At 60.8% G+C, this 57671-nt stretch carries 52 protein-coding genes and 1 riboswitch (1 of these 53 only partly in view); of the genes, 32 read left to right on the forward strand and 20 right to left on the reverse strand.

The window, feature by feature from the left end:
• Positions 1 to 53 precede the first annotated feature (53 nt).
• From thiQ to sgrR, 4 genes are all read right to left on the reverse strand, one after another.
• Positions 54 to 758, reverse strand: a complete 705-nt coding sequence (gene thiQ / locus AWX27_RS12240; protein ID WP_038873430.1) for a thiamine ABC transporter ATP-binding protein ThiQ — start codon at positions 756 to 758, stop codon at positions 54 to 56.
• Entirely contained in the window at positions 745 to 2352 is a 1608-nt protein-coding gene (gene thiP / locus AWX27_RS12245; protein WP_060422444.1) for a thiamine/thiamine pyrophosphate ABC transporter permease ThiP, read from the reverse strand. The genes thiQ and thiP overlap by 14 nt, the downstream gene beginning before the upstream one ends.
• Positions 2328 to 3314 (reverse strand): thiamine ABC transporter substrate binding subunit, encoded by a 987-nt coding sequence (gene thiB, locus AWX27_RS12250; protein WP_060422445.1) that lies wholly within the window; start codon positions 3312 to 3314, stop codon positions 2328 to 2330. The genes thiP and thiB overlap by 25 nt, the downstream gene beginning before the upstream one ends.
• A 57-nt stretch (positions 3315 to 3371) precedes the next feature.
• A riboswitch (TPP riboswitch) is annotated at positions 3372 to 3490 on the reverse strand.
• A gap of 37 nt (positions 3491 to 3527) precedes the next feature.
• On the reverse strand, positions 3528 to 5189 hold the full coding sequence (gene sgrR, locus AWX27_RS12255; protein ID WP_060422447.1) for an HTH-type transcriptional regulator SgrR: 1662 nt from the start codon (positions 5187 to 5189) through the stop codon (positions 3528 to 3530).
• 90 nt (positions 5190 to 5279) lie between these two features.
• Between sgrR and sgrT the strand changes: the two genes are divergently transcribed.
• From sgrT to AWX27_RS12265, 3 genes are all read left to right on the forward strand, one after another.
• Positions 5280 to 5453 (forward strand): glucose uptake inhibitor SgrT, encoded by a 174-nt coding sequence (gene sgrT / locus AWX27_RS24550; protein WP_004932838.1) that lies wholly within the window; start codon positions 5280 to 5282, stop codon positions 5451 to 5453.
• A gap of 154 nt (positions 5454 to 5607) precedes the next feature.
• Complete coding sequence (locus AWX27_RS12260) at positions 5608 to 6804, forward strand: MFS transporter (RefSeq protein ID WP_060422450.1); 1197 nt, start codon at positions 5608 to 5610, stop codon at positions 6802 to 6804.
• A 144-nt stretch (positions 6805 to 6948) separates the two neighbouring features.
• Positions 6949 to 8421: a DASS family sodium-coupled anion symporter gene (locus AWX27_RS12265; RefSeq protein ID WP_060422453.1), complete on the forward strand. Its 1473-nt coding sequence runs from the start codon at positions 6949 to 6951 to the stop codon at positions 8419 to 8421.
• Positions 8422 to 8458: 37 nt separating this feature from the next.
• Here AWX27_RS12265 and leuD read toward each other — a convergent pair whose 3' ends face one another.
• Genes leuD through leuA form a run of 4 tightly spaced genes read right to left on the reverse strand, consistent with a single transcriptional unit; the run spans position 8459 to position 13141 of the window.
• Complete coding sequence (leuD, locus tag AWX27_RS12270) at positions 8459 to 9061, reverse strand: 3-isopropylmalate dehydratase small subunit (protein WP_060422456.1); 603 nt, start codon at positions 9059 to 9061, stop codon at positions 8459 to 8461.
• 9 nt (positions 9062 to 9070) lie between these two features.
• Positions 9071 to 10471, reverse strand: coding sequence for a 3-isopropylmalate dehydratase large subunit (gene leuC / locus AWX27_RS12275; RefSeq protein WP_048232639.1), 1401 nt, complete (start codon positions 10469 to 10471; stop codon positions 9071 to 9073).
• A gap of 1 nt (position 10472) precedes the next feature.
• Positions 10473 to 11564: a 3-isopropylmalate dehydrogenase gene (gene leuB, locus AWX27_RS12280; RefSeq protein ID WP_033649192.1), complete on the reverse strand. Its 1092-nt coding sequence runs from the start codon at positions 11562 to 11564 to the stop codon at positions 10473 to 10475.
• 2 nt (positions 11565 to 11566) lie between these two features.
• Positions 11567 to 13141, reverse strand: coding sequence for a 2-isopropylmalate synthase (gene leuA, locus AWX27_RS12285; protein WP_004932820.1), 1575 nt, complete (start codon positions 13139 to 13141; stop codon positions 11567 to 11569).
• A gap of 872 nt (positions 13142 to 14013) precedes the next feature.
• Here leuA and leuO point away from each other — a divergent pair.
• The 5 genes from leuO to cra all read left to right on the forward strand — a co-directional run bounded on the left by leuO (position 14014) and on the right by cra (position 20988).
• Positions 14014 to 14961: a transcriptional regulator LeuO gene (gene leuO / locus AWX27_RS12290; protein WP_060422459.1), complete on the forward strand. Its 948-nt coding sequence runs from the start codon at positions 14014 to 14016 to the stop codon at positions 14959 to 14961.
• Positions 14962 to 15427: 466 nt separating this feature from the next.
• Positions 15428 to 17236: an AMP-dependent synthetase/ligase gene (locus tag AWX27_RS12295; RefSeq protein ID WP_060422461.1), complete on the forward strand. Its 1809-nt coding sequence runs from the start codon at positions 15428 to 15430 to the stop codon at positions 17234 to 17236.
• A gap of 316 nt (positions 17237 to 17552) precedes the next feature.
• On the forward strand, positions 17553 to 19271 hold the full coding sequence (gene ilvI, locus AWX27_RS12300; protein ID WP_043148148.1) for an acetolactate synthase 3 large subunit: 1719 nt from the start codon (positions 17553 to 17555) through the stop codon (positions 19269 to 19271).
• A gap of 2 nt (positions 19272 to 19273) precedes the next feature.
• The gene (gene ilvN, locus AWX27_RS12305; RefSeq protein ID WP_004932806.1) at positions 19274 to 19765 is read left to right on the forward strand and encodes an acetolactate synthase small subunit; all 492 of its coding nucleotides are present in this window, start codon (positions 19274 to 19276) and stop codon (positions 19763 to 19765) included.
• A gap of 218 nt (positions 19766 to 19983) precedes the next feature.
• Complete coding sequence (cra, locus tag AWX27_RS12310; RefSeq protein WP_004932801.1) at positions 19984 to 20988, forward strand: catabolite repressor/activator; 1005 nt, start codon at positions 19984 to 19986, stop codon at positions 20986 to 20988.
• A 37-nt stretch (positions 20989 to 21025) separates the two neighbouring features.
• On the opposite strand, the gene AWX27_RS12315 is transcribed toward cra, so the two are convergent.
• Positions 21026 to 21466, reverse strand: coding sequence for an L-alanine exporter AlaE (locus AWX27_RS12315; RefSeq protein ID WP_060422463.1), 441 nt, complete (start codon positions 21464 to 21466; stop codon positions 21026 to 21028).
• Between the two features lie 863 nt (positions 21467 to 22329).
• Between AWX27_RS12315 and mraZ the strand changes: the two genes are divergently transcribed.
• From mraZ to lpxC, 16 genes are all read left to right on the forward strand, one after another.
• Positions 22330 to 22788 (forward strand): division/cell wall cluster transcriptional repressor MraZ, encoded by a 459-nt coding sequence (gene mraZ, locus AWX27_RS12320; RefSeq protein ID WP_025159638.1) that lies wholly within the window; start codon positions 22330 to 22332, stop codon positions 22786 to 22788.
• Between the two features lie 2 nt (positions 22789 to 22790).
• The gene (gene rsmH, locus AWX27_RS12325) at positions 22791 to 23732 is read left to right on the forward strand and encodes a 16S rRNA (cytosine(1402)-N(4))-methyltransferase RsmH (RefSeq protein ID WP_049200285.1); all 942 of its coding nucleotides are present in this window, start codon (positions 22791 to 22793) and stop codon (positions 23730 to 23732) included.
• Positions 23729 to 24049, forward strand: coding sequence for a cell division protein FtsL (ftsL, locus tag AWX27_RS12330; protein WP_033651674.1), 321 nt, complete (start codon positions 23729 to 23731; stop codon positions 24047 to 24049). The genes rsmH and ftsL overlap by 4 nt, the downstream gene beginning before the upstream one ends.
• A 42-nt stretch (positions 24050 to 24091) precedes the next feature.
• The gene (locus AWX27_RS12335; RefSeq protein WP_004932790.1) at positions 24092 to 25855 is read left to right on the forward strand and encodes a peptidoglycan glycosyltransferase FtsI; all 1764 of its coding nucleotides are present in this window, start codon (positions 24092 to 24094) and stop codon (positions 25853 to 25855) included.
• A complete protein-coding gene (gene murE / locus AWX27_RS12340) occupies positions 25842 to 27329 on the forward strand; it encodes a UDP-N-acetylmuramoyl-L-alanyl-D-glutamate--2,6-diaminopimelate ligase (RefSeq protein ID WP_060422468.1) in 1488 nt (495 codons plus the stop codon). The genes AWX27_RS12335 and murE overlap by 14 nt, the downstream gene beginning before the upstream one ends.
• Positions 27326 to 28687: a UDP-N-acetylmuramoyl-tripeptide--D-alanyl-D-alanine ligase gene (gene murF, locus AWX27_RS12345; RefSeq protein ID WP_060422472.1), complete on the forward strand. Its 1362-nt coding sequence runs from the start codon at positions 27326 to 27328 to the stop codon at positions 28685 to 28687. Before murE ends, murF begins: the two co-directional genes overlap by 4 nt.
• On the forward strand, positions 28681 to 29763 hold the full coding sequence (gene mraY / locus AWX27_RS12350; RefSeq protein WP_004932782.1) for a phospho-N-acetylmuramoyl-pentapeptide-transferase: 1083 nt from the start codon (positions 28681 to 28683) through the stop codon (positions 29761 to 29763). Before murF ends, mraY begins: the two co-directional genes overlap by 7 nt.
• Positions 29764 to 29765: 2 nt before the next feature.
• The gene (gene murD, locus AWX27_RS12355) at positions 29766 to 31085 is read left to right on the forward strand and encodes a UDP-N-acetylmuramoyl-L-alanine--D-glutamate ligase (protein WP_025301569.1); all 1320 of its coding nucleotides are present in this window, start codon (positions 29766 to 29768) and stop codon (positions 31083 to 31085) included.
• A complete protein-coding gene (gene ftsW, locus AWX27_RS12360) occupies positions 31082 to 32284 on the forward strand; it encodes a cell division protein FtsW (RefSeq protein ID WP_038873480.1) in 1203 nt (400 codons plus the stop codon). Before murD ends, ftsW begins: the two co-directional genes overlap by 4 nt.
• 3 nt (positions 32285 to 32287) lie before the next feature.
• Complete coding sequence (gene murG, locus AWX27_RS12365) at positions 32288 to 33352, forward strand: undecaprenyldiphospho-muramoylpentapeptide beta-N-acetylglucosaminyltransferase (protein ID WP_060422475.1); 1065 nt, start codon at positions 32288 to 32290, stop codon at positions 33350 to 33352.
• An 84-nt stretch (positions 33353 to 33436) separates the two neighbouring features.
• A complete protein-coding gene (gene murC / locus AWX27_RS12370) occupies positions 33437 to 34912 on the forward strand; it encodes a UDP-N-acetylmuramate--L-alanine ligase (RefSeq protein ID WP_025301571.1) in 1476 nt (491 codons plus the stop codon).
• Positions 34905 to 35825 carry a D-alanine--D-alanine ligase gene (locus tag AWX27_RS12375; RefSeq protein WP_060422478.1) on the forward strand — a complete coding sequence of 307 codons (921 nt, stop codon included), beginning with the start codon at positions 34905 to 34907 and terminating at the stop codon, positions 35823 to 35825. The genes murC and AWX27_RS12375 overlap by 8 nt, the downstream gene beginning before the upstream one ends.
• A 1-nt stretch (position 35826) precedes the next feature.
• Positions 35827 to 36678, forward strand: coding sequence for a cell division protein FtsQ (gene ftsQ, locus AWX27_RS12380; RefSeq protein ID WP_004932761.1), 852 nt, complete (start codon positions 35827 to 35829; stop codon positions 36676 to 36678).
• The gene (gene ftsA, locus AWX27_RS12385) at positions 36675 to 37931 is read left to right on the forward strand and encodes a cell division protein FtsA (RefSeq protein ID WP_004932758.1); all 1257 of its coding nucleotides are present in this window, start codon (positions 36675 to 36677) and stop codon (positions 37929 to 37931) included. Before ftsQ ends, ftsA begins: the two co-directional genes overlap by 4 nt.
• A gap of 74 nt (positions 37932 to 38005) precedes the next feature.
• Positions 38006 to 39160 (forward strand): cell division protein FtsZ, encoded by a 1155-nt coding sequence (gene ftsZ / locus AWX27_RS12390; protein WP_004932757.1) that lies wholly within the window; start codon positions 38006 to 38008, stop codon positions 39158 to 39160.
• A gap of 103 nt (positions 39161 to 39263) precedes the next feature.
• Entirely contained in the window at positions 39264 to 40181 is a 918-nt protein-coding gene (gene lpxC, locus AWX27_RS12395) for a UDP-3-O-acyl-N-acetylglucosamine deacetylase (protein WP_025159644.1), read from the forward strand.
• A 104-nt stretch (positions 40182 to 40285) separates the two neighbouring features.
• Here the strand turns inward: lpxC and AWX27_RS12400 are convergent, their stop codons facing one another.
• The gene (locus tag AWX27_RS12400) at positions 40286 to 40801 is read right to left on the reverse strand and encodes a DUF721 domain-containing protein (RefSeq protein WP_033637110.1); all 516 of its coding nucleotides are present in this window, start codon (positions 40799 to 40801) and stop codon (positions 40286 to 40288) included.
• A gap of 26 nt (positions 40802 to 40827) precedes the next feature.
• On the opposite strand from AWX27_RS12400, the gene secM reads away from it, so the two are divergent.
• The 3 genes from secM to mutT all read left to right on the forward strand — a co-directional run bounded on the left by secM (position 40828) and on the right by mutT (position 44634).
• Positions 40828 to 41358: a secA translation cis-regulator SecM gene (secM, locus tag AWX27_RS12405; protein WP_038873490.1), complete on the forward strand. Its 531-nt coding sequence runs from the start codon at positions 40828 to 40830 to the stop codon at positions 41356 to 41358.
• Positions 41359 to 41440: 82 nt separating this feature from the next.
• Entirely contained in the window at positions 41441 to 44149 is a 2709-nt protein-coding gene (gene secA / locus AWX27_RS12410; protein ID WP_038873493.1) for a preprotein translocase subunit SecA, read from the forward strand.
• An 80-nt stretch (positions 44150 to 44229) separates the two neighbouring features.
• Positions 44230 to 44634, forward strand: coding sequence for an 8-oxo-dGTP diphosphatase MutT (gene mutT / locus AWX27_RS12415; protein WP_060422481.1), 405 nt, complete (start codon positions 44230 to 44232; stop codon positions 44632 to 44634).
• Between the two features lie 39 nt (positions 44635 to 44673).
• Here mutT and yacG read toward each other — a convergent pair whose 3' ends face one another.
• The 3 genes from yacG to coaE are packed head-to-tail and all read right to left on the reverse strand — an operon-like array spanning position 44674 to position 46289.
• Positions 44674 to 44865: a DNA gyrase inhibitor YacG gene (gene yacG / locus AWX27_RS12420; RefSeq protein WP_004932737.1), complete on the reverse strand. Its 192-nt coding sequence runs from the start codon at positions 44863 to 44865 to the stop codon at positions 44674 to 44676.
• A gap of 51 nt (positions 44866 to 44916) precedes the next feature.
• Complete coding sequence (gene zapD, locus AWX27_RS12425; protein ID WP_038873498.1) at positions 44917 to 45669, reverse strand: cell division protein ZapD; 753 nt, start codon at positions 45667 to 45669, stop codon at positions 44917 to 44919.
• Positions 45670 to 45674: 5 nt separating this feature from the next.
• Complete coding sequence (gene coaE / locus AWX27_RS12430) at positions 45675 to 46289, reverse strand: dephospho-CoA kinase (protein ID WP_060422484.1); 615 nt, start codon at positions 46287 to 46289, stop codon at positions 45675 to 45677.
• 362 nt (positions 46290 to 46651) lie between these two features.
• On the opposite strand from coaE, the gene AWX27_RS12435 reads away from it, so the two are divergent.
• Positions 46652 to 47695: a GMP reductase gene (locus AWX27_RS12435; protein WP_015376656.1), complete on the forward strand. Its 1044-nt coding sequence runs from the start codon at positions 46652 to 46654 to the stop codon at positions 47693 to 47695.
• A gap of 51 nt (positions 47696 to 47746) precedes the next feature.
• Here the strand turns inward: AWX27_RS12435 and hofC are convergent, their stop codons facing one another.
• The 4 genes from hofC to nadC all read right to left on the reverse strand — a co-directional run bounded on the left by hofC (position 47747) and on the right by nadC (position 51909).
• Positions 47747 to 48946, reverse strand: a complete 1200-nt coding sequence (hofC, locus tag AWX27_RS12440) for a protein transport protein HofC (RefSeq protein WP_060422489.1) — start codon at positions 48944 to 48946, stop codon at positions 47747 to 47749.
• On the reverse strand, positions 48943 to 50385 hold the full coding sequence (gspE, locus tag AWX27_RS12445; protein WP_060422493.1) for a type II secretion system protein GspE: 1443 nt from the start codon (positions 50383 to 50385) through the stop codon (positions 48943 to 48945). The genes hofC and gspE overlap by 4 nt, the downstream gene beginning before the upstream one ends.
• A gap of 5 nt (positions 50386 to 50390) precedes the next feature.
• Entirely contained in the window at positions 50391 to 50828 is a 438-nt protein-coding gene (ppdD, locus tag AWX27_RS12450; protein ID WP_060422496.1) for a prepilin peptidase-dependent pilin, read from the reverse strand.
• A 190-nt stretch (positions 50829 to 51018) separates the two neighbouring features.
• A complete protein-coding gene (gene nadC / locus AWX27_RS12455; protein ID WP_060422499.1) occupies positions 51019 to 51909 on the reverse strand; it encodes a carboxylating nicotinate-nucleotide diphosphorylase in 891 nt (296 codons plus the stop codon).
• Between the two features lie 84 nt (positions 51910 to 51993).
• Here nadC and ampD point away from each other — a divergent pair, with 84 nt between their 5' ends.
• Together ampD and ampE are read left to right on the forward strand one after the other, a co-directional pair.
• Entirely contained in the window at positions 51994 to 52590 is a 597-nt protein-coding gene (gene ampD, locus AWX27_RS12460) for a 1,6-anhydro-N-acetylmuramyl-L-alanine amidase AmpD (RefSeq protein ID WP_060422503.1), read from the forward strand.
• Complete coding sequence (gene ampE / locus AWX27_RS12465; protein WP_033631795.1) at positions 52590 to 53444, forward strand: beta-lactamase regulator AmpE; 855 nt, start codon at positions 52590 to 52592, stop codon at positions 53442 to 53444. The genes ampD and ampE overlap by 1 nt, the downstream gene beginning before the upstream one ends.
• A 60-nt stretch (positions 53445 to 53504) precedes the next feature.
• Here the strand turns inward: ampE and hemL are convergent, their stop codons facing one another.
• Positions 53505 to 54794 carry a glutamate-1-semialdehyde 2,1-aminomutase gene (hemL, locus tag AWX27_RS12470; RefSeq protein WP_049272773.1) on the reverse strand — a complete coding sequence of 430 codons (1290 nt, stop codon included), beginning with the start codon at positions 54792 to 54794 and terminating at the stop codon, positions 53505 to 53507.
• A gap of 174 nt (positions 54795 to 54968) precedes the next feature.
• On the opposite strand from hemL, the gene clcA reads away from it, so the two are divergent.
• Complete coding sequence (gene clcA / locus AWX27_RS12475) at positions 54969 to 56408, forward strand: H(+)/Cl(-) exchange transporter ClcA (RefSeq protein WP_047728941.1); 1440 nt, start codon at positions 54969 to 54971, stop codon at positions 56406 to 56408.
• A gap of 89 nt (positions 56409 to 56497) precedes the next feature.
• A complete protein-coding gene (gene erpA / locus AWX27_RS12480; RefSeq protein ID WP_033649222.1) occupies positions 56498 to 56842 on the forward strand; it encodes an iron-sulfur cluster insertion protein ErpA in 345 nt (114 codons plus the stop codon).
• A gap of 56 nt (positions 56843 to 56898) precedes the next feature.
• On the opposite strand, the gene AWX27_RS12485 is transcribed toward erpA, so the two are convergent.
• Positions 56899 to 57147 carry a hypothetical protein gene (locus AWX27_RS12485; RefSeq protein ID WP_139159353.1) on the reverse strand — a complete coding sequence of 83 codons (249 nt, stop codon included), beginning with the start codon at positions 57145 to 57147 and terminating at the stop codon, positions 56899 to 56901.
• 200 nt (positions 57148 to 57347) lie between these two features.
• Positions 57348 to 57671, reverse strand: partial view of a TRIC cation channel family protein gene (locus tag AWX27_RS12490; RefSeq protein WP_038873529.1) — the 3' portion only. It continues 291 nt past the right edge of the window; only the last 324 of its 615 coding nucleotides appear in the window; the start codon falls outside the window, past its right edge — the gene reads right to left on this strand; the stop codon is at positions 57348 to 57350.

A 57671-nucleotide genomic window follows, 5' to 3' on the forward strand; every position in this document is an offset into this window, starting at 1 on the left:
CGCAAAATTCGCACAACAGGTTTATTGGCGCAGCATAAAAAACGCGCGTCAGATCACGCTTTGCCCGAAATGCCCAGCACGCGCGCTTCGGGCGCGCTGCCGTCCAGCAGGGCCTGCGTCGGGCCGTCGTAGTAAATGCGCCCGTCGACTACCAGCAGCGTGCGCGGCGCGATGCGCGCGGCGTCGTCGAGGTTGTGCGACACCATCAGCAGCGTCAGGTTGCGCTGTTCGCACACCGTCTGCAGCAGTTGCAGCATCTCGTTGCGCAGCGCCGGATCGAGCGCCGAGAAGGGCTCGTCGAGCAACAGGATCGGCCGTTGGCGAATCAAACAGCGCGCCAGCGCGGCGCGCTGACGCTGACCGCCGGAAAGCTGCGACGGCAGGCGCTCCAGGTGCTCCTCCAGACCGACCTGACGGGCGATATGCGCCCGCTGTTGGCGCTGCTGTTCAGTCAGGCGCAGACCGGGATCCAACCCCAGCCCGATGTTCTGCGCCACCGTCAGGTGCGCGAACAGGTTGTTCTCCTGAAACAGCATCGACACCGGCCGTTTGGCCGGCGGCGTGGCGGTGTGGTCTTCGTCGTTCAGCAGCAGCCGGCCGCTGGCCGCCGGCAGAAAACCGGCGATTAAACTCAGCAGGGTGCTTTTACCGGCGCCGCTGGGGCCGAGCACCGCGACGCGCTCGCCCGGCTGGATGCGCAGATCAAAGCGCATCGGCAGGTGTTCGTACAGATAGGTCAGTTTTTCAAGCGTCAGCATGGCGCCCCGGTAAGCGTTCGATCAGGGTAAACAGCAGGAAACACAACAGCAGCAACAGCAGCGCGGTCACCGCCCCGTCGTTGCTGCGATAGGCGCCAATCTGCTGATACAGGTAAAAAGGCAGGGTACGGAAATGCTCGTTGCCAAACAAGGCGACCACGCCGAAATCGCCGATCGACAGCACGCAGGCGAAGGCCAGCGCCTGCGCCAGCGGGCGACGCAGCGCGCGCAGTTCGATCAGCCGCAGCCGTTGCCAGCCGTGGATATCCAGCGACAGGCACAGCGGGTTGTAACGTTCGGCGAGGTCGCGCATCGGGTTCTCCAACACCTTCAGCGCATAGGGCACCGCCATCAGCGCATTGGTGAGGATCACCAGCGCATAGGGCGACTGCGGCAGCCCGATCGTATCGCTCAGCAGCAGGAAGAAGCCGGTGGCCAGCACGATGCCCGGCATCGCCAGGATCACCATGCCGCTCAGCTCCAGCGCCTGGCCGCCGCGCAGGTGCTGCCGCAGCTTCAGCTCGCGGCTGCTCCACAGCAGCATCATCGTGAGCGCCACGCACAACAGCCCGGCGCCGAGGGCGATGCGCAGCGACGTGAACAGCGCCTGCCACAGCACCGGCTGGCGCAGCACGCTGACGACGGCCTGATTGGCGCCGTCGGCGATCACCGCCAGCAGAGGCGGCAGCAGCAGCAGCAGCGCGGCGGCGATCAGCAGAAAATCGCTGACGCGCCGCCACAGGTTGTCTTCCGGGTTGCGCCAGCGCTGGGCGTGGGTATGGCCCACCGGCAGCGCCTGGCTCAGCCGCTGGCTGATCAACACCAGCCCCAGACAACAGCTTAACTGGATCAGCGCCAGCATGGCGGCGCGGCCCAGATCGTAGTCGTAACTCAGCGCCTGATAGATCGCCAGTTCGATGGTGGTGGCCTGCGGCCCGCCGCCCAGCGACAGCACGGTGGCGAAGCTGGCGAAGCACAGCATGAAGATCAACGCGCCGCTCGGCAGGATCTGGCGGCGCAGCGCCGGCCATTCGACGAAGCGGAACTGCTGCCAACCATTCATGCCCAGCTGGGCGGCCAGCTGGCGCTGCTCTACCGGGATATTCTCCAGCGCCTGCAGCAACAGGCGGGTGGCCAGCGGCAGGTTAAAGAACAGGTGCGCCAGCAGAATGCCCTGCAGGCCGTAGGGCGAGAAGCCATACTCGACGCCCAGCCAGCCGCACAGCGTCGCCAGCCAGCCCTGGCGCCCATAGACGCTGAGCAGGCCGAATACCGCCACCAGCACCGGCAGCACCAGCGTCATGGCGCACAGCCGCAGCAGCAGTTGCCGGCCGGGGAAACGGCGGCGATAGAGCGCGCGCGCCAGCAGAACGGCGGGCAGCACCGAAATCAGCGCCGACAGCAGCGCCTGCCAAAAGGTGAAGCGCACCACGTGCCACAGGTAGCTGTCCTGCCACAGGCCGCGCCAGTCGCTGTCCGGCGCGTGACGCCACAGCGAGCCCATCGCCAGCGCGGCGACCAGCAGGATCACGCCGGCGGCCAGCAGCCCCGGCCAGAGCCAGCGGGGGATCAGCGGCTGACGGCGGTTTGCCATGCCCGGATCCAACCGCCGCGTTGTTTGGCCACCTCTTCGGCGCTGTATTGCAACGCGGTATGCGGCACGTTCATCTGCTCAAAGCCGACGGGCAGTGGGGTGTTGATCACCGGGTACATCCAGTTGCCGGTCGGGATGGTGTTCTGGAAGGCCGGCGTCACCATGAACTGCATGAAGCGCTCCGCCAGCTCAGGCTGTTTGGCGGCCTTCAGCTTGCCCGCCACTTCCACCTGCAGGTAGTGGCCTTCGCTGAACGTGGCGGCGGCGTAGAGATCTTTTTTCTCTTCGATCAGGTGATAGGCGGGAGAGGTGGTGTAGCTGAGCACCAGATCGCCTTCGCCTTTCAGGAACAGGCCGTAGGCTTCGCTCCAGCCTTTGGTGACGGTGACGGTCTTCTTCGCCAACTGCTGCCAGGCGGCCGGCGCCTTGTCGCCATACACTTTTTGCATCCACAGCAGCAGGCCGAGGCCCGGCGTGCTGGTGCGCGGATCTTCGTAGATCACTTTCCAGTTGCGATCGCTGCTGACCAGCTCCTGCAGGCTTTTTGGCGGGTTCTTCAGTTTTTCTTTGTTGTAGACGAAGGCGAAGTACCCGTAGTCGTAAGGCACGAAGGTCGCGTCCTGCCAGCCGCCCGGCACCGTCAGTTTGGCGGTGTCGACGTCGCTCGGCGCGAACAGGCCGGTTTGCTGCGCCGCCTGCAACAGGTTGTTGTCCAACCCCAGCACCACGTCGGCGGCGCTGTTCTTGCCTTCCATGCGCAGGCGGTTCAGCAGCGAGACGCCGTCTTCCAGCGCGACGAACTTCAGTTCACAGTCGCACTCGGCTTCGAAGGCTTTTTTTACCGCCGGGCCAGGGCCCCAGTCGGCGGCGAAGGAATCGTAGGTGTAAACCGTCAGCGTCGGCTTGGCGAACACCGGCGCGGCACACAGCAGCAATAAGCAGGGCAGATATGTTTTGACCACGTTGCACTCCTGAAAAATAAGGGGGCAAGGGCATCTGAGGGGGCGAGGCGGCGTCGCCGGTTCGCTGGGCTCAAATCCCTCCGCCGGTATTGACCGGATCAGGTTCGACGGGTGTGCTCTCAGCGGAAAATCGGGCTTATCACGCGGCCCGACTTACCGCACCCCGTTGAGACGGCGCTATTGTAAAGATTAACCGACCCGGGCGAAAGGCGCTTATGCCTCCGGCGGGGCAAACCAGGCGGACTTGAAGTCGAACCAGCCGAGGGTGTTCATCCGCACGCCGCGCATGCTGCGCTGGCCGTGCAGCTGCAGCCAGTGGTGGAACAGCGGATGCAGCTGGTGGTTGCTGACCAGACGCTGGCAGAACTCGGCCAGCGGCAAGCGGTTGGCGCGCCACAGCGCCGCGTCCTGCGCCAGATCTTCGTTCATGCAATGCTGCATCAGCGGCAGTTCGTACAGCGTGGCGAACAGCGAAAACTCCAGCGGCAGATAGAAGTTGGCGCTGCCGAGCCACAGATCGCTGCGCGCGTCGCCCTGGTGCCAGGTGGCGTAATCCACGCTTTGCACGATCAGGCGGATGCCGTGCTGTGCCAGCAGCGGTTCTATCGCCTGGCGGATGGCGTGAAACTCCGAATGTTCATTGAAGTGGGTCATCGTCAGTTCGGTCAGGCCCGCGGGCTTGGGCTGCTGCGCCAGCGTGCGGTTGTGGTGCCAGCGCGGCAGCAGGCCGTACGCCGGCGACCAATAGCGCTGGTAGAGCGGCCCGGCGTGGCTCAGCAGCGAAATGGGGTTGATCAATTCGCACAGCCAACTGCGAATGGCGGGGTCGGCGGCCAGCGGAGAACGCTGATCGAACAGCAGGAAATAGCAACCCTCTTCCAGCCGGCTTTCCAGCTCGCTGTTGCCGGTTTCATCGCCCTGCAGCTGCACGCCGGAGTGCACCAGCTCTTCGGAAAACTCCGGCAGCACCCAGATGTTCACCTCGTCGATCAGCGCCCGGTAGCCAAAATAGTCGTCGAAGGCGTGGATCTTCATCTGGCTGGGAAGGTTGCGCACCACGCGGTAGGGGCCGGTGCCGACCGGATGGCGGGCGAAATCCGGCAGTTCACGCCATTCGCGCGGCAGGATCATGGCCTGCACGCTGCCCAGCAGCCAGGGCAGCCAGTGGTCGGGGCTGCGCAGCTGCACGTCGATAACGAACGGCGTCGGCGAGGTGACGCTCTCGATATGCGAGAACAGCGGTTGCGAGGTCAGTCGCGAAAGGGAAGTGATGACGTCTGCCATCTCCAGCTCGCGGCCGTGATGAAAATGGATCGCCGGGCGCAGGTAAAACCGCCAGTGCAGAGGCGTCAGCGCCTGCCAATGGTGAGACAGATCGGACTCGAGTTCCCCGTTTTCCTCATTTATGCGCGTCAGGCCGTTGAAGATCTGGCGCGCCAAATGGGTCTCCGAACGCCGCAGCGCCGAGCCGGGCAGCAGGTTGTACAGCTGCCGGTAGTAGAGCACCCGCAGGATGTGTTTACCCTGGCGGAAGCTGCGCCCCAGCTGCGACAGCAGCATCTGGCGCACCACGTTTTTGTCGCCCACCAGCTGCACCAACTGATCGATGCGGTCCTGCTCCAGCAGCTCCTCGGCCCGCTGTTGCTGCAGCGCCAGGCCGGTGTAGTGGAACGTGAGCCGTGAACGCTTGCCGCGCCCCGACTCCGCCTGCCAGGTGAGCCAGCCTTCCCGCTGCATGGCGCTCAGCAGGGAGCGCACGTGGCGCCGCGAACAGCTCAGCACCTCCGCCAGTGCCTGCAGCGTGGTGTCGGTTGTTTCACCGTGGCAACGTTGCCACAGACGGATGAACTGCTGCTGCAATCGGGACGTAGACATAAAAGAGGAACGCTCCTGCCTCAACTCGTCAATTTTTCTTTCCCTATATTACGCCGATAATTTTCATCAATGAAAGGGGAGGGCGTAATCATGAAAGCTTTCTTATCCAGACAGTTCTATCAACGCTATTTCAGCGCGGTGCGCCGCCAGCGCGCCGACTGGCTGAGCGTGGTGCCCGAACAGGCGCGGCTGGCGATGCTGGCGCACCTGACCCAGTGGGATATCAAAGAGATGACCGATAAGCAGTATCGCGAGCACCTGTAAGGGCAGCGGCAACCAATTTCTGAGTAATGGTGCTGTTTCACCAGCCAGTGGGGCGACCCACTGGTTTTTTTATGCGTGGTCATGGCGATATGCTTGCATTTTTCTCGCCGTGACCTAAGGTTCATTCTTCTGCTTTAAGGTCAGGGAAGACGATATGCAACGCCTGAGCCGGTTGTCACTGCGCATCAACCCCATCTTTGCCGCATTCCTGCTAATCGCTTTTCTCTCCGGCATCGCCGGCGCGTTGCTGACGCCGACGCTCAGCCTGTTTTTGACCACCGAGGTCAAGGTGCGGCCGCTGTGGGTCGGCCTGTTTTACACCGCTAACGCCGTGGCCGGCATCGTGGTCAGCTTCCTGCTGGCCAAACGTTCTGACACCCGCGGCGACCGGCGCAGGCTGATCCTGCTGTGCTGCCTGATGGCGGTCGGCAACTGCCTGCTGTTCGCCTTTAACCGCGATTACCTGACGCTGATCACCGCCGGGGTGTTGATGGCGGCGATCGCCAACACCGCCATGCCGCAGATCTTCGCCCTGGCGCGGGAATACGCCGACAGCGAGGCGCGTGAAGTGGTGATGTTCAGCTCGGTGATGCGCGCCCAGCTTTCGCTGGCCTGGGTGATCGGCCCGCCGCTGTCGTTTGCGTTGGCGCTGAACTACGGCTTTACCGTGATGTTCCTGATCGCCGCCGCCACCTTCGCGGTCTGCGTGCTGCTGGTCGGATTCATGCTGCCTTCGGTGCCGCGCGCGGCGGATGGCGAAGGGTTGCGGGAAGGCGCTTCCGCGCCGATTGCGCCCGCCAGTGCCTGGCGCAATCGCGACGTGCGCTGGCTATTCATCGCCTCAATGCTGATGTGGACCTGCAACACCCTGTACATCATCGACATGCCGCTGTATATCACCGCCGATCTCGGCCTGCCGGAAGGGCTGGCCGGGGTGCTGATGGGCACCGCCGCCGGGCTGGAGATCCCGGCAATGCTGCTGGCCGGCTATTACGTCAAACGCTTCGGCAAGCGCAACATGATGCTGCTGGCGGTGGCGGCGGGCGTGCTGTTTTATCTCGGGCTGATAGTGCTGGCGGCCAAGCCGGCCCTGATCGCGCTGCAGCTGCTCAACGCGGTGTTTATCGGCATCGTCGCCGGTATCGGCATGCTCTATTTTCAAGATTTGATGCCGGGCCGACCGGGCGCCGCCACCACGCTGTTCACCAACAGTATCTCGACCGGGGTGATCCTGGCCGGGGTGCTGCAGGGGGCGCTGGTGGAGAACTTCGGTCATGGCTCGGTGTATTGGATGGCGGCGCTGTTGGCGCTGGCAGCGCTCTGGATGAGCGCCAAAGTGCGTGAAGTGTGAGGTCAAACGGCGGCATTCTTGATGCAAGTCATTGAGAAGGCTGAAACGGACGCCCAAGCTGAAGGCATATGGAGCGCGATCGTTGCGCCCACGCCCGTCTCGCTATTGAGACGCCGCCTTGTTGTTTAGAACAGTGGGAACGTTATGGATAAACTCACACCGCTCAAACCGCTTCCTTCCCTGTGCGCCCTCGCCGCCACGCTGATTATCTGGTTCCTCATTCCCGTGCCGGAGGGCGTTGCACCCAACGCCTGGCAGCTGCTGGCGCTGTTTATCGGCACCATCATCGCCATCATCGGCAAGGCGATGCCGATCGGCGCGGTCTCGGTGATCGCCATCGCCCTGGTGGCGGTGACCGGCGTCACCAACCCCGGCAAGCCGGGCGCCGCGCTGGACGACGCGCTCAGCGGCTTTTCCAACCAGCTGATCTGGCTGATCGGTTTTTCGATCATGATCTCCCTCAGCCTGAACAAAACCGGGCTGGGCGCGCGCATCGGCTACTACTTCATTTCGCTGTTCGGCAAAAAAACGCTGGGTATCGCTTATGCGCTGACGCTGGCGGAAACCACGCTGGCGCCGGTGACGCCGAGCAACACCGCACGCGGCGGGGGGATCATTCACCCAATCATGAAGTCGATCGCTGACAGCTTCGGTTCCAAACCCGAGCTCAATACCTCCGGTAAGATCGGTCGCTATCTGTCGCTGGTGAACTACAACATCAACCCGGTCACTTCGGCGATGTTTATCACCGCCACCGCGCCTAACCCGCTGATCGTCAGCCTGATTGCCAAAGGCACTCACGGCAGCTTCGAGCTGTCCTGGTCGATGTGGGCGGTCGCCGCGCTGGTGCCGGGGCTGTGCTCGCTGATCGTGATGCCGTTGGTCATCTATCTGCTGTACCCGCCGGAGGTGAAAAGTACCCCGGACGCGCCGCGCTTCGCGCGCGAAAAACTGCAGGCGCTGGGGCCGGTGACGCTGCCGGAGAAAATCACCCTCGGGGTGTTCGCGCTGCTGCTGGTGCTGTGGGCCGGCATCCCGGCGATGATCTTCGGCCCGGTGCTGGCGGTCAATCCCACCACCGCGGCGCTGATCGGCCTGGCGGTGCTGTTGGCCACCGGCGTGCTGAGCTGGGAGGATGTGCTCAAGCATAAAGGTGCCTGGGACACCGTGGTGTGGTTCTCGGCGCTGGTGATGATGGCCAGCTTCCTCGGCAAGCTGGGGCTGATCGGCTGGCTGTCGCAAACCGTGGGCAACGGCATCGACCATATGGGCATGAGCTGGGTGGGCGGCACGATCTTGCTGACCCTCATCTATTTGTATTCGCACTATTTCTTCGCCAGCACCACCGCGCACGTGACGGCGATGTTCGCCGCCTTCTTCGCCGCCGGCATCGCGCTCGGCGCGCCACCGGCGCTGCTGGGCCTGATCCTGGCGTTCTCTTCCTCGCTGATGATGTCGCTGACGCATTACGGCACCGGCACCGCGCCGATCATCTTCGGCTCCGGCTACGTGACGCTGGGGGAATGGTGGAAAGCGGGGCTGGTGATGAGCGTGGTTAACCTGCTGATTTGGATGTTGATCGGCGGAGCGTGGTGGAAACTGTTGGGCTACTGGTGAGGAAAAAATTCACCCGCCGGGCGGCGGGTGAAGGGGATTAATTCAGAAACGCCGGCTGCTGCGCTTCGTAGCGGGAGATGTCCGCTTCGTGCTGCAGCGTCAGGCCGATGCTGTCCAGCCCGTTGATCATGCAGTGGCGGCGGAAGCTGTCGATTTCGAACGGATAGCTTTTTCCGCCGGCGTTGACCGTCTGGTTCTCCAGATCCACCACGAACTCCGTTCCTTCATTGGCGCCGACCAGGTTGAACAGCTCATCCACCTGCTGCTCGCTCAGCGTCACCGGCAACAGCTGGTTATTGAACGAGTTGCCGTAGAAGATATCGGCGAAGCTCGGCGCGATCACCACTTTGAACCCGTAATCGGTCAGCGCCCAGGGCGCGTGTTCGCGCGAGGAACCGCAGCCGAAGTTCTCGCGCGCCAGCAGGATGCTCGCGCCTTTATAGCGCGGTTTATTCAGCACGAACTCCGGGTTCGGCTGTTGGCCGGCGTCGTCGAGGAAGCGCCAATCGTTGAACAGGTGCTGGCCGAAGCCGGTACGGGTCACCTTCTGCAAAAACTGCTTGGGAATAATGGCGTCGGTGTCGACGTTGGCCGCATCCAAAGGCACCACTAAGCCGGTATGTTGAGTAAATTTAGCCACGTTAGCCCCTTAGTGAATATCACGGATGTCGGCGAAGTGACCGGCGACGGCGGCCGCGGCGGCCATCGCCGGGCTGACCAGGTGGGTACGCCCACCGCGGCCCTGACGCCCTTCGAAGTTACGGTTGCTGGTGGATGCGCAGCGCTCGCCCGGATTCAGGCGGTCGTTGTTCATCGCCAGGCACATCGAACAACCCGGCAAACGCCATTCGAAACCGGCTTCGATAAAGATTTTGTCCAACCCTTCGGCTTCCGCCTGGGCCTTCACCGGGCCGGATCCCGGCACCACGATGGCCTGCACGCCGCTGGCGACCTTGCGCCCCTTGGCGATCGCTGCCGCCGCGCGCAGATCTTCGATGCGTGAGTTGGTGCAGGAGCCGATGAAGACTTTATCGATCGGCACGTCGGTCAATTTGATGCCCGGTTTCAAATCCATGTAGGCCAAGGCTTTTTCCGCAGAGGCGCGCTCGACCGGATCGCTGAACGATTCCGGCGCCGGGATCGCCTGATTGACGGCGATCACCTGGCCGGGGTTGGTGCCCCAGGTGACCTGCGGCGCGATCTCTTCGGCGTGCAGCGTCACCACGGTATCGAATTGGGCGTCGGCATCGGACTTCAGCGTGCGCCAATAGGCGACCGCCTGCTCCCAGTTTTCGCCGGTTGGTGCGAACTGGCGCCCTTTCAGGTAGGCGAAGGTGGTGTCGTCCGGTGCGACCAACCCGGCCTTGGCACCCATTTCGATCGCCATGTTGCACAGGGTCATGCGGCCTTCCATGCTCAACGCTTCGATTGCCTTGCCGCAGAACTCCACCACGTGGCCGGTGCCGCCGGCGCTGCCGGTTTTGCCGATCACCGCCAGCACGATGTCTTTGGCGGTAATGCCCTCGGCGGCGTCGCCGGTGACTTCAATCTTCATGGTCTTGGCGCGGCCCTGCTTCAGGGTCTGGGTCGCCAGCACGTGTTCCACCTCGGAGGTGCCGATGCCGAACGCCAGCGAGCCGAAAGCGCCGTGGGTGGCGGTGTGCGAGTCGCCGCAGACGATGGTCATGCCCGGCAGCGTCATGCCTTGCTCAGGCCCGATCACGTGTACGATGCCCTGGAACGGGTGATTCAGGTCATACAGCGAAACGCCGAATTCCGCGCAGTTCTTGATCAGCTCCTGCATCTGGATGCGCGCCATTTCGCCGCTGGCGTTGATGTCTTTAGTCTGGGTCGACACATTGTGGTCCATGGTGGCGAAGGTTTTGCCGGGCTGGCGCACCTTGCGGCCCATGGCGCGCAGGCCGTCGAATGCCTGCGGCGAAGTGACTTCGTGCACCAGGTGACGGTCGATATACAGCAACGGCGTTTCGTTCGGCGCTTCGTGCACCACGTGGGCGTCGTACAGCTTCTGGTATAAAGTCTTGGCCATGTTATGCCCCCTGAGCTACAAAGCGAGCGATGATGTCGCCCATTTCATCGGTGCTGACGGCTTTGCCGTCACCGGCCAGATCGGCGGTGCGGTAGCCCTGTTCCAACGCCTGGTTGATGGCGCGCTCCACGGCGTCGGCCGCTTCATCGGCGCCCAGGCTGTAACGCAGCAGCAGGGTGGCGGACAGGATCTGCGCAATCGGGTTGGCGATGCCTTTGCCTGCAATATCCGGCGCGGAACCACCCGCCGGTTCGTACAGGCCGAAGCCTTGCTCGTTCAGGCTGGCGGACGGCAACATGCCCATCGAGCCGGTGATCATCGCGCATTCGTCGGACAGGATGTCGCCGAACAGGTTGGAGCACAGCAGCACGTCGAACTGGGACGGATCCTTGATCAGCTGCATGGTGGCGTTGTCGATATACATGTGCGACAGCGACACGTCCGGGTAATCCTTGGCGACCTGATTGACCACCTCACGCCACAGGATAGAACTCTGCAGCACGTTGGCCTTGTCGATCGACGTCACCTTGTGGCGGCGCTTGCGGGCGGATTCGAAGGCGATGCGCGCGATGCGTTCAATCTCGAAACGGTGATACACCTCGGTATCGAAAGCGCGCTCCTGCATGCCCTGGCCTTCGCGGCCCTTTGGCTGGCCGAAGTAGATGCCGCCGGTCAGTTCGCGCACGCACAGAATGTCGAAGCCGCGGGCGGCGATGTCGGCGCGCAGCGGGCAGAATGCCTCCAGCCCTTGATACAGGCGTGCCGGGCGCAGGTTGCTGAACAGCTTGAAGTGCTTGCGCAGCGGCAACAGCGCGCCGCGTTCCGGCTGCTCGGCCGGCGGCAGGTGTTCCCATTTCGGGCCGCCTACCGATCCGAACAGGATGGCGTCGGCCTGCTCGCAGCCGGCGACGGTCGCCGGCGGCAGCGGGCTGCCGTGGCGATCGATGGCGATGCCGCCGACGTCGTACTCGGCGGTGGTGATGCGAATGTCAAAGCGTTGACGCACCGCGTCCAACACTTTGCGCGCCTGAGCCATTACTTCCGGGCCGATGCCGTCTCCGGGCAAGACGGCAATGTGATAAGTCTTCGTCATGTTCACACCGTTTCCTGATTATTTTGATGTTTGTTTTGCTGCAGGCGCTGCTTTTCTTTTTCTACCTGCTGTGAGCGCCAAATATTGTTCAACACGTGCACCATCGCCTTGGCGGAGGATTCGACGATGTCGGTCGCCAGACCTACGCCGTGGAAGCGGCGGCCGTTGTATGAGACCACGATATCCACCTGGCCCAGCGCGTCGCGGCCATGGCCCTTGGCGGTCAGCTGGTATTTCACCAGCTCGATCGGGTAGTCGGTGATGCGGTTGATTGCCTGATAAACCGCATCGACCGGGCCATTGCCGGTGGCGGCCTCGGCTTTCTCTTCGCCGCCGCAGATCAGTTTCACCGAGGCGGTAGCCATGATGCTGCTGCCGGACTGCACGCTGAAGTAGCCCAGGCTGAAGTGCTCCGGCTCTTCCTGCTGTTTATTGATGAAGGCCAGCGCCTCCAGGTCATAGTCGAACACCTGGCCCTTTTTGTCGGCCAGCTTCAGGAAGGCGGCGTACAGGGTATCCAGGTTGTAGTCCTGCTCCTGGTAGCCCATCTCTTCCATGCGGTGTTTCACCGCCGCGCGGCCGGAGCGGGAGGTCAGGTTCAACTGCACATCCTTCAGGCCGATCGACTGCGGGGTCATGATTTCGTAGTTTTCGCGGTTCTTCAGCACGCCGTCCTGGTGAATGCCGGAGGAGTGGGCGAAGGCGTTGGAGCCGACGATCGCCTTGTTGGCCGGGATCGGCATGTTGCACAGCTGGCTGACGATCTGGCTGGTGCGGAAAATTTCCTGATGATTGATGTTGGTGTGCACGTTCATGATGTCTTGGCGCACTTTAATCGCCATGATCACCTCTTCCAGCGAACAGTTGCCGGCGCGCTCACCGATGCCGTTCAGGGTGCCTTCCACCTGCCGGGCGCCGGCCTGTACCGCGGCGATGGAGTTGCCGACCGCCATGCCCAAATCGTCGTGGCAGTGCACGGAGATGATGGCTTTGTCGATGTTCGGCACGCGGTCATACAAGGTGGTGATGATGCCGCCGAACTGGTTCGGCGTGGTGTAGCCGACGGTGTCCGGGATATTGATGGTGGTGGCGCCAGCGTTGATGGCGGCTTCGACCACGCGGCACAGATTGTCGATCGGCGTGCGGCCGGCGTCTTCACAGGAGAACTCTACGTCGTCGGTGTAGTTGCGGGCACGTTTGACCGAGCGCACCGCCATCTCCAACACTTCGTCGAACGAGCGTTTCAGCTTCGATTCAATGTGCAGGGTCGAGGTGGCCAGGAACACGTGGATGCGGAACGCTTCGGCGACGCGCAACGCTTCTGCGGCCACGTCGATGTCTTTGTCTACGCAGCGGGCCAGGCCGCAGACGCGGCTGTTCTTGATCTGGCGCGCGATGGTTTGCACCGACTCGAAGTCGCCCGGCGAAGAGACCGGGAAGCCGACCTCCATCACGTCGACGCCCATTCTCTCCAGCGCCAGCGCAATCTGAATCTTCTCTTTTACGCTCAGGCTGGCCTGCAATGCCTGTTCGCCATCACGCAGCGTGGTATCGAAAATAATGACTTGTTGGCTCATCGGTGCATTCCTTATCGTGTTGATTTCACGCTAAGCGGGCAAAAAAAAACCCGCGCAGTAGCGCGGGTTTCTTATGGGTGATCGGCTGAGTCAGCTCCGAACTTCGTCCACAGGCATACCGCGCAAACAAGATGCGTTAAGTAGTAGGCCTAGTAGACGGTGAGTACGGATCATAAGGGTTCAGCTTCTCTTAAATGGGGTGTCTGCCTAATTTGATACGTGATTGCCCTGGCGATGTCAACACCTGATTGAATGCGGGGACAATGCATCGGCGAATCGACCGAACAGAGGATCATGCGGCAAAAAAGCGACGCCCTAGAGAAAAAACGGGGCCAGTTTGCGTGCTGCTTAGCATAAACGAATCGAATATATACTGCGCTAATTGCTTCTGGATTTCGTTGCGTTAAGATTTGTGATGAAAAAATAAGAGGAATTAATCACGGGGGGCAATAAAATAACATTTTTAATACAAATGATTTAAATTAAATTCATATGATTAATTGATTGTTTTAGTCATAATATAACAAAATAATGCGTTTTTACACAAAGTGAGCGGTGTTTTTAGATGGTTTGATTGCTTATGATGTGTTTCTATAGTTTGTCTCATACTGTGCGGTTAGGTTGTTTAATTGTCTTAATCATTGTTGATACCTAATTATTAGTACCACCCAGGTGGCATTCTTCCCGCTGACGGGAGAAGCTGCTGACATGTATTCCACATACGACTTATATCGTGACGATAACACGAGGTTTTTTATCGGCTGATGGCGGTAATGGCAGGATTTGTCGTGCAAAGATAAGGCAATGCGGCGTTTCATTGTTTGTCGAGCACAAGGATTAGATTATCTACACAGGATTTAGTGGAGTGAAATATGGCTGAATATGATTCAGAAATCGCCATGGTCAAAGAGCCGGCGGACATTCATTTGCGCAGCGTCGATCTTAATTTGCTGACGGTGTTTGACGCCGTGATGCAAATGCAAAATATTACGCGAGCCGCTAATTCGTTAGGGATGTCGCAGCCGGCGGTGAGCAACGCGGTGGCGCGCCTGAAGGTGATGTTCAACGATGAGCTGTTCGTGCGCTGTGGGCGCGGGATCCAGCCCACCATGCGGGCCAGGCAGCTTTTTGGGCCGGTGCGGCAAGCGCTGCAGCTGGTGCAAAATGAGTTGCCGGGCGCCGAGTTCGAACCGCTGACCAGCACGCGAGCGTTCTCCCTGTCGCTGTGTAGCCCGCTCGATTTGCGTCTGGGCGCCGGGATAATCAATCACGTCAAACAGATCGCGCCGCAGCTTAACCTGCAAATAAAGTCGTACATCAACAATAATATTGAGCATCAATTGCGTTATCAGGACGTCGAGTTTGTCATCGGCTACAGCCGTTTCGAATCGGCGGAGTTTCGCAGCCTGGCGATGTTCGACGACGAATTAGTGCTGGCGGTTGCGCAGGCGCATCCGAGAATAGGCGAGGAGGTGACGCCGGAGCACATGCTGGCCGAGCAGCACGCTGCGGTTTCCCTGGAGAGTTTTGGATCGTTCAGTAAACCTTTTTATTTAGAGGAGCCGATGCTGCGCGCCGTGACGCAACAGTGCACGGATCTCTACAGCGTGTTGAATATGGTGTCGCAAACGGAAATGGTGGCGATTGCGCCCGCTTGGTTGGTGCGACAGCAGACGGAAGCGTTGAAAATAAAGGCGGTTCCTTTATGTGGCAACGAGAATAAAGCCACCTGCTATCTCTCCTGGCATGAATCCTCCGAGCGGGATAAAGGCCACCAGTGGATGAAATCTGTCCTGATTGAGGCGGGTAACCCAAAGTAAAGCGATAAAGAATGGGAGCCACATAAAGATAATATTCAACTGAGCGTTTTTTTCTCATGATAAAAACTAAGAACTATCTGTGTTTTTATTAAGATGTTTCTTGGTTTTACGGCGATAAAATAACTTATTTTCAGAGTGAGTTTGTTCGTTCAGCAAAAATAATTAATATAAATTAATATTCTGATTTTTACTTTCCGGCTGGTATTTTAAACTAACTCGATGTGGCGGCCCGGATGGGCCGCGTTTTATTGCCATCAGTAAACCTTTTCCTCCCCGTTTTGTCCAACCAATGAAAGTGCGGAAGCCGGACTGAGTTTTGGCTCACACTTCTACGCTGAAATCGCTTTTCCCCCTGTCTGAGACTAGGTAGACTGCGCAGAAAAAAGTAAACACGTGTAAGCTGAGATGAGGGCCGTAAGGCGTCGTTCCGGCTTAACTGTTTGATTCATTTCAGGCTTAGAGCACTATGATCACTAATCTGCTGCAATACCATTTGATCCATCGTATACAGCATCAAATCATCCACCGAGCCGATCGCACAGCTTTTCGCCAATGGTCGCCCAACGGCGAGTTGCAGCTGACCTGGGGAGAGGCCGCCACTCGTATTGACCGCATTGCCGCCGGGCTGCTGGGGCTGGGCGTCGAAGTACAAGAACGCATCGGTATTTTCGCCAATAACACGATGGCCTGGGCGTTGACCGATCTCGCTATCCTTCACCTGCGCGGCATCAGCGTTCCGCTCTATTCCACCAACACGCCGGCACAGGCGGCGTTCGTCACCAACGACGCCGACATCCGTATACTGTTCGTCGGCGAGCAGGCGCAGCTTGACGCCGCCATCGCGCTGCGCGGCGTCTGCCCGCAGCTGCGCCATATTGTTGTCTTCGACGAGGGGGCCGATCTGCGCGGCTGCGAGATCGCACAGCATCTGAGCGCCTTCGAGCGCGCTGCCGATCCGGCGGCTTTTGCCGCTCAACGCCAGCAGCGTATTGAAGAGTGCGACCTGCAGGATCTCTTCACCCTGATCTATACCTCGGGCACTACCGGCGAGCCGAAAGGGGTGATGCTGGACTACCGCAACCTGGCGGCGCAGCTCTACCTGCATGATGAAAGGCTGACGGTCGGCGAAGAAGATGTGTCGCTCAGCTTCCTGCCGCTGTCGCACGTTTTTGAGCGGGCCTGGAGCTTCTTTGTGATGCATTCCGGCGCGCAGAACGTTTTCCTGCCGAACACCGACTGGGTGCGGGAAGCGATGGGGCAGGTCCGCCCGACGCTGATGTGTGCGGTGCCGCGTTTCTACGAGAAGATTTTCAGCGCGGTGCACGAAAAAGTGGCGCGCGCCCCTTGGCTGCGCCGTGCGTTGTTCCACTGGGCGATCGTCTGCGGCGAGCGCAAATTCCTGCAGGAGCGTGCCGGCAAACCGTTGGGCAAAGTGTTCGACTTCACCCACCGCTGGGCCGATAAGCTGGTGTTGAGTAAGCTGCGCGGTATCCTCGGCGGCCGGGTGCGCTTTTTGCCGGCGGCGGGCGCCAAGCTGGACGACAATGTGATCCTGTTTTTCCAGGCGATGGGCGTCAACATCAAGTACGGTTACGGCATGACCGAAACCTGTGCGACCGTCTCCTGCTGGGAAGAGGGGCATTTCCGCTTCGGCTCCATCGGCAAACCGCTGCCGGAGGTCGAGGTGCGCATTGGCGAGGAAAATGAAATCCAGGTGCGCGGGCCGATCGTGATGCGCGGCTATTTCAACAAACCGTTGGAAACCGCCGCGACCTTTACCGAGGACGGCTGGCTGAAAACCGGCGACGCCGGGGCGATCGATGAAGAGGGCAACCTGTTCATCACCGAACGCCTGAAGGATTTGATGAAAACCTCCGGCGGCAAATATATCGCGCCGCAGATGCTGGAAGGCACGCTGGCGCAGGATCGCTTTATCGAGCAGGTGGCGATCATCGCCGATGCGCGTAAATTCGTTTCCGCGCTGATCGTGCCGTGCTTTGAGTCGTTGGAAGAGTACGCGAAGTCAGTGAACCTGAAATACCAAGATCGCCTGGAACTGCTGCGCAACGGCGAAATCCTCGAGATGTTCGAAAAGCGCCTGCGCGAGATGCAAAAGGAGCTGGCGCGCTTCGAACAGGTGAAGAAGTTCACGCTGCTGCCGGCGGCCTTTTCGATGGAGCTGGGGGAGTTGACGCCAACGCTGAAGCTGCGCCGTAAAGTGATCCTGCAGCGCTATCAGCGTGAAATCGACTCGATGTACCAGGAACAGGCCTGACGCCGCCGCCGGGCCATGCACCCGGCCAAAAAAGCGGCATATCCTTCACCTGATTTAGTTCTGTAATTTTCCCCCTGTTCGAAACAATGCCTAGCCTGACAACCCCGAGGCTAGCGCATTGTTTTTATAAAGCCGCGATCTCCAGCTGCTTGGCAATAACCCCGCTACCGTTAAGCCATTTTGCCGTTTGCCTGCCCCATATTCTGACGTTATGTTAATTCGATAGCGACAACCCATAAAAACTTTGGGGCATTGCCCCGCAGCAGGCGCTACGTTCCGGCGCCAGAGAAGAATAAGCAAGCCTGGAGGCAAACCCATGGAGATGTTGTCAGGAGCCGAGATGGTCGTCCGATCGTTGATCGATCAGGGCGTTAAGCATGTATTCGGCTACCCCGGCGGGGCGGTGCTCGATATCTACGACGCTCTGCATACGGTAGGAGGGATCGATCATATTCTGGTGCGCCACGAGCAGGGGGCGGTGCACATGGCCGACGGCTACGCGCGCGCCACCGGTGAAGTGGGCGTGGTGCTGGTGACCTCCGGCCCCGGCGCCACCAACGCCATTACCGGCATCGCTACCGCCTATATGGACTCGATCCCGATGGTGGTGCTGTCGGGGCAGGTGCCCAGCTCGCTGATCGGCTACGACGCCTTCCAGGAGTGCGATATGGTGGGGATTTCTCGCCCGGTGGTGAAGCACAGCTTCCTGGTAAAACGCACCGAAGACATCCCGGCGGTGTTGAAGAAGGCGTTCTACCTGGCTTCCAGCGGCCGCCCCGGCCCGGTGGTGATCGATCTGCCGAAAGATATCGTCGGCCCGGCGGTGCGGATGCCTTATGCCTACCCGCAGGACGTGAGCATGCGTTCTTATAACCCGACGGTGCAGGGCCACCGCGGGCAGATCAAACGCGCGTTACAAACCATTCTGGCGGCCAAAAAGCCGGTGATGTACGTCGGCGGCGGCGCGATCAACGCCGGTTGCGAGGCCGAACTGTTGGCGTTGGCGGAGCAGCTGAACCTGCCGGTGACCAGCAGCCTGATGGGATTGGGCGCTTTCCCCGGCACCCATCGCCAGAGCGTCGGCATGCTCGGCATGCACGGCACCTATGAAGCCAACAAAACCATGCACCATGCCGACGTGATCTTCGCCGTCGGTGTGCGCTTCGACGATCGCACCACCAATAACCTCGCTAAATACTGCCCGGACGCCACCGTGCTGCACATCGATATCGATCCGACTTCGATCTCCAAAACGGTGGACGCCGATATTCCGATCGTCGGCGATGCCAGGCAGGTGTTGGTTCAGATGCTGGAGCTGCTGGCGCAGGACGAGAAAGCGCAGGATCACGACGCGCTGCGCGATTGGTGGCAGTCTATCGAGCAGTGGCGTGCCCGCGACTGCCTGGGTTACGACAAGCACAGCGGCACCATCAAGCCGCAGGCGGTGATCGAAACCCTGCATCGACTGACCAAAGGCGACGCCTATGTCACCTCGGACGTGGGCCAGCACCAGATGTTCGCCGCGCTCTATTATCCATTCGACAAACCGCGCCGCTGGATCAACTCCGGCGGCCTCGGCACCATGGGCTTCGGTTTGCCGGCGGCATTGGGCGTCAAGCTGGCGCTGCCTGAGGAAACCGTGGTGTGCGTGACCGGCGATGGCAGCATTCAGATGAACATTCAGGAGCTGTCCACCGCGCTGCAATATAACCTGCCGGTGGTGGTGGTGAACCTCAACAACCGCTATCTGGGCATGGTGAAGCAGTGGCAGGACATGATTTATTCCGGCCGTCACTCGCAGTCCTACATGGATTCTCTGCCGGACTTCGTCAAGTTGGCCGAGGCTTACGGCCATGTCGGTATCGCCATCCGCACGCCGGATGAGCTGGAAAGCAAGCTGGCGCAGGCGCTGGCGGAAAAAGAGCGGCTGGTGTTCGTCGACGTGACCGTCGATGAAACCGAACATGTTTACCCGATGCAGATCCGCGGTGGAAGCATGGACGAAATGTGGCTTAGCAAAACGGAGAGGACCTGATCATGCGCCGTATTTTATCTGTCTTGCTGGAAAACGAATCCGGCGCTTTGTCGCGCGTGGTCGGGCTGTTTTCCCAGCGCGGTTATAACATCGAGAGCCTGACGGTGGCACCGACCGACGATCCGACGCTGTCGCGCATGACTATCCAGACCGTCGGCGACGAGAAAGTGCTGGAGCAGATTGAGAAACAGCTGCACAAGCTGGTGGATGTGCTGCGCGTCAGCGAGCTGGTGCAGGGCGCTCACGTCGAGCGCGAGATCATGCTGGTGAAGCTGCAGGCCAGCGGCTACGGCCGTGAAGAGGTGAAGCGCTGCGCCGACATTTTCCGCGGCCAGATCGTCGATGTGACGGCGACGCTGTACACGGTACAGCTGGCCGGCACCAGCGACAAGCTCGACGCCTTCCTGAGCGCAGTGCGTGAAGTGGCGGAGATCGTGGAAGTGGCCCGTTCCGGCGTGGTTGGCGTGTCGCGCGGCGACAAAATCATGCGCTGAGCGCGGTCTGGCGGCGAATAATCGGGGGCGCGGCGTGGCTGCGCCCTTTGTTTTTCGGTATTTTTTGCCCGATTGCTGGCACCTTTCGGCAAAAGCGGTTGCTAGGCAGTGTTTTCTGCTGTTAGATCGCAGAGGCTGGATTGAATAACCGTACGGGATGTCATGGTTAATCCGAGCACAGCCTTCACTTCTATTTTCAGCGTCATTAAGGGGTTAATGTGAAACTGGATGAAATCGCGCGTCTCGCGGGCGTTTCGCGCACGACGGCCAGTTACGTCATCAACGGCAAGGCGAAGCAGTATCGTGTCAGCGATAAAACCGTCGAGAAAGTGATGGCCGTGGTCAGGGAGCATAACTATCACCCGAATGCCGTCGCGGCGGGGCTGCGCGCCGGGCGTACCCGTTCTATCGGTCTGGTGATCCCGGATCTGGAAAATACCAGCTATACCCGCATCGCCAACTACCTGGAACGCCAGGCGCGCCAGCGTGGTTACCAATTGCTGATCGCCTGTTCCGAAGATCAGCCGGACAACGAAATGCGCTGTATCGAGCACCTGCTGCAGCGCCAGGTGGACGCCATCATCGTCTCCACCGCCTTGCCGCCGGAGCATCCTTTCTATCAACGCTGGGCCAACGATCCGCTGCCGATCATCGCGCTGGACCGCGCGCTGGATCGCGAGCATTTCATCAGCGTCGTCGGGGCCGATCAGGAAGACGCCTTTGCGCTGGCGCAGGAGCTGCGCACCTTCCCGGCTGAATCGGTGCTGTATCTGGGCGCCTTGCCGGAGCTTTCGGTGAGCTTCCTGCGTGAGCAGGGCTTCCGTCAGGCCTGGCAAGAAGATCCCCGCCACGTCGATTATCTGTATGCCAACAGCTATGAACGCGAAGCCGCCGGCGCGCTGTTTGCCGAATGGCTGAAAACGCACCCGATGCCGCAGGCGCTGTTCACCACCTCGTTCTCGCTGTTGCAGGGCGTGATGGACGTGACGCTGAAGCAACGTGGCCGTTTGCCGACCGATCTGGCGATTGCCACCTTTGGCGATCATGAACTGTTGGATTTCCTCGAGTGCCCGGTGCTCGCGGTGGCTCAGCGCCATCGTGACGTAGCCGAACGCGTGCTGGAGCTGGTGTTGGCCAGCCTGGACGAACCGCGTAAACCCAAACCGGGCTTGACGCGTATCCGCCGCAATCTGTTCCGCCGCGGCAGCCTGAGCCGCAAATAGTCCGCTCTACAGGAGCCCGCTTTGCCGGGCTCCTGGTTTAGACGTAGCCCGCCACCCGGAACAGCCGCCGGCAATATTCCAGGAAATAGCCATACACCACGCCCATCGCCATGGAGACCAGCGCATTGCTGGTGACCGCCGCCAGCATTTGTTGGCCGTCGGCGCCTACGCTCCACAAAATGGCGGCATAAACCGGCGACTGGAAGCTGACGTAGGCCAGCAGGTCGGCGAGGTTGCGCAGCACGAACTGGCCGCGCGGACAGCGGCGCGCCGTGCGGATAAACAGATCGCGATAGCGGCCGTAAGGCCAGGCGATCAGGATGTTGACCGGGATCGACAGCAGGCGCGAAGAGAGGGATTGCTGGAAGCTCATGCCGGAGATCAACACTTCTATCGCCATGCCGGCGATAAAGCAGTACACCACCAGTGCGAACGTATCGGCAGCGGCGCTACGCCAGTGAGCTACGGGCGAAAGCATGTGTTACCTCCCTTTAGTTAAGATTCTGTTAAATTATCAATTGTTGGTTGTTAAAGCTGCTTTTTTGCTTTTTATATAGTGTACTAATCTGCATTTCTTTTTTTAACTAGATTTATATTTTTATTTTTAACATTTGCTCGGTTTTTGTCCCGCAGAACCGGGAGAGAGGAGAGGGTAGAGAGATTAAAATCGGTAATTTAAAATAAATTCATTAAAAACATATGGTTGCGATTTTTGGCGTCGAATGGGGATTTTTTCCGGCAAAAATTGTGGAAATAAAGGTGTAAGAAAATGAAACCATAATTGTAAACAGGTATTTTGGGAATAATCTTACCAAATTGATTTAAATCGAAATTACTTCTGCTCGTAATATCCGAACCATTTATTTTTATCGCGGCCGCATCACGGCCGTGCAAATTGAAGTAAAATAGCGCCCGGTTTTACGGTGAATAACGATTGAGCGTTATTAACTCAAGGAGTTATGGCCTTATTCCGCGATCGGTTCGCCCAACGCCGAGCCTTGGCGGGCGCGGCTCGCCAGCGGTTACCGCACTGAGATTGCCGAGCTGAAAAATGAGACATGGCTTGCAGAAGGAAGTAATGAGTTAATTAATCGCCAGTTCGTCAGGTTTTTAATCAGATTCTTTCCGCTTAGAAAATTCTCTCCGTTTATCATGGTGTTAATTTTTAATCGTCGAATAATCAGAGTTTCTTTCGCGAGTCAGCTCCCAAAATGACCAGAGAAATATTGCCAAAGCGCTGGCGCTCTGGCTTGACAAGGTTTTCATACCCTCCGTAAACTCCATTGTGTGGGAATTTGTGGGGTAAAGTGGTGAAAACGGTCACTAAGGGGTAGCTCGGGAATGTTCCGTGGAGCGACGATGGTCAACCTCGACAGCAAAGGGCGGCTTGCCGTACCTACCCGATATCGGGAATTGCTCAACGAGGAATCGCAAGGCCAAATGGTCTGTACCATTGACCTCCATCAGCCCTGCCTGCTGCTTTATCCTTTGCCCGAATGGGAAATTATTGAACAAAAATTATCACGTCTGTCGAGCATGAATCCCGCCGAGCGCCGCGTTCAGCGCCTGCTGCTGGGGCATGCCAGTGAGTGTCAGATGGATAGTGCCGGTCGTTTGCTGTTAGCCAATACGCTGCGGCAACACGCCGGGCTCACGAAAGAAGTGATGCTGGTCGGTCAGTTCAACAAGTTTGAACTGTGGGATGAACAGACCTGGTATCAACAAGTCAAGGATGATATTGACGCTGAACAGTCGACTCAGGAACCGTTGTCTGAGCGACTACAGGACTTGTCGCTATAAGCATGTTGGAAAACTATAAACACACCACCGTCCTGCTGGACGAAGCCGTCAACGGCCTCAACATCCGCAGCAACGGCATATATATCGACGGTACTTTTGGTCGCGGTGGCCATTCTCGTCTGATTCTGTCCCAGCTGGGGCCGGAAGGGCGCTTGCTGGCGATTGACCGTGACCCTCAGGCGATTGCAGCCGCCAAATCTATTGAAGATCCTCGTTTTACCATCGTACACGGCCCATTCTCCGAGTTGTCGCACTACGTGCGGGAACGTGAATTGGTGGGCAAGATCGACGGCGTTCTGCTCGATCTGGGCGTTTCTTCGCCGCAGCTTGACGACGCAGAGCGCGGATTCTCCTTTATGCGCGACGGTCCGCTGGACATGCGCATGGATCCTTCCACCGGCCTGTCCGCCGCAGAGTGGCTGATGAAGGCCGAAGCGGACGACATCGCCTGGGTGCTGAAAACCTTTGGCGAAGAGCGTTTCGCCAAGCGCATCGCACGCGCCATCGTGGAAAGAAACCGCGTGGAGCCGATGACGCGCACCAAAGAGTTGGCGGATCTGATTGCCGATGCCAGCCCGTTCCGTGAAAAGCACAAGCATCCGGCGACGCGCAGCTTCCAGGCGATTCGTATCTATATCAACAGCGAGCTGGAAGAGATCGAGCGTGCGCTCGACGGCGCGCTGGAAGTGCTGGCCCCACAGGGCCGTTTGTCGATCATCAGCTTCCACTCGCTGGAAGACCGCATCGTCAAACGCTTTATGCGTCACCATAGCCGCGGCGCCCAGGTGCCGGCGGGCATTCCGTTGACCGAAGAGCAACTGCGCAGCATGGGCGGGCGAACGCTGAAAGCGCTGGGCAAAATGATGCCTTCGGAAGCGGAAGTGGCGGACAACCCGCGTGCGCGCAGCTCGGTGCTGCGTATTGCTGAGAGGATGCCCGCGTGATCGGCAACGAACGCCACGGTTTGGTCGGGGTTATTGGCGGCGACCTGCTGCGCAACGCCAAGATCCCCATGATTTTACTGATTGCGTCACTGGTCTCCGCGATTTTCGTGGTGACCACCGCGCACCGCACCCGCCTGCTGACCGCCGAGCGCGAACAGCTGGTTCTGGAGCGCGATGCGCTGGATATCGAGTGGCGCAACCTGATTTTAGAAGAGAACGCCCTCGGCGATCACAGCCGGGTTGAACGTATCGCGACAGAAAAACTGCAGATGCAACACGTTGATCCATCGCAGGAAAATATCATCGTTAAACAATGAATGGTTTAACCGGAATAATGACACGGAGTAGAAAGGAAACGCATGAAAGCAGCGCGCCCCGGTAAGTTGAGACGCCAGGAAGATCAGGCCAGCTTTGTCAGCTGGCGTTTTGCGTTGCTGTGCGGCTGCATTTTGCTGGCGATGGTTGGCCTGATGCTGCGCGTCGCGTACCTGCAGGTCATCAACCCCGATCGTCTGGTGAAAGAAGGCGACATGCGTTCGCTGCGCGTGCAGGAAGTGCCGACCGCGCGCGGCATGATCAGCGATCGCGCCGGCCGTCCGTTGGCGGTCAGCGTGCCGGTCAATGCGGTGTGGGCGGATCCGAAAGAGCTGAACGAGCGCGGCGGTATCACGCTGGACAGCCGTTGGAAAGCGCTTTCCGATGCGCTGAACATCCCGCTGGACCAACTCTCCAACCGCATCAACGCCAACCCGAAAGGGCGCTTCGTTTATCTGGCGCGCCAGGTGAACCCGGCGATCGGCGACTACATCCACAAGCTCAAGCTGCCGGGGATCTACCTGCGGCAGGAGTCGCGCCGGTACTACCCGGCGGGGCAGGTGACGTCGCACATCATCGGCGTGACCAACATCGACGGACAAGGCATTGAAGGCGTCGAGAAGAGCTTCGACCGCTGGCTGACCGGGCAACCGGGCGAGAGAACGGTGCGTAAGGACCGCTTCGGCCGGGTCATCGAAGATATTTCCTCCGTAGACAGCCAGGCGGCGCACAACCTGGTGCTGAGCGTCGATGAACGCCTGCAGGCGCTGGTGTATCGCGAGCTGAACAACGCGGTGGCGTTCAACAAGGCCGAGTCGGGCACTGCGGTGCTGATCGACGTGAACACCGGCGAAGTGCTGGCGATGGCCAACAGCCCGTCTTACAACCCGAACAACATGGCCGGTACGCCGAAAGAGACCATGCGTAACCGTGCTATCACCGATATTTTTGAACCCGGTTCAACCGTGAAGCCGATGGTGGTGATGACCGCGCTGCAAAACGGCGTGGTGAGAGAAAACAGTGTGTTGAACACCATCCCGTACCGCATTCAGGGCCACGAGATCAAAGACGTGGCGCGGTACTCGGAGCTGTCATTGACCGGGATCTTGCAGAAGTCGAGTAACGTCGGTGTTTCAAAGCTGGCGTTAGCGATGCCGTCCTCAGCGTTAGTAGATACTTACTCTCGTTTTGGGCTGGGAAAAGCGACCAATTTGGGGCTGGTCGGAGAAAGCAGTGGCATATACCCAAAAAAACAACGGTGGTCTGACATAGAGAGGGCCACCTTCTCTTTCGGCTACGGGCTGATGGTAACTCCGTTACAGTTGGCGCGAGTCTATGCAACGATCGGCAGCCTGGGCGTATATCGCCCATTGTCGATCACCAAGGTTGACCCTCCGGTCGCCGGCGAACGCGTTTTCCCTGAACCTCTGGTGCGCACCGTGGTGCACATGATGGAAAGCGTGGCCTTGCCGGGCGGCGGCGGCGTGAAAGCCGCCATCAAGGGATACCGTATCGCCATCAAAACCGGTACCGCGAAAAAAGTGGGCCCGGACGGCAAATACGTCAACCGATACATCGCTTATACCGCCGGCGTCGCGCCGGCAAGTAACCCCCGTTTTGCCCTGGTGGTCGTCATCAACGACCCGCAGGGTGGGAAATACTATGGTGGCGCAATCTCCGCGCCGGTGTTCGGTGCCATCATGGGCGGCGTATTGCGCACCATGAACGTCGAGCCTGACGCGTTGCCTACCGGTGACAAAAGCGAATTAGTGATTAACAAGAAAGAGGGTTCAGGTGGCAGATCGTAATTTGCGCGACTTACTCGCCCCGTGGGTGCCGACGGCACCCGGGCGCGCGCTGCGGGAAATGACATTAGACAGCCGTGTGGCGGCTGCCGGGGATCTGTTTGTCGCCGTTGTCGGCCATCAAACGGATGGACGCCGCTATATTCCGCAGGCCATCGCGCAGGGCGTCTCCGCCGTGATCGCCGAAGCTGACGGTCAGGCCGAAGACGGCGCCATCATTGAAATGCACGGCGTGCCGGTGATCTACCTGAGCCAACTGAACCAGCGCCTTTCCGCGCTGGCCGGGCGTTTTTACCACCAGCCGGGCGAGCGTCTGCGTCTGGTCGGCGTGACCGGTACCAACGGCAAAACCACCACCACCCAACTGCTGGCGCAGTGGAGCCAACTGCTGGGCGAAACCAGCGCGGTGATGGGCACCGTCGGCAACGGCCTGCTGGGCCAGGTGTGCCCGACCGAGAATACCACCGGTTCTGCGGTGGATGTTCAACACGTATTAAACGATTTGGCGGAACAGGGCGCGACCTTCGCCGCCATGGAAGTCTCTTCCCACGGTCTGGTGCAACACCGGGTGGCGGCGCTGCCGTTCGCCGCGGCGGTCTTCACCAACCTGAGCCGCGATCACTTGGATTACCACGGTGACATGGCCAATTACGAGGCGGCCAAATGGTCGCTGTTCGCCGCCCACAGCGTGGGGCAGGCGATCATCAACGCCGACGATGAAGTCGGTCTGCGCTGGCTGAGCAAGCTGCCGGATGCGGTGGCGGTGACGATGCAGGGCAACCTGCAGCCGGGCGGCCACGGCCGCTGGCTGAAAACCACGGCGGTCGATTATCACGACAACGGCGCCACCGTTCGTTTCAGCTCCAGCTGGGGCGATGGCGAGATCGAAAGCCGCCTGATGGGCGCTTTCAACGTCAGCAACCTGCTGCTGGCCTTGGCGACGCTGCTGTCGCTGGGCTATCCGCTGGAGGCGCTGGTGGAAACCGGCAGCCGCCTGCAGCCGGTCTGTGGCCGCATGGAAGTGTTTAACGCGCCGGGCAAACCGACGGTAGTGGTGGATTACGCCCACACGCCGGATGCGCTGGAGAAAGCGTTGGAAGCCGCGCGCCTGCACTGCCAGGGGCAGCTGTGGTGCGTGTTCGGCTGCGGCGGCGATCGCGACAAGGGCAAGCGTCCGCTGATGGGCGGCATCGCCGAGCAGTTCGCCGATCGCGTGGTGATCACCGATGACAACCCGCGTACCGAAGAGCCGCGCGCGATTATCAACGACATCCTGACCGGATTGCTGGACGCCGGACAGGCGTTGGTGATCCACGGCCGCGCCGAAGCGGTGACCAGCGCCATCATGCAGGCGCAGGAACAGGATGTGGTGTTGGTGGCAGGCAAAGGCCACGAAGATTATCAGCTGGTGGGCAACCGCCGCCTGGATTACTCCGACCGCACGACGGTCGCCCGACTGCTGGGGGTGCTGGCATGATCCCTGTCTCTCTTCAGACACTGGCTGAGGTATTGAGCGCTGAATTGATCGGCGCCGATTGCCAAATTGTCGAGGTGACGACAGACACCCGCAAGGTGACCGCCGGTTGCCTGTTTGTGGCGCTGAAAGGCGAGCGTTTCGACGCTCACGACTTTGCGGCGGATGCCGTAGCCGCGGGTGCCGGGGCGCTGCTGGTCAGTAAGCGCTTATTGGTGGACGCGCCGCAGCTGGTGGTGCAAGACACCCGTCTGGCGCTGGGGCAGCTTGGCGCCTGGGTGCGTCAGCAGGTGCCGGCGCGCGTGGTGGCGCTGACCGGTTCCTCGGGCAAGACCTCGGTGAAAGAAATGACCGCCGCCATTCTGCGCGAATGCGGCGAAGTGCTGTATACCGCCGGCAACTTCAATAACGACATCGGCGTGCCGCTGACGCTGTTACGTCTGGAGCCGCAGCATGATTTTGCCGTGATAGAGCTGGGCGCTAACCATATTGGCGAAATCGCTTACACCACCGCATTGACGCGTCCGCAGACCGCTTTGGTGAACAACCTGGCGGCTGCGCACCTGGAAGGCTTCGGCTCGCTGGCCGGCGTCGCCCAGGCGAAAGGTGAAATCTTTACCGGCCTGCCGGCCGACGGCGTGGCGATCATCAACGCCGATAACAACGACTGGCCGCACTGGCAGAGCATGCTGGGCGGCAAAACCGTCTGGCGCTTCTCGCCGCAGGCGGCCGAAGGCGTGGACTTCTTCGCGGATAACGTGCGGGTGAACGGTGCAGGCACGCAGTTCACGCTGCACAGCCCGTTCGGCACCGCCGAGATCGCGCTGCCGCTGCCGGGGCGCCACAACGTGGCCAATGCGCTGGCGGCGACCGCGCTGGCGACGTCGGTGGGTGCCACCCTCGAAGCGGTGCGTCAGGGGCTGAAACAGCTGCAGGCGGTGCCGGGGCGTCTGTTCCCGGTGGCGCTGGCCGAAGGCAAGCTGCTGCTGGACGACAGCTATAACGCCAACGTCGGGTCGATGACCGCAGCGGCGCAGGTGCTGGCAGAGATGCCGGGCTACCGCGTGATGGTGGTCGGCGATATGGCCGAGCTGGGTGCGGAAGCGGAAGAGTGCCACCGTCAGGTGGGCGAAGCCGCCCGTCTGGCCGGCGTCGACAAGGTGATCAGCGTCGGCGGTTTGAGCCGCGTGCTGAGCGAGGCGTCCGGCAACGGCGAACATTATCAAGACAAGACAGCAGTGATCGCGCGCGTGGCGGAATTACTGTCGGAACATGCGGTCATTACCGTGTTAATCAAAGGTTCACGTAGTGCCGCAATGGAGCAGGTAGTACGCGCGTTACAGGAGAAAGCACCATGTTAGTTTGGCTGGCCGAGCATTTGGTCAAGTATTACTCAGGCTTCAACGTCTTTTCTTATCTGACGTTCCGAGCCATTGTCAGCCTGCTGACCGCACTGTTCCTGTCGCTGTGGATGGGCCCGCGGGTGATCAAGCGCCTGCAAGAAATGTCCTTCGGCCAGGTGGTGCGTAACGACGGCCCCGAGTCGCACTTCAGCAAGCGCGGCACGCCGACCATGGGCGGCATCATGATCCTGACCTCCATCACCATTTCGGTGCTGATGTGGGCTTACCCGTCCAACCCGTATGTCTGGTGCGTGCTGTTCGTGCTGGTGGGTTACGGCATCGTCGGCTTCGTCGACGACTACCGCAAGGTGGTGCGTAAGGACACCAAAGGGCTGATCGCCCGCTGGAAGTATTTCTGGCAGTCGGTGATTGCGCTGATTGTCGCATTCGCCATGTACGCCGTAGGAAAAGACACGCCAGCCACCGAGCTGGTTGTGCCGTTCTTTAAGGACGTGATGCCGCAGCTGGGCCTGCTGTACATCCTGCTGGCCTATTTCGTGATCGTCGGCACCAGCAACGCGGTCAACCTGACCGACGGCCTGGACGGCCTGGCTATCATGCCGACGGTATTCGTGGCGGCCGGCTTCGCGCTGGTGGCCTGGGCGACCGGTAACATGAACTTCGCCAACTACCTGCATATTCCGTATCTGCGTCATGCCGGTGAGTTGGTGATCGTGTGTACCGCCATCGTCGGCGCCGGCCTCGGGTTCCTGTGGTTCAACACTTACCCGGCCCAGGTGTTTATGGGCGACGTCGGTTCGTTGGCGCTGGGCGGCGCGCTGGGCACCATCGCGGTGCTGCTGCGTCAGGAGTTCTTGTTGGTGATCATGGGCGGCGTATTCGTGGTAGAGACGCTGTCGGTGATCCTGCAGGTGGGATCGTTCAAGCTGCGCGGGCAACGCATTTTCCGCATGGCGCCGATTCACCACCACTATGAATTGAAAGGCTGGCCTGAGCCGCGCGTTATCGTGCGCTTCTGGATCATTTCGCTGATGCTGGTGCTGATTGGCCTGGCAACGCTGAAGGTGCGTTAATCATGGCAGACTATCAGGGTAGAAAAGTCGTCATCATCGGGTTGGGCCTCACCGGCCTGTCCTGCGTCGATTTCTTCATGGCGCGCGGCGTGACGCCGCGCGTGATGGATACCCGTATCGCGCCGCCAGGCTTGGACAAACTGCCTGAGAGCGTGGAGCGTCATCTGGGCGATCTGAATCAGGACTGGCTGCTGGCGGCGGATCTGATCGTTGCCAGCCCGGGCGTCGCGCTGGCGACCCCGGCATTGAGCGCTGCGGCGGATGCCGGCGTGGAAATCGTCGGCGACGTCGAACTGTTCTGCCGTGAAGCGCAGGCGCCGATCGTGGCGATCACCGGCTCCAACGGCAAAAGCACCGTCACCACCCTGGTGGGCGAGATGGCGAAAGCCGCCGGTTGGGCGGTGGGCGTGGGCGGCAATATCGGCCTGCCGGCGCTGAGCCTGCTGCGTCAGGAATGCCAGCTTTACGTGCTGGAGCTGTCCAGCTTCCAGCTGGAAACGACGTATAGCCTGCGGGCGGCGGCGGCGACCATCCTGAACGTGACCGAAGATCATATGGATCGCTATCCGTTCGGCCTGCAGCAGTATCGCGGCGCCAAGCTGCGCGTGTATGAAAACGCCGCCGTGTGCGTGGTGAACGCAGACGATGCACTGACCATGCCGGTGCGCGGCGCCGACGAGCGCTGCGTCAGCTTCGGTGCGGACGTCGGCGATTATCACCTGAACCGCCAGCAGGGGGAAACCTGGCTGCGGGTGCGCGGTGAGAAAGTGCTGAATACGCGCGAGATGAAACTGACCGGCCGCCACAACTACACCAACGCCCTGGCGGCGTTGGCGTTGGCGGATGCGGTCAATATCCCGCGCGCGTCCAGCCTGAAGGCGCTGACCACCTTCACCGGCCTGGCGCACCGCTTCCAGCTGGCCTGGGAGCACAACGGCGTGCGTTGGATCAACGATTCCAAAGCCACCAACGTCGGCAGCACCGAAGCGGCGCTGAACGGCCTGCAGGTAGACGGCACGCTGCATCTGCTGCTGGGCGGCGACGGCAAGTCCGCCGATTTCTCGCCGCTGGCGCGCTACCTGCAGGGCGACAACGTGCGTCTGTACTGCTTTGGCCGCGACGGCGCCCAGCTGGCACAGCTGCGGCCGGAGGTGGCGACGCTGACTGAGACCATGGAGCAGGCGATGCGCACCATCGCCGGCCGCGTACAGCCTGGCGACATGGTATTGCTGTCGCCGGCCTGCGCCAGCCTCGATCAGTTCCGTAATTTTGAAGTGCGCGGCGATGAGTTCGCCCGCCTGGCGCAGGAGCTTGGCGGATGAAACTACGCTTGCCGAACTTCGGGCTGACAGAACGACTGAAAGACTGGGTGACCGGCGCGCGCGACAACGACGCGGTCAACATGGTGCTGTACGATCGCACCCTGCTGTGGCTGACCTTCGGGTTGGCGATCATCGGCTTCGTGATGGTGACCTCGGCGTCGATGCCGATCGGCCAACGCCTGGCGGACGATCCGTTCCTGTTCGCCAAACGCGACGCGCTGTACCTCGGCCTGGCGTTCGGCCTGTCGCTGGTGACGCTGCGCGTCCCGATGGAGATTTGGCAGCGCTACAGCAACGTGATGCTGCTGATGTCGATCGTGATGCTGCTGATCGTGCTGGTGGTGGGGAGTTCGGTGAACGGGGCCTCGCGCTGGATCGCGCTTGGCCCGCTGCGCATTCAGCCGGCGGAGCTGTCCAAGCTGTCGCTGTTCTGCTACCTGGCGAGCTATCTGGTGCGCAAGGTGGAAGAGGTACGCAGCAACTTCTGGGGCTTCTGCAAGCCGATGGGCGTGATGGTGGTGCTGGCAGTGCTGCTGCTGGCGCAGCCGGACCTCGGTACCGTGGTGGTACTGTTCATCACCACGCTGGCGATGCTGTTCCTGGCCGGCGCGAAAATGTGGCAGTTCCTGGCGATCATCGGCTCCGGCGTGTTCGCCGTGGTGCTGCTGATCATCGCGGAACCGTACCGTATGCGCCGCGTGACGTCGTTCTGGAACCCGTGGGCCGATCCGTTCGGCAGCGGCTACCAGCTGACCCAGTCGCTGATGGCGTTCGGCCGCGGCGAGTTCTGGGGACAGGGGCTCGGCAACTCGGTGCAGAAACTGGAGTATTTGCCGGAAGCACACACCGACTTCATCTTCTCCATTTTGGGTGAAGAACTGGGCTATATCGGTGTGGTTTTAGCCCTGTTAATGGTATTCTTCGTCGCTTTTCGCGCGATGTCCATCGGGCGCCGCGCGCTGGAGATCGACCAACGCTTCTCCGGCTTCCTGGCCTGCGCGATCGGCGTATGGTTCAGCTTCCAGGCGCTGGTTAACGTCGGCGCCGCCGCGGGCATGCTGCCGACCAAAGGTCTGACGCTGCCGCTGATCAGTTACGGCGGTTCGAGCTTGCTGATTATGTCGACGGCCATCGTGCTGTTGCTGCGAATTGATTATGAAACGCGCCTGACCAAGGCTCAGGCGTTTGTGAAGAGGTAAGGGATGAGCGGGAAACCTAAGCGTTTAATGGTGATGGCAGGCGGTACCGGCGGGCACGTGTTCCCGGGGCTGGCGGTCGCGCATCATCTGATGGCGCAGGGCTGGCAGGTGCGCTGGCTCGGAACCGCAGACCGAATGGAAGCCGATCTGGTGCCGAAGCACGGGATCGAGATTGATTTTATCCGCATCTCCGGCCTGCGCGGCAAAGGCCTGAAGGCCCAGCTGACTGCGCCGCTGCGGATCTGGCAGGCGGTGCGCCAGGCGAAAGCCATCATGCGCAGCTATCAGCCGGACGTGGTGCTGGGGATGGGCGGTTACGTGTCCGGCCCCGGCGGCCTGGCGGCCTGGCAGTGCGGCATCCCGGTGGTGCTGCACGAGCAGAACGGCATCGCCGGCTTGACCAACCGCTGGCTGGCGCGCATCGCCGCCAAAGTGATGCAGGCCTTCCCCGGCGCGTTCCCGAACGCCGAGGTGGTGGGCAACCCGGTACGTACCGACGTGTTGGCGCTGCCGTTGCCGGCGGAGCGGTTGCAGGGGCGCGAAGGCCCGATCCGCGTGCTGGTGATTGGCGGAAGTCAGGGCGCGCGCGTGCTGAATCAGACAGTTCCTGAAGTCGCGGCGCGTTTGGGCGATAGAATTACGCTCTGGCATCAGGTTGGCAAGGGCGCGCTGGAAACGGTGCTGAGCGACTACGAAAGGGTAGGGCAGACGCAGCACAAGGTGACCGAGTTCATCGACGACATGGCCGCCGCCTACGCTTGGGCCGACGTGGTGGTCTGCCGCTCCGGCGCGTTGACCGTCAGCGAAATCGCGGCAGCGGGGCTGCCGGCGATCTTCGTGCCATTCATGCACAAGGACCGTCAGCAGTACTGGAACGCGCGTCCGCTGGAAGAAGCCGGCGCGGCGAAGATTATCGAACAGCCGCAGTTCAACGCCGATGTGGTGGCTGAACTGCTGGCGAGCTGGGATCGCAAGACGCTGCTGGCCATGGCCGAGAAAGCGCGCGCGGTCGCCATTCCGGACGCCACCGAGCGCGTGGCGGCGGAGCTGGTGCGGCTCGCCAAGTAACGAGTGCAGGGGTTCGGTGCGCCGAACCTGAATAAAAGCAATGTGATGTAGGGCCGGGGTACCGGATCCGGATTAGAGAGAGTGATGAATACACAACAACTGGCGAAACTACGTACTATCGTGCCCGAGATGCGTCGCGTCCGGCACATTCACTTTGTCGGCATCGGTGGCGCCGGCATGGGTGGTATCGCCGAAGTGTTGGCAAACGAAGGGTATCAGATCAGCGGCTCCGACCTGGCGCCGAATCCGGTCACCCAACAGTTGAGCGCGCTCGGGGCGACGATTTATTTCAATCACCGTCCGGAAAACGTGCTGGATGCGAGCGTAGTGGTGGTGTCTACCGCCATCTCCGCCGACAACCCGGAGATCGTCGCCGCCCGTGAAGCGCGCATCCCGGTGATCCGCCGCGCAGAAATGCTGGCGGAGCTGATGCGTTTTCGCCACGGCATCGCTATCGCCGGCACGCACGGCAAAACCACCACCACGGCGATGGTTTCGAGCATTTACGCCGAAGCCCGCCTGGACCCGACCTTCGTCAACGGCGGGCTGGTGAAGGCGGCGGGCACCCACGCGCGACTGGGGTCCAGCCGTTATCTGATCGCGGAAGCGGATGAGAGCGATGCGTCGTTCCTGCATCTGCAGCCGATGGTGGCCGTGGTCACCAACATCGAAGCCGACCATATGGACACTTACCAGGGTGACTTCGAGAACCTGAAGCAGACGTTTATCAATTTCTTGCACAACCTGCCGTTCTACGGCCGTGCGGTGATGTGCATCGACGATCCGGTCGTGCGCGAGCTGTTGCCGCGCGTGGGTCGCCACATTACCACCTACGGCTTCAGTGAAGATGCCGATGTGCGCATCGAAGACTACCGGCAGATTGGGCCGCAGGGGCACTTTACCCTGAGCCGTCAGGACAAACCGTTGCTGACGGTGACGCTGAACGCGCCGGGTCGCCACAATGCGTTGAACGCGGCGGCGGCGGTGGCGGTGGCAACCGAAGAAGGCATCGACGACGAAGATATCCTGCGCGCGCTGGCGGGCTTCCAGGGCACCGGGCGTCGCTTCGATTTCCTCGGCGAGTTCCCGCTGGAGCCGGTCAACGGCAAAGCGGGCAGCGCGATGCTGGTGGACGACTACGGCCACCATCCGACCGAGGTGGACGCCACGCTGAAAGCGGCGCGCGCCGGCTGGCCGGACAAGCGTCTGGTGATGATCTTCCAGCCGCACCGTTATACGCGCACCCGCGATCTGTACGACGATTTCGCCAACGTGCTGTCGCAGGTGGATGTGCTGCTGATGCTCGACGTGTACGCCGCTGGCGAAGCGCCGATCCCGGGCGCGGACAGCCGTTCGCTGTGCCGCACCATCCGCAGCCGCGGCAAGCTGGATCCGATCCTGGTTTCCGATGCCGATACCGTGCCGGAAACCCTGGCGCAGCTGCTGCAGGATGAAGACCTGGTGCTGGTGCAAGGCGCCGGCAACGTGGGCAAAATCGCCCGTAAACTGGCCGAGCTGAAGCTGCAGCCGCCGAAGAAAGAGGAGGAGCACCATGGCTGATAAAGTTGCAGTTCTGCTGGGCGGCACCTCCGCTGAACGTGAAGTCTCTCTGCAATCCGGTGCCGCGGTGCTGGCCGGGTTGCGCGAAGCCGGTATCGATGCGCACGGCGTCGATACCCGCGATTTCCCGGTGACCCAGCTGAAAGAGCAGGGGTTCACCAAAGTGTTTATCGCGCTGCATGGCCGCGGCGGCGAGGACGGCACCCTGCAGGGGCTGCTGGAGTTCCTCGAACTGCCTTATACCGGCAGCGGTGTGATGGCCTCGGCGCTGACCATGGACAAATGGCGCACCAAAATGGTGTGGCAGTCGATGGGTTTGCCGGTGGCGCCTTACGTGGCGCTGAATCGCCAGCTGTACCTCGGCGGCGAAAAAGCGGCGCTGCTGGCACGCGTGGCGGAGCTCGGCCTGCCGCTGATCGTCAAGCCGAGCCGTGAAGGTTCCAGCGTCGGCATGAGCAAGGTCACTGAAAGCGCCGCGTTGGAAGCCGCGTTGGAAGAGGCCTTCCGCCATGATGACGACGTATTGGTGGAGAAGTGGCTGAGCGGCCCGGAATATACCGTGGCGATGCTGGGCGACCAGGTTCTGCCGTCGATCCGCATCCAGCCGGCCGGCGTGTTTTACGACTACCAGGCCAAGTACATTTCGGACGACACGCAGTACTTCTGCCCGAGTGGTTTGAGCGCCGAGCAGGAAGCCGAGATGGCGGCGTTGGCGCTGCGCGCCTATCGCGGCCTGGACTGCAGCGGCTGGGGCCGCGTCGACGTGATGCAAGACAGCGATGGCAGCTTCTATCTGCTTGAGGTGAACACCTCTCCGGGCATGACCAGTCATAGCCTGGTGCCGATGGCGGCGCGCCAGTTTGGATTAAGCTTCTCGCAGTTGGTGGCGAGAATTTTGGAGTTGGCCGACTGATATGTCGCAAGCTGCCCTGAATGCGCGCGATCGCGAGGTGGATAACGGCCCGCGCCGCAGCAATGGAACCCAGTTGGCGGGAATGATTTTCCTGCTGATGGTGTTGGGAACGGTCGTGTGGAGCGGTTGGGCGGTGCTTGGCTGGATGAAAGACGCCAGTCGCCTGCCGCTCTCAAGGCTGGTGGTGACCGGCGAACGCCACTACACCACCAACGATGATATTCGTCAGGCGATCCTGGCGCTGGGCGCGCCCGGCACCTTTATGACGCAGGATGTGGACGTCATCCAGCAGCAGATCGAACGTCTGCCGTGGATCAAGCAGGCCAGCGTGCGCAAACAATGGCCGGATGAGCTGAAGATCCATCTGGTGGAGTACGTCCCGGTGGCGCGCTGGAACGATTTGCACATGGTGGACGCCGAAGGCAAAGCGTTCAGCGTGCCGGCGGAGCGGGCGGGCAAACAGAAGTTGCCGCTGCTCTACGGGCCGGAAGGGAGCGAGCAGGATGTGCTGGAAGGCTATCGGGCGATGAGCGCCACGTTGGCGGCCAGCAAATATACGCTGAAAATGGCGGCGATGACCGCGCGCCATTCCTGGCAGCTGGCGCTGGACAACGATGTCCGGCTTGAGCTGGGGCGCGATGACCGCAACGGGCGTTTGCAGCGGTTTATCGAGCTTTACCCGGTATTGCAGCAGCAGGGCCAGGCGGAGAGCAAGCGTGTCAGCTATGTCGATCTGCGCTACGAGTCCGGCGCTTCGGTAGGGTGGGCTCCGGTGTTGGTCGATCCGCAGGCGCTTGGCGGTCAGCAAAACAGTAATCAGCAACAGAATCAGGCACAGGCAAAACAACAATGATCAAGTCGACGGACAGAAAACTGGTAGTTGGACTGGAGATCGGTACTGCAAAAGTCTCCGCGTTGGTAGGGGAAGTTCTGCCCGATGGCATGGTCAACATTATCGGGGTGGGCAGCTGCCCGTCTCGCGGCATGGATAAGGGTGGCGTAAACGACCTGGAGTCGGTGGTGAAGTGCGTACAGCGCGCCATCGATCAGGCCGAGCTGATGGCGGACTGCCAGATCTCCTCGGTGTACCTGGCGCTGTCGGGCAAACACATCAGCTGCCAGAACGAAATCGGCATGGTGCCGATCTCGGAAGAGGAAGTGACGCAGGACGACGTGGAGAACGTGGTGCACACCGCCAAATCGGTGCGCGTGCGCGACGAACACCGCATTCTGCACGTGATTCCTCAGGAATACGCCATCGATTATCAGGAAGGCATCAAAAACCCGGTTGGGCTGTCCGGCGTGCGCATGCAGGCCAAGGTGCATCTGATTACCTGCCATAACGATATGGCGAAGAACATCGTCAAGGCCGTGGAACGTTGCGGCCTGAAAGTTGACCAACTTATTTTCGCCGGTCTGGCCGCGAGCTACGCGGTGCTGACCGAAGATGAACGCGAACTCGGCGTTTGCGTGGTGGATATCGGCGGCGGCACCATGGATATGGCGGTGTACACCGGCGGTGCGCTGCGCCACACCAAAGTGATCCCTTATGCCGGGAACGTGGTCACCAGCGATATCGCCTACGCCTTCGGCACGCCGCCGACCGACGCGGAAGCGATTAAAGTTCGACACGGCTGTGCGCTTGGGTCGATTGTTAGCAAGGATGAGAATGTAGAGGTGCCTAGCGTCGGGGGACGTCCTCCGCGCAGTCTGCAAAGACAGACGCTGGCTGAAGTCATTGAGCCACGCTACACCGAACTGTTGAATCTGGTTAACGATGAAATTTTGCAATTGCAGGAGCAACTGCGTCAGCAAGGGGTGAAGCATCATCTGGCAGCCGGTATCGTGCTGACCGGTGGCGCCGCCCAGATTGATGGCCTGGCAGCCTGTGCGCAACGGGTGTTCCACACCCAGGTACGCATCGGCCAACCCTTGAACATCACGGGTCTGACGGATTATGCGCAGGAGCCTTACTACTCGACAGCGGTAGGTCTGCTGCACTATGGAAAAGAGTCTCACCTGAGCGGTGAGACGGAAGTAGAAAAACGCGCCTCGGTGGGCAATTGGTTTAAACGCATCAATAGCTGGCTGAGAAAAGAGTTTTAATGTTTCAACAAAGAGATCATGCTGAGTAATCTTTTTATGATCTCGCAGCGACAGGCACAAAACGGAGAGAAACTATGTTTGAACCAATGGAACTAACCAATGACGCGGTGATTAAAGTCATCGGCGTCGGCGGCGGCGGTGGCAATGCCGTTGAACACATGGTGCGCGAGCGCATCGAAGGTGTTGAATTCTTCGCTGTGAACACGGACGCCCAGGCGCTCCGCAAAACGGCGGTTGGCCAAACCATCCAGATCGGTAGCGGTATTACCAAAGGTCTGGGTGCGGGCGCGAACCCGGAAGTGGGTCGCAATTCAGCGGAAGAAGACCGCGAAGCCCTGCGCGCAGCGCTGGACGGCGCAGACATGGTCTTCATCGCGGCCGGCATGGGCGGCGGTACCGGTACCGGTGCGGCACCAGTGGTGGCTGAAGTGGCTAAAGATTTGGGTATTCTGACCGTGGCCGTGGTGACCAAGCCTTTCAACTTCGAAGGCAAGAAGCGCATGGCATTCGCGGAGCAGGGTATCGCTGAGCTGTCCAAACACGTGGACTCGCTGATCACCATCCCGAACGATAAATTGCTGAAAGTTCTGGGGCGCGGCATCTCTCTGCTGGACGCGTTCGGCGCGGCCAACGACGTGCTGAAAGGCGCGGTGCAGGGTATCGCCGAGCTGATCACCCGTCCGGGCCTGATGAACGTCGACTTCGCCGACGTGCGCACCGTGATGTCCGAAATGGGCTACGCGATGATGGGTTCCGGCGTGGCTTGCGGTGAAGACCGTGCCGAAGAAGCGGCCGAAATGGCGATCTCCAGCCCACTGCTGGAAGACATCGACCTGTCCGGCGCGCGCGGCGTGTTGGTCAACATCACCGCCGGCTTCGACCTGCGTCTGGATGAGTTCGAAACCGTGGGTAACACCATCCGTGCGTTCGCGTCCGACAATGCTACCGTGGTTATCGGTACCTCGCTGGATCCGGAAATGAACGACGAACTGCGCGTAACCGTGGTTGCAACCGGTATCGGTATGGACAAACGCCCTGAAATCACCCTGGTGACCAATAAGCAGGCCAGCCAGCCGGTGATGGATCACCGTTATCAGCAGCACGGCATGTCGCCTCTGCCGCAGGAAGTGAAACCTGCCGCCAAGGTGGTCAACGACCAAGCTGCGCAGCCGAATAAAGAGCCCGACTATCTTGATATTCCAGCCTTCCTGCGTAAACAGGCAGACTAAGAATATCCTGAGAATTTGGAATCTCCGCTCTTTGTGCTAAACTGTCCCGCCGGCCATGCTGTATGCTTGGCTGGTAGGATGGATAACATTGCGAGATAAAACGATGATCAAACAAAGGACATTAAAACGTATTGTTCAGGCGACTGGCGTCGGTTTGCATACCGGCAAGAAAGTCACGCTGACAATGCGCCCAGCGCCGGCTAATACCGGGGTCATCTATCGTCGCACTGACTTGAATCCACCGGTTGATTTTCCGGCTGATGCAAAATCCGTGCGTGATACCATGCTCTGTACTTGCCTGGTGAATGAGCATGACGTGCGTATTTCGACCGTTGAGCACCTCAACGCCGCGCTGGCTGGGTTGGGCATCGACAACATCGTTATCGAAGTCGACGCCGCTGAAATCCCAATCATGGACGGCAGCGCCAGCCCGTTCGTGTTCTTGCTGCTGGATGCCGGCATCGAAGAACTGAACTCGGCGAAGAAATTCCTGCGTCTGAAAGAAACCGTGCGTGTTGAAGATGGCGACAAATGGGCCGAGCTGTCCCCGCATAACGGGTTCCGCCTGGACTTCACCATCGACTTCAACCACCCGGCTATCGACGCCAGCTCTCAGCGCTATCGTCTCGATTTCTCGGCTGAGTCGTTCGTGCGTCAAATCAGCCGCGCGCGCACCTTCGGGTTTATGCGCGACATCGAATACCTGCAGTCCCGCGGCCTGGCCCTGGGCGGCAGCTTCGACTGCGCTATCGTGGTGGATGACTACCGCGTGCTGAACGAAGACGGCCTGCGTTTCGAAGACGAGTTCGTACGTCACAAAATGCTGGACGCCATCGGCGACCTGTTCATGTGCGGCCACAACATTATTGGCGCGTTCACCGCGTACAAGTCTGGCCACGCGCTGAACAACAAACTGTTGCAGGCCGTGCTGGCCAAGCAGGAAGCGTGGGAATACGTGACCTTCCAGGACGAAGCCGAAATGCCGCTGGCATTCAAGGCACCGTCCACCGTATTGGCGTAAGGTCTGAATTCCTCGCCTGCTGCGAATAACGGCAGGCGCATCCTCTGAGAGCCTGAGAACTCAGGCTCGTGATGCTATCTGATGTTTTGCAGCTGTGTCGCTGATTACTTATCACGACTGGTTGTGTTGGTACCCTCTCCGGCCAATGCAGCCAGCCGTTCCAATATCTTGCGCAGTTTCTCCGGGCTACGGCTCGCCAATCCTCTCAGTTCTTCCGCACTTTCCAGACTCAAATGCCGCATCGGCACGGGTTTTTCCGGCGCTTTCTCTGCGTTTTGCACCTGGTGGCTGCCTTTCGCCATCAAGGCCGGATTAATCCTGATGTCGATCGACGACAATGATGGTAGAATTTGCGCTCGTAGTGCAGACAGCAAAGCGGGTTGTTCGTAGCGCAAGCGCATCATCCAACTGGCATTTGCCGTTTCGAGCACTAAAATACCCTGTCGGAAATTCGCGACGCGGCACCAGGGATGCAGGGGAGCAGGCAACAGGCCCTTCACTGCACGGTTAAGCTTGAGCAGCGCCACCGCGCGTTGCTGGACGTTATGCAGCGGCCCTTTGCTGCCGGCAGACGCGTCGTCGAACAGGACATCTAATAATTGTGGACGGCTATCGCGCATAATGGGCTCCGGCGGATTATAAACTCGTGATCGGTATTCTAAATCGTTGGCGACAATTTGGCAGACGTTATTTCTGGCCCCATCTCCTGTTAGGGATGGTTGCGGCCACGCTTGGCGCGTCTTCCAATTTGCCCGGCGCCCCCGATCAGGCCGCACTGCCGAATACGTCGTCCAGCCTTAACCGGCAAAATTCGGCCAACGGCACCTTCAACAGCCTGGCCCTGCTGCAGGACGCGCACCGTCGTCCTACCTTCAGCGTAGATTACTGGCAGCAACATGCACTGCGCACCGTCATTCGTCACCTCTCTTTCGCGCTGGCGCCGCAGGCGGTTTATGCGCGGGTGCAGGAGAGCGAAGCCGAAGCGGAGCCGCCTTTGCAGGTAGCGCAACTGGCGCTGCTTTCTACCCTCAACGCGCTGCTGACGCACGAGCCGAAGCCGCCGACCATCATTCGCCATACCCACCTTGAGGTGCTGCCAACGCTGGCACGGCACCAGACCGGCCTGTGGGTGGCGCAGGTACAGGGCATTCGCGCCGGGCCTGCCGCGCTCGTCTGACTCCGCCCTCAGGGCACAAAAACCATAAATAATAGCAAGTTGACTGCCGTATTCGGCCGTCATGACAGAGATATCAAACATCATGTTAGTGAAATTATTAACCAAAGTTTTTGGCAGCCGTAACGATCGTACCCTGCGCCGCATGCGCAAAGTGGTTGAGCAGATCAACCGCATGGAACCGGACATGGAAAAACTGTCCGATGACGAACTGAAAGCGAAAACCAACGAGTTCCGTGCGCGCCTGGAGAAAGGTGAGTCGCTGGAAAGCCTGATCCCGGAAGCCTTCGCCGTAGTGCGTGAGGCGAGCAAGCGCGTGTTCGGCATGCGTCACTTCGACGTGCAGCTGCTGGGCGGCATGGTGCTGAACGACCGCTGCATCGCCGAGATGCGCACCGGTGAAGGTAAAACCCTGACCGCGACGCTGCCGGCCTACCTGAACGCTCTGAGCGGCCGCGGCGTGCACGTCGTGACCGTCAACGACTATCTGGCGCAGCGTGACGCCGAAAACAACCGTCCGCTGTTCGAGTTCCTCGGCCTGAGCATCGGCATCAACCTGCCGGGCATGCCGGCGCCGGCCAAGCGTGAAGCTTACGCCGCTGACATCACCTACGGCACCAACAACGAATACGGTTTCGACTACCTGCGCGACAACATGGCGTTCAGCCCGGAAGAGCGCGTGCAGCGCAAACTGCACTATGCGTTGGTGGATGAGGTGGACTCCATCCTGATCGATGAAGCGCGTACGCCGCTGATCATCTCCGGCCCGGCTGAAGATAGCTCCGAGATGTACATCAAGGTCAACAAGCTGATCCCTAAACTGATTCGCCAGGAAAAAGAAGACTCCGACACCTTCAAGGGTGAAGGGCACTTCTCGGTGGATGAGAAGGCGCGTCAGGTCCACCTGACCGAACGCGGCCTGATCCTGATCGAAGAGATGCTGGTGGAAGCCGGCATCATGGATGAGGGCGAATCGCTGTACTCGCCGACCAACATCATGCTGATGCACCACGTTACCGCCGCGCTGCGCGCCCACGTGCTGTTCACCCGCGACGTTGACTACATCGTGAAAGACGGCGAAGTGATCATCGTCGACGAGCACACCGGGCGTACCATGCAGGGCCGCCGCTGGTCCGACGGCCTGCACCAGGCGGTGGAAGCCAAAGAAGGCGTGGAGATCCAGAACGAGAACCAGACGCTGGCTTCAATCACCTTCCAGAACTACTTCCGTCTGTACGAGAAGCTGGCCGGGATGACCGGTACCGCCGATACCGAAGCCTTCGAATTCAGCTCGATCTACAAGCTGGACACCATCGTGGTGCCAACCAACCGTCCGATGATCCGTAAGGACATGCCGGATCTGGTGTACATGACCGAGAAAGAGAAGATCGGCGCCATCATCGAAGACATCCGCGAGCGTACCGCCAAAGGCCAGCCGGTGCTGGTGGGTACCATCTCAATCGAGAAATCCGAAGTGGTTTCCCATGAGCTGACCAAAGCGGGCATCGAGCACAAGGTGCTGAACGCCAAATTCCACGCCATGGAAGCGGACATCGTCGCCCAGGCCGGCCAGAGCGGTGCGGTAACCATCGCCACCAACATGGCGGGCCGTGGTACCGATATCGTGCTGGGTGGCAGCTGGCAGGCCGAAGTGGCGCTGTTGGAAGAGCCGACCGAAGAGCAGATCGAAGCCATCAAAGCGGCCTGGAAAGTGCGCCATGACGCGGTGCTGGCGGCGGGCGGCCTGCATATCATCGGCACCGAGCGCCATGAATCACGCCGTATCGATAACCAGCTTCGCGGCCGTTCCGGTCGTCAGGGCGATGCCGGTTCATCCCGCTTCTACCTGTCGATGGAAGATGCCCTGATGCGTATCTTCGCGTCGGATCGCGTGTCCGGTATGATGCGCAAACTGGGTATGAAAGAAGGCGAAGCGATTGAGCACCCGTGGGTGACCAAGGCGATCGCCAACGCCCAGCGCAAGGTAGAGAGCCGCAACTTCGACATCCGTAAGCAGCTGCTGGAATACGACGACGTCGCTAACGATCAGCGCCGCGCCATCTACAGCCAGCGTAACGAATTGCTGGACGTGTCCGACGTGAGCGAAACCATCGCCAGCATCCGCGAGGACGTGTTCAAGAGCACCATCGACAACTACATCACGCCGCAGTCGCTGGAAGAAGAGTGGGACATTCAGGGGTTGGAAGAGCGCCTGAAGAACGACTTCGATCTGGAGATGCCGATCGCACAATGGCTGGACAAAGAGCCGGAGCTGCACGAAGAGACGCTGCGCGAACGCATTCTGGAGAACGCCAAAGAGCAGTACCAGCGTAAGGAAGAAGTGGTCGGCAGCGAAATGATGCGCAACTTCGAGAAGGGCGTGATGCTGCAGACGCTGGATTCCCTGTGGAAAGAGCACCTGGCGGCGATGGACTACCTGCGTCAGGGTATTCACCTGCGCGGCTATGCGCAGAAGGATCCTAAGCAGGAGTACAAGCGTGAATCCTTCAACATGTTCGCCACTATGCTGGAATCGCTGAAATATGAAGTGATCAGCGTGCTGAGCAAGGTTCAGGTGCGGATGCCGGAAGAGGTGGAAGCGCTGGAACAGCAGCGCCGTGAAGAGGCCGAGCGCCTGGCGCAGCACCAACAGCTGAGCCACCACGACGAGAACGCGCTGGTGACCGAAGATCCGAACGCGCCGGCGACCGCCGAGCGTAAAGTGGGCCGCAACGATCCGTGCCCATGCGGCTCCGGAAAGAAATACAAGCAGTGCCACGGCCGCCTGCAGTAATGCCAGCTGCGGTTAACCGATAATACCCAGGGGTTCAGCTTGCTGAGCCCCTGTTTTTTGACACCCAGCAGGAGGGTGAGATGAAACATCTGAATATCGCCGTGGGCATCATCCGTAATGCGCAACGGGAGATCTTTATTACCCGCCGCGCCGCCGAAGCGCACATGGCCGGATTCTGGGAGTTCCCCGGTGGCAAGATCGAACAGGGTGAAACGCCGGAGCAGGCGCTGCGCCGCGAACTGCGGGAAGAGACCGGTATCGAAGCCGAACGCGCCGAACTGTTGGAGGTGGTGGAGCACCGCTTCAGCGATCGCATCGTGACGCTGAATTTTTATCTGGTGGAAGCCTGGGCGGGCGAGCCGTTCGGCCGCGAGGGGCAACCGATGCGCTGGGTAAAACAGGCAGAGCTGCGTGAAGACGAGTTCCCGGAAGCCAACGCCGGCATTATTCAGCTGCTGGTGGCGCAGGCGAACGCTGCGCAATAACAAGGTTGGCCTGGCGGGCGCCAGGCCAATCGTGGACGATCAACGATCGTCCATTTCACTCCAGTCTTCGCTTTCCGACAGATCGCTGTTGCTCGGAATACGCTTCTCTTCATCGGCCCACTCGCCGAGATCGATCAGCTGGCAGCGCTTGCTGCAAAACGGCCGGAAGGGGCTAACTTCACCCCAAACCACGCCGGTGCCACAGGTTGGGCATTTTACTACGGTCGTCATAACGGTTCCTTACGCCTTCTGCCAATGCTGAGAAGGCTTTCTTGCACAAGTTCAACAACAGGCCAGTTCGAACGTCAGGCGTTCAGGCACCACGCCATTTTCGCTATCCAGCGGCAGGAAGCGAATGGCATAGCGGGTCTTGTGGCCGGAAATCTGCGGATAAAGCTGCGGCGCCAGATGGAGGCGCAGGCGCAGCAGATCCGCCCCTTCGGCGTTGTCCTGGAAAAAGCCGTTCAGGCTGATTTGATTGCGGAACGGCCCGGATTGGCGGATCAGATCCAACACCATGATCAACGCCTGGTTCAGCGGATCCAGCGACTGCAGCCAGGTGGCGACGTCGGCATCGCGATCCTGCTGCGGCGCGTGCATCCACATGTGCAGGGTCGGCAGATCGAAGCTGCAGCAGCCGCCGGGAATGTTCAGCCGCTGGCGCACCAGACCGATCAGCCGGTCTTCGCGCAGAGCCTGGCCTAGGCGCGGCGCCGCCATCAGCGCCGATGAGCGCGACTTCAACTGGCCGCGCAGCTGATCGATCAGCGCCATATCCACGCCCGGCACATCGGCCCAGGCCAACAGTTTCTGCTGCTGGCGCTCCAGCTCTTTGAGCAATTCGGTGCGTACTTCGCCGCGCTCCAGCACGTCCAGCAAGTCGGAGACGGTGCGAAAGAAGGTGAGGGCGATGGCGGTTTCGCTCAGGGCGCGTTGGCCGTGCAGCTGTTGCAGCAGAAATTCGATGCGTAGCCAGGTACGCATTTTTTCGTTCAGCGGGTGTTCAAAGAGAACGGTTGGGGAAACATCACTCATGCAGTTTAATCCTGTTGGGGCGCTGTTGCCGCCAGTTCAAGGTAGCGACGATGCAGTGCGGCGACCTGTGGCTCTATCCCCTGAGCGGCGCCGCTGTTGTCAATAATGTCATCCGCCACGGCGAGGCGCTGCCGGCGCGTGGCCTGGGCGGCGAGAATTCTCTGCGCTTGCTCGCGGCTGACGCCGTCGCGCGCGATGGTGCGAGCCAGCTGGGTTTCGGCGTCGACGTCGATCACCAGCACCCGATCGGCGCGCTCCTGCAGACCGTTTTCCACCAGCAGCGGCACTACCCACAGCGCGTACGGGCTGGTGGCCTGCGCCAGTTGGCGCTGGGTTTCACGGTGTATCAGCGGATGCAGCAACTGGTTCAGCCAGGTTTTGTCATCGGGATGGCTAAAGATGCGCTGACGCAGCGCAGCGCGGTTCAATGCGCCGTCCGGCAGCAACATTTCATTACCAAATCGCTCGGCGATCGCGGCCAAAGCAGGGGTGCCCGGCTCGACGACCTGACGGGCGATCACGTCGGCATCGACGAGGGTTGCGCCGTGGCGCGCAAAGGCGTTCGCGACGGTCGTCTTGCCGCTGCCTATGCCCCCGGTCAACGCAACAATGTAGGCCATGGTATTAGGTGCATCCGATGTTCATAAAAAAATAATAGTCGAATCATAAAGCGATCGCGCAGAAGTGCAAGTCGGCAGGCGGCGCTTGCGCGTCGGCACCGATCGGACGGCGAGAAAAAGCGCAGCGGCACGGCAAAAATGAGCGGGCAATCACACTGCGGTTATGCAGGTAAATTTGTCGGATTGTAGCGTAAATAAAGGTGAATTCGCAGTCTTGTTCGGCGATTATTAGCGCGTATTATAACGTCACTGGAACTGGCATTAATCTCGCCGCCGTCTTTTTGCGCCACTGGAAAGCCGTCGGGCAGAGGTTCGAATATCCTCCTTGCGATCCGTCGCCATTAACCAGGAAATCATAAGTCATGCGTATTGAAGAAGATTTGAAGTTGGGCTTTAAAGACGTGTTGATCCGCCCTAAGCGCTCCACGCTGAAAAGCCGCTCCGAGGTTGAACTGGAACGTCAGTTTACCTTCAAGCATTCAGGTTGCAGCTGGTCCGGCGTGCCGATTATCGCCGCCAACATGGACACGGTGGGCACCTTCCGCATGGCCGAGGCCCTGGCTTCTTTCGACGTTCTCACTGCCGTACACAAACATTACAGCGTCGAGCAATGGGCTGACTTCGTGCAGCGTATGCCGGAATCGGTGCTGCGCCACGTCATGGTGTCCACCGGCACCTCCGAAGCCGACTTCGCCAAAATGCAGCAGATCCTGGCCCTGTCTCCGGCGCTGAAATTCATCTGCATCGACGTGGCCAACGGCTACTCTGAACACTTCGTCGCCTTCCTGCAGAAAGCGCGCGAAGCCTGCCCGAATCACGTGATCTGCGCCGGCAACGTAGTGACCGGCGAGATGGTGGAGGAGCTGATCCTCTCCGGCGCCGACATCGTTAAGGTCGGCATCGGCCCGGGTTCAGTCTGTACCACCCGCGTGAAGACCGGCGTGGGCTACCCGCAGCTGTCGGCGGTGATCGAATGCGCCGATGCGGCCCACGGGCTGGGCGGCCAAATCGTCAGCGACGGCGGCTGCTCGGTGCCGGGCGACGTTGCCAAAGCCTTCGGCGGCGGTGCTGACTTCGTGATGCTGGGCGGCATGCTGGCCGGCCACGACGAGTGCGAAGGCACCGTGGTGGAAGAGAACGGCGAGAAGTTCATGCTGTTCTACGGTATGAGCTCCGAGTCGGCGATGAAACGCCACGTCGGCGGCGTGGCGGAGTATCGTGCGGCCGAAGGCAAAACCGTCAAGCTGCCGCTGCGTGGCGAGGTGGAGTTTACCGTGCGCGATATCCTCGGCGGCCTGCGCTCCGCCTGCACCTACGTCGGTGCCGAGCGCCTGAAAGAGTTGACCAAGCGCACCACCTTTATCCGCGTGGCGGAGCAGGAAAACCGCGTCTTCGGCAGCAAATAAGCCGCACCTTGCATCGGGCGCAGCGCACAGCGGCGCCCGCTATCCTCTTTTTTATCCCAGCACGCTGCCCAGTTGAAAAATAGGCAGGTACATGGCGATCACCAAAGCACCGACAATCCCGCCCACCACCAGCATCAGCAGCGGCTCCAGCGTTTGCGCCAGCGTATCGGCCAGCTCGTGCGTCTGCCGTTCGTACCACTGCGCCAATTTATCCAGCAAGGCGTCCAGCGAACCGGATTCTTCGCCCACCCGCACCAGCTGCCGGCACAGCGGCGGAAACAGCGGTTGCAGGCCCAGGGCATGATGAAACGCCTCGCCTTCGGCGATCTGCCGCTGCACCTGCTCCAGCGCCTGTCGGTACAGCAGATGATCCGCCGCCAGCGCCGCCGCGTTCAACCCTTCCACCAGCGTCAGCCCCGCGCGTTGGGTCATGGTCAGAATACGAAAGGTTTGGCTCAGCGCGCCGCCGCTCACCAGCCGGGCGATCAGCGGCAGGCGCAGCAAGGCGGCCTGTTCACGTCGGCGCCATGGCGGGCGTGGATGCAGCCAGCGGCAATAGCCGAGCAGCAATGCGCCGAGCAGCAGCGCCAAATAGGGGCCAACGGCGATCAGCAGCGCGGACACCCCCAATAACCCTTGGGTAAACCAGGGCAGCGGCGCATCGAACGACTGATAAACCTTGGCGAATTCCGGCAGCACCATCACCAGCATCAGCACGCTGACCAGCAGCGCCACCGCACAGATGAAGAGGGGATACCGCAGCGCTTTGGTCACTTTGCGGCGCAGCATCAGCTGGGCTTCCTGTTGTTGTGCCAGCTGCAGGCAGCAGCGATCGAGGTTGCCGGTCAGTTCGCCGATGGCGATCAGTTGGCGATAGATAAGTGGAAAAACGCCTGGCTGCGTGGCAAGGGTTTCGGAGAGCGGCTGCCCTTCGCGCACCTGTTCTGCCAACTGGCGCAACAGGCAACGCCAGGCTGCCGAAGGGTGCTCTGCCGCCAGCAGCTGCAACGTATTGACCAGCGGCAACCCGGCCTGCAACAGGGTGGCGAGTTGGCGGGTGAAGTGGATTAAGGGTTCTCCGCGCCACTGGCCGGGCGTGATGCGTTTGCCGTGCCCAATCCGCCAAGGCTGCAGGCCTTGTTCGATCAGCAACCGGCTCACCTGCCGTTTTTCATCGCTCATCAGTTCGCCGCGGCGCAAGGCGCCCTGGGCGTCGAAAGCCTGCCATAGGAACAGCCGGCGCGCTTTCATGGCGCGGTTACGCCGAGCTGGACGACGTCGATCACGCGGTACAGTTCTTCCAGCGAGGTCGTGCCTTCGCTGGCCAGCGCCAGCCCGGCCTGCAGCAGCGAAAGCTGCCCCTGCTCGCGGGCGACATCCGCCAGCAGGCTGGGCGCGGCGTTCGCCAGCAACGCCGCCTGTATTTCCGGCGTAATGGCCAACAGCTCATACACGCCGATGCGCCCATAGTAGCCGCCGAAGCAATGCTCGCAGCCGTCGGCGCGCCAGGCGGTCAGCGGCTCCGGCCAGACCGAGGTAGGAAAATGCGTCGGCTGGCTGTGCGGGTAGCGGCAGTGGCGACACAGCCTGCGCACCAGCCGCTGTGCGATGACCAGCTTCAGGCAGCCGGCGAGCAGGTAGCCGGGGATACCCATGTGCATTAGCCGCGTCAGGGTTTCGCCGGTGGAGTTGGTATGCAGCGTCGACAGCACCAGGTGGCCGGTTTGCGCGGCCTTGACTGCGATCTCGGCGGTTTCCGCATCGCGGATCTCGCCGATCATGATGACATCCGGATCCTGGCGCAGCAGGGCGCGCAGCACCCGGGCGAAACTCAGCTCGGTTTTGGCGTTGATCTGGGTTTGATTGACGCCGAACAGCGGTATCTCGATCGGATCCTCGACGCTGCACAGGTTGCTTTGCGCATCGTTCAACTGACGCAGACCGCTGTACAGCGTGACCGTCTTGCCGCTGCCGGTTGGGCCGGTCACCAGGATCAAACCTTGCGGGCAGGCCAGCGCCGTCGCGTAGCGCGCCAGATCCGCCCGGCCCATGCCCAGTTGATCCAGCGGCAGCTCCTGCTGCTCACCTTGCTGAACGCGCAGCACCACCTTTTCGCCGTGCAGCGTCGGCAGGGTGGCGATACGCATGGCATAACGCGCGCTGTCCAGCGTCAGGCTGAGTTGCCCGTCCTGAGGCTGACGGCGCTCGGCGATATCCAACTGACCGAGGATCTTCAGCCGGGCGATGAGGCGCGCGGTCAGCTGCGGCGGCGGTGAGGCGAGGGTTTGCAGCACGCCGTCGATGCGCAGGCGAATGCGAAAATGCTGCCGAAAGGGCTCGAAGTGGATATCCGAGGCGCGGCGCTGGATGGCCAGACGCAGCGTCTGGTTGATGAACTGCACCACCGGCGCATCGCCGTCGTCGGGGTAGGCGATGTCGGCGGTGTCTTCTTCGGCTGCCAGCGGCGCCGGCAGCGATTCGTGGCGTTGGTTCAGCGCCTGCTCCAGCCTGGCCGCCGGCCAGTGTTCCAGATGGATGCGCTTGCCGGTGGCGAAACGCAGCGCCGCCAGCAGCCCCTGCGGCGCTTCTTCGTTGAGCGCGATCGTGAGAGTGGTCGGGTCTTCGTTCAGCGCCAACGCCTGATAGCGCCGGCACAGGGCGTGAACCTCTTCGCTGATTTGCGCGTTCATCGCCGTTACTCCGCCGCGTTGTCGAAGCGGAAGACTTCCTGGCACACCTCAACCAGCGTTGCGTTTTCGCTGCTGCACAGCCGGCTCCAGCGGGTCAGCCCATCGGCGTTCGCTTTGGGGGTTAATGCCACCGCCAGCCCCTGCAGCGTCTGGGTGCCGGTCAGCGTGATCACGCCTTTGGCGACTTTCACCCCGCTGACGTAACGCGACGTGCCGCCGGTGGGAATGCCTTTGCTGCCGGCCTCACAGCCGGTGGGGGCGCCTTCGTCCAGCACGCACAGCTCGACCGCCAGTTTATACGGCGCCATGGTTTGCAGCATGTCGGTCATTGCCGCTTTCTGGATGTAGCGTTGGTAGGCAGGGATGCCGATGGCGCTGAGGATGGCGATGATGGCGATCACCACCATCAGTTCTATCAGGGTAAAGCCGCGTTGCGTTTCCATACGTTGTTTTCTCCATTGGGGTGTGGAAGACAACGGTAGCGGTTTGCTCGGGGGTTCGGCGAGGGGCTTTTGCGCGTTTCTCGGCGCGCTTCCATCAGTAATGATGTCGTTTGCAGCGGTGAAAAAAACGGTGAGAGGAGGTTCGCAATTTTACGGTAACGCCCCCGACAGCGGCCGGGGGCGAGGGGGATCATTTGAAGCGCATCGACAGATCGAGTGCAGTGATGTGCTTGGTCAGCGCACCGACCGAAATGTAATCCACGCCGGTCTCGGCAAAGGTGCGCAGCGTCTCGCTGGTGACGTTGCCGGACACCTCCAGCTGGGCGCGGCCCTGGGTTTGAGCGACCGCCTGACGCATCATCTCGACGCTGAAGTTGTCCAGCATGATGATATCGGCACCGGCATCCAGCGCCTGCTGCAGCTCATCAAGCGATTCGACCTCCACTTCCACCGGCACGTCGGCGTGCAGCCAGAAGGCTTTTTCCACCGCGTTCTTGATAGAGCCGGAGGCGATGATGTGGTTTTCCTTGATCAGGAAGGCGTCGGACAGCCCCAGCCGATGGTTGCTGCCGCCCCCGCACAGTACGGCGTATTTCAGCGCGGTGCGCAGGCCGGGCAGGGTCTTGCGGGTATCGAGCAGGCGAGTCCGGGTGCCTTCCAGCAGGGCCACGTAGCGGCTGACTTCGGTCGCCACGCCGGAGAGCGTCTGCACGAAGTTCAGCGCGGTGCGCTCGCCGGTCAGCATCACCCGCGCGGGGCCGCGCAGCCGGCAAAGCGGTTGGTTCGGCGTCAGACGGTCGCCGTCCGCCACCAGCCACTCCACCTGCACCTGGTTGCCCAATTGAATAAAGACCTCATTCAGCCAGCGGCGGCCACAGAATACACCGGCTTCGCGGGTGATGACGGTGGCTTCGGCCTGCTTGTCCGCCGGTAACAATTGCGCGGTAATATCGCGCCCGGCGTCGACTTCACCCCCCAGGTCTTCGCGCAGCGCCTGGGCGACGGCATAGGGAATATCACTTTCAATTCGTTCAAGAAGCTCGGTGCGGCGACGGTCGGCACTGTAGCGGCGTGTCGGCATGGAAAACTCCGAAATGGACGGTTAGATCGTAGGGGAACATGCTACTCTGTTGCAGGAATAAGTACCACCGCAGAGAGGTGTCTGATGCAGTTGGAAAATGGCTGGATTGTCGGGGTGACGCGAGTGCTCTCGCCGCACTGCGATCGGCGCCCGGATGACGAGCCCCCCTCGCTGCTGGTCATCCACAACATCAGCCTGCCGCCCGGCGAGTTCGGCGGCCCCTATATCGACCAGCTGTTCACCGGCACGCTCGATCCCGCGCAGCACCCCTATTTCGCCGAGATCCATCAGCTGCGGGTGTCGGCGCACTGTCTGATCCGCCGCGACGGGGAGATCGTGCAGTATGTGCCCTTCGACCAACGCGCCTGGCACGCGGGCGTTTCCCTGTATCAGGGGCGCGATCGGTGCAACGATTTCTCCATCGGCATCGAGCTGGAAGGCACCGATCTGTTGCCTTACACCGAGGCGCAATACCGCACGCTGCAGGTTGTCACCGCGCTGCTGGCCGAACATTATCCGCCGCTGGTGGCCAATATCGCCGGGCATTGCGATATCGCCCCCGGCCGCAAGACCGATCCCGGGCCGGCGTTCGATTGGGATCGCTATCTGGCATCTCTGGAACAACGCGACGCGTCCGTCGACGCTATGCTTGAGGCAAGAAAAAGGGAGAGGAATCGCTAATGACGCTGTTTACGCTGTTGCTGGTTTTGGCCTGGGAGCGCCTGTTTAAGCTGGGAGAACATTGGCAGCTGGACCACCGTCTCGAAGTGGTGTTTCAGCGGCTGCATCGGGTTTCGCTGGCGCAGACGCTGGCGATGACCGCCGCCTGGATGGTGATCGTCTGGGGCGTTCTGTGGCTGTCTCACGGGTTGTTCTTCGGCGTGGTGACGCTGCTGCTGTGGATTGTCATCGATCTGCTGTGCGTCGGCGCCGGCATCAAGCGCAAACACTACCGCGCCTACCTCAAAGCGGCGCGGCAGGGCGATACCCACGCCAGCGATCAGATGGCGGAAGAGCTGGCGTTGATCCACGGTTTGCCGGTGGACTGCAGCGAAGAGCTGCGCCTGCGCGAGCTGCAAAACGCGCTGCTGTGGATCAATTTCCGCTATTACCTGGCGCCGCTGTTCTGGTTCGTGGTCTTTGGGCCTTACGGGCCGATCGCGTTGGCGGGGTATGCCTTCCTGCGCGCCTATCAAACCTGGCTGGCGCGTCACAATACGCCGCTGGAGCGTTCGCAGTCGGGTATCGATCATCTGCTGAACTGGCTGGACTGGATCCCGGTGCGTTTGGCCGGGGTGGCCTACGCGCTGTTCGGCCACGGCGAGCGTGCGCTGCCGGCCTGGTTCGCCTCGCTGGGGGATCGGCATTCGTCGTCGTATCAGGTGTTGACGCGGCTGGCGCAGTTCTCGCTGGCGCGCGATCCGCATATGGACCCGGTGCAAACGCCGCGGGCGGCGGTGACGCTGGCTCGCAAGGTGACGATGATCATCGTGGTGGTAGTGGCGCTGTTGACCATTTACGGCACGCTGCTTTAAGCGGCAGCGAAAAACAAAACGGGCGCCGAGGCGCCCGTTTTTTTGGCCATTCGGCCGGGATTACAGCTTGGCGAAGCAGCGACGCGCGGCGTCGATGGTGCGCTGAATGTCTTCCTTGCTGTGCGCCACGGACATGAAGCCCGCTTCGAAGGCGGACGGCGCCAGATACACCCCTTCCTCCAGCATCAGGTGGAAGAAGCGTTTGAAGCGTTCCACATCGCACTGCATCACGTCCTGATAGCAGGTCACTGTCGGCGCGTCGGTGAAGAACAGGCCGAACATGCCGCCGACGTTGTTGACCACCAGCGGGATATTCTCTTCCTGCGCCGCATGCAGCAGGCCTGCGGCCAGCATTTCGGTCAGTTCGGTCAGCGTCTGGTGCACGCCTACCTGTGATACTTCGGTCAGGCAGGCATAGCCCGCCGCCATGGCGATTGGGTTGCCGGACAGGGTGCCCGCCTGGTAGACCGGGCCGGTCGGCGCCAGCGCGTCCATCACGTCGCGGCGGCCGCCGAAGGCGCCCACCGGCATGCCGCCGCCGATGATTTTGCCGAGGCAGGTCAGATCCGGCTCAACGCCGTAATAGGACTGTGCGCCGGCCAGCGCCACGCGGAAACCGGTCATCACTTCATCGATGATCAAGAGCGCGCCGTACTTGTCGCACAGGGCGCGCAGGCCCGGCAGGAATTCCGGCAGCGGCGGCACGCAGTTCATGTTGCCGGCAACCGGCTCGACGATGATACAGGCGATCTCGGACGGGTACTGCTCGAAGGCGGCCCGCACCGAATCCAGGTCGTTATAGGTGCAGGTCAGGGTGTGCTTGGCGAAGTCGGCCGGCACGCCCGGTGAGTTCGGCTGGCCGAGGGTCAGCGCACCGGAACCGGCTTTCACCAGCAGGCAGTCGGCGTGGCCGTGGTAGCAGCCTTCGAACTTGATGATTTTGTCGCGGTTGGTGTAGCCGCGCGCCAGACGGATGGCGCTCATGGTGGCTTCGGTGCCCGAGTTCACCATACGCACCATATCCATGGTAGGCACCAGTTCGGTGACCAGCTGCGCCATTTTGACTTCCATCTCGGTCGGCGCGCCGAAGCTCAGGCCGCGCTGCGCCGCTTCGATCACCGCGTCGCGGATCGCCGGGTGGTTGTGCCCCAGCACCATCGGCCCCCAGGAACCGACATAGTCGATATAGGCCTTGCCGTCGGCATCGAACAGGTAAGCCCCGTCAGCCCGCTCGATAAACAGCGGCACACCGCCTACGCCGGTGAATGCACGCACCGGAGAGTTCACCCCACCGGGGATCAACTGTTGCGCCTGGGCGTACAGACTTTCGGACTTGCTGTGTAGGCTCATAAATCGGCTCCTGGATTCTCTTTTGAATGATTTGACCGCGCTATTCTAGAGGAGAGCGCCGCGTTATGAAACGATCACAGTCAGATACCATTAACGGCAGCGCCCGCCACCGGGTTGGGGTAGAATAACCGCCTTGCCTATTTGTATTACAAATTACCTGACGAATTACTCGCGATGACGGAATCACAATCACAGCCAGTCGGGACGTTGAGCCCGCGTCTTAGCCGCAGCGATGCGGTGCGTCAGTTTATTCGCCGCGATAAGACCCCGGTGGCGATCCTGGTGATGGCCGCGCTGGTGGGGACGCTGGCCGGTTTGCTCGGCGTGGCCTTCGATAAGGCGGTGGAGTGGGTGCAGCAGCAGCGGCTGGCTTCGCTGGCGCAGGTCGCCGACTCCTGGCTCCTGGTGTGGCCGCTGGCGTTTATCCTGTCCGCCGCGCTGGCGGCGCTGGGCTATTACCTGGTGCGGCGCTTTGCGCCTGAGGCGGGCGGCTCGGGCATTCCGGAGATCGAAGGCGCGCTGGAGGAGCTGCGGCCGGTGCGCTGGTGGCGCGTGATCCCGGTGAAATTCATCGGCGGCATGGGCACGCTGGGGGCGGGCATGGTGCTGGGGCGCGAAGGCCCCACGGTGCAAATGGGCGGCAACGTCGGGCGCATGGTATTGGACGTGCTGCGCATTCGCGGCGCCGAGGCGCGTCATACGCTGCTGGCGACCGGGGCCGCCGCCGGGTTGTCCGCCGCGTTCAACGCGCCGCTGGCCGGCATCTTGTTCATCATCGAAGAGATGCGGCCGCAGTTCCGCTACAACCTGATCTCGATTAAAGCGGTGTTTATCGGCGTGATCATGTCGAGCGTGGTATTCCAGCTGTTTAACGGCCAGGGATCGGTGATCGCAGTCGACAAACTTTCTTCGGCGCCCATCAATACCCTGTGGCTCTATCTGGTGCTGGGGGCGATATTCGGTGCGGTGGGCGTGGGGTTCAACGCGCTGATTTTCCGCACTCAAGACATGTTTGCGCGCCTGCACGGCGGCAGAATGCGCAATATTTTGCTGATGGGCGGGCTGCTCGGCGGCGTGTGCGGCATTCTGGGGCTGATCCAGCCGGAGGCGGCGGGCGGCGGCTTTGGGTTGATCCCGATCGCCGCGGCGGGCAATTACAGCGTCGGCATGTTGATGTTTATCTTTATCACCCGCATCTTCACTACGCTGCTGTGCTTCGGCTCCGGCGCGCCGGGCGGCATCTTTGCGCCGATGCTGGCGTTGGGCACGCTGTTCGGCACCGCCTTTGGGCTGGCGGGGGCGCATCTGTTCCCGCAGTACGGCATCGAGGCGGGCACCTTCGCCATCGCCGGCATGGGGGCGCTGTTCGCCGCTACGGTGCGCGCCCCGCTGACCGGCATCGTGCTGGTACTGGAAATGACCGACAACTACCAACTCATTTTACCGATGATCATCACCTGCCTCGGCGCCACGGTGGTGGCGCAGCTGCTCGGCGGCAAGCCGCTGTATTCGTCGATCCTGGCCCGCACGCTGCAAAGGCAGGAGGCGCAGCTGGCGCGGGAAGCGGCGGAGAAAACAGGTAAGGAAAATACAACAAATGCGGTGAATACTTGAACGCAACACTCAGGTATCGGATAATCGTTAATATTAATCAGGCAGCCATAGTCGCGATCTGATGCTGAACAATGTTGGGAGTAAAGAGTATGAGTGATCAAACGGCACTGCCCCTGCAATTTACCGAGGCAGCAGCAAGCAAGGTTAAGTTCCTGATTGCTGACGAAGAAAATCCGAACCTGAAGTTGCGGGTTTACATTACCGGCGGCGGCTGCAGCGGATTCCAGTACGGCTTCACTTTTGACGACAAGGTCAACGATGGCGACATGACCATCGAGAAGCAGGGCGTGGCGCTGGTGGTCGATCCGATGAGCTTGCAGTATCTGGTCGGCGGCTCGGTGGACTACACCGAAGGGCTGGAAGGGTCGCGCTTCGTGGTGACCAACCCGAATGCCAAAACCACCTGCGGTTGCGGTTCGTCGTTCAGCATCTGAGTTTGCCTGTCAGAATAGCAACCCGCTCGCCTTCCGGCCGGCGGGTTTTTTTATGCCTACCATTCCACGAGGATCACTTCTGCACCGTTCTCCTGTGCCGGTGGGCTGTGGATGATGTTCGGCTGCGCCGTTGCGTGGCTGCATTCGGCCTGTGGGGCGGCGGCCTCGAGGCGCACGGCGCATTGCGGTTCAATGGTCAGGGTAACGCCGATCTGGCCGCTGACGGCATCGGCATACGCGGCGCCACTCAGCAGGGTGCCACAGCAGGCAAGCAGAATTTTTTTCATCATTGCGGGAATAGTCATCCGTAAGCCATCTTGTGATGACTTATCGGCAAAAAGTTAAAAAGTTTTAACAGCGCGGGAAAGGAATTAACCTGCGGATAACAGAATTTTACATCGTCACTACGCTATTTTTCGGTCGAAAATAATACCATCAACCCCGTTAATAGTCTAATAAATCACCAGGTGCGGCGTTGCAAAGCGTCGCCCCGCAGGGCGACGGCTCAGCGTTCGAGAATAAAGGCGGGCAGTTTGAGGTGCCAGCGGATGGCTGCGAGGCGAATGGCCAGGGTGATGATCATACCCAGCATCATGGCCTGTTGCAGCGGCATGTGGAAGGTGTAAAACGCCGTGGCGTGCACGATGCCGCCGATGATGCAGGCGGTGGCGTAAATTTCGGTGCGCAGGATCATCGGGATCTCGCGCGCCAGCACGTCGCGGATAATGCCGCCGCCGACGCCGGTGATCACCCCCATGCAGATTGCCACCAGCGGGCCGGTGCCGGCTGCGAAGGCCTTGTTGACGCCGATGCCGACGAACACCGCCAG

This window comes from Serratia sp. 2880STDY5682894, from assembly GCF_001537385.1.
In the GTDB taxonomy this organism is placed as follows: Bacteria; Pseudomonadota; Gammaproteobacteria; order Enterobacterales; family Enterobacteriaceae; genus Serratia; species Serratia nevei.

Coding starts and splice junctions, on each gene's coding strand:
- murD (WP_025301569.1), top strand. CDS start 29,766: ATGGCAGACTATCAGGGTAGAAAAGTCGTCATCATCGGGTTGGGCCTC.
- leuC (WP_048232639.1), bottom strand. CDS start 10,471: ATGGCCAAGACTTTATACCAGAAGCTGTACGACGCCCACGTGGTGCAC.
- lpxC (WP_025159644.1), top strand. CDS start 39,264: ATGATCAAACAAAGGACATTAAAACGTATTGTTCAGGCGACTGGCGTC.
- AWX27_RS12375 (WP_060422478.1), top strand. CDS start 34,905: ATGGCTGATAAAGTTGCAGTTCTGCTGGGCGGCACCTCCGCTGAACGT.
- nadC (WP_060422499.1), bottom strand. CDS start 51,909: ATGCCGACACGCCGCTACAGTGCCGACCGTCGCCGCACCGAGCTTCTT.
- AWX27_RS12295 (WP_060422461.1), top strand. CDS start 15,428: ATGATCACTAATCTGCTGCAATACCATTTGATCCATCGTATACAGCAT.
- leuA (WP_004932820.1), bottom strand. CDS start 13,141: ATGAGCCAACAAGTCATTATTTTCGATACCACGCTGCGTGATGGCGAA.
- AWX27_RS12260 (WP_060422450.1), top strand. CDS start 5,608: ATGCAACGCCTGAGCCGGTTGTCACTGCGCATCAACCCCATCTTTGCC.
- thiQ (WP_038873430.1), bottom strand. CDS start 758: ATGCTGACGCTTGAAAAACTGACCTATCTGTACGAACACCTGCCGATG.
- ampD (WP_060422503.1), top strand. CDS start 51,994: ATGCAGTTGGAAAATGGCTGGATTGTCGGGGTGACGCGAGTGCTCTCG.
- clcA (WP_047728941.1), top strand. CDS start 54,969: ATGACGGAATCACAATCACAGCCAGTCGGGACGTTGAGCCCGCGTCTT.
- ftsZ (WP_004932757.1), top strand. CDS start 38,006: ATGTTTGAACCAATGGAACTAACCAATGACGCGGTGATTAAAGTCATC.
- ampE (WP_033631795.1), top strand. CDS start 52,590: ATGACGCTGTTTACGCTGTTGCTGGTTTTGGCCTGGGAGCGCCTGTTT.
- hemL (WP_049272773.1), bottom strand. CDS start 54,794: ATGAGCCTACACAGCAAGTCCGAAAGTCTGTACGCCCAGGCGCAACAG.
- gspE (WP_060422493.1), bottom strand. CDS start 50,385: ATGAACGCGCAAATCAGCGAAGAGGTTCACGCCCTGTGCCGGCGCTAT.
- AWX27_RS12400 (WP_033637110.1), bottom strand. CDS start 40,801: ATGCGCGATAGCCGTCCACAATTATTAGATGTCCTGTTCGACGACGCG.
- leuB (WP_033649192.1), bottom strand. CDS start 11,564: ATGACGAAGACTTATCACATTGCCGTCTTGCCCGGAGACGGCATCGGC.
- murC (WP_025301571.1), top strand. CDS start 33,437: ATGAATACACAACAACTGGCGAAACTACGTACTATCGTGCCCGAGATG.
- yacG (WP_004932737.1), bottom strand. CDS start 44,865: ATGACGACCGTAGTAAAATGCCCAACCTGTGGCACCGGCGTGGTTTGG.
- zapD (WP_038873498.1), bottom strand. CDS start 45,669: ATGAGTGATGTTTCCCCAACCGTTCTCTTTGAACACCCGCTGAACGAA.
- rsmH (WP_049200285.1), top strand. CDS start 22,791: ATGTTGGAAAACTATAAACACACCACCGTCCTGCTGGACGAAGCCGTC.
- mraZ (WP_025159638.1), top strand. CDS start 22,330: ATGTTCCGTGGAGCGACGATGGTCAACCTCGACAGCAAAGGGCGGCTT.
- AWX27_RS12335 (WP_004932790.1), top strand. CDS start 24,092: ATGAAAGCAGCGCGCCCCGGTAAGTTGAGACGCCAGGAAGATCAGGCC.
- ilvN (WP_004932806.1), top strand. CDS start 19,274: ATGCGCCGTATTTTATCTGTCTTGCTGGAAAACGAATCCGGCGCTTTG.
- ilvI (WP_043148148.1), top strand. CDS start 17,553: ATGGAGATGTTGTCAGGAGCCGAGATGGTCGTCCGATCGTTGATCGAT.
- sgrT (WP_004932838.1), top strand. CDS start 5,280: ATGAAAGCTTTCTTATCCAGACAGTTCTATCAACGCTATTTCAGCGCG.
- AWX27_RS12485 (WP_139159353.1), bottom strand. CDS start 57,147: ATGACTATTCCCGCAATGATGAAAAAAATTCTGCTTGCCTGCTGTGGC.
- leuO (WP_060422459.1), top strand. CDS start 14,014: ATGGCTGAATATGATTCAGAAATCGCCATGGTCAAAGAGCCGGCGGAC.
- murG (WP_060422475.1), top strand. CDS start 32,288: ATGAGCGGGAAACCTAAGCGTTTAATGGTGATGGCAGGCGGTACCGGC.
- AWX27_RS12435 (WP_015376656.1), top strand. CDS start 46,652: ATGCGTATTGAAGAAGATTTGAAGTTGGGCTTTAAAGACGTGTTGATC.
- ftsW (WP_038873480.1), top strand. CDS start 31,082: ATGAAACTACGCTTGCCGAACTTCGGGCTGACAGAACGACTGAAAGAC.
- thiP (WP_060422444.1), bottom strand. CDS start 2,352: ATGGCAAACCGCCGTCAGCCGCTGATCCCCCGCTGGCTCTGGCCGGGG.
- ftsQ (WP_004932761.1), top strand. CDS start 35,827: ATGTCGCAAGCTGCCCTGAATGCGCGCGATCGCGAGGTGGATAACGGC.
- erpA (WP_033649222.1), top strand. CDS start 56,498: ATGAGTGATCAAACGGCACTGCCCCTGCAATTTACCGAGGCAGCAGCA.
- AWX27_RS12315 (WP_060422463.1), bottom strand. CDS start 21,466: ATGCTTTCGCCCGTAGCTCACTGGCGTAGCGCCGCTGCCGATACGTTC.
- AWX27_RS12265 (WP_060422453.1), top strand. CDS start 6,949: ATGGATAAACTCACACCGCTCAAACCGCTTCCTTCCCTGTGCGCCCTC.
- coaE (WP_060422484.1), bottom strand. CDS start 46,289: ATGGCCTACATTGTTGCGTTGACCGGGGGCATAGGCAGCGGCAAGACG.
- mraY (WP_004932782.1), top strand. CDS start 28,681: ATGTTAGTTTGGCTGGCCGAGCATTTGGTCAAGTATTACTCAGGCTTC.
- murF (WP_060422472.1), top strand. CDS start 27,326: ATGATCCCTGTCTCTCTTCAGACACTGGCTGAGGTATTGAGCGCTGAA.
- hofC (WP_060422489.1), bottom strand. CDS start 48,946: ATGAAAGCGCGCCGGCTGTTCCTATGGCAGGCTTTCGACGCCCAGGGC.
- mutT (WP_060422481.1), top strand. CDS start 44,230: ATGAAACATCTGAATATCGCCGTGGGCATCATCCGTAATGCGCAACGG.
- secA (WP_038873493.1), top strand. CDS start 41,441: ATGTTAGTGAAATTATTAACCAAAGTTTTTGGCAGCCGTAACGATCGT.
- ftsA (WP_004932758.1), top strand. CDS start 36,675: ATGATCAAGTCGACGGACAGAAAACTGGTAGTTGGACTGGAGATCGGT.
- ppdD (WP_060422496.1), bottom strand. CDS start 50,828: ATGGAAACGCAACGCGGCTTTACCCTGATAGAACTGATGGTGGTGATC.
- sgrR (WP_060422447.1), bottom strand. CDS start 5,189: ATGTCTACGTCCCGATTGCAGCAGCAGTTCATCCGTCTGTGGCAACGT.